The following is a 57,671-nucleotide window of genomic DNA, read 5'->3' on the forward strand; positions in this document are numbered from 1 at the left end:
AAAGCCGCGTTCACCGCATCCAGGCGATCGCACAGTGGAAGGCTGCGGCGGGAGCCGTGGCCTGAGATCAATCCTGAAGGCCGAACGTCAAACGTGCTTCCGAATTCAAGTTAAGGTGACATCGCCCAACAGCGGCCACCAGCGATGATTGCCAGAACAGGCAGACCTAGTTGCAGCGCTTGTAGATCTGAACACCGCCCATGTCCCAGCCTTCGGGATGGAATGCCAGGGTGCCATCGGCCGAATTGATTGCGAAGCCGCTGGCATCCGTATCGTCATCGAAATTCAGACCTCCCCGTGCGCCTGGCCCCGAACCGGAATCGTACACGGATTTTTCAGGCTTCGCTGTACCCAACGCAATCGTATGAGCATGGATGACGAGCTTGCTGCCGGGATCGCTGCAGTTTCCTTTCAGCCCCCAGGTGCCCTGATATGCTTTAGGTGTCGACGTTTCCGCTTGTGCAACGGCGATGGTCGAGGCGATTGCCACTGATGCGAGAACCGCTGTTTTGACGAAGCGCAACATTTGTTGCTCCCTTGGTTGACGGATGTGGAGAGCGGCAGGAAAATTGCCCGACCGCACAGGTCCTTACCAGAGCAGAACGAAATGGAGTCATTCGCTCTGCTCTGACTCTTTGTTTTGCCGCATGACCCCGAAAGTCGGCGCGTTCGGGATCATGTGCTAGTAGAGACTAAGGGGTCGAACTTTGACCAATAAGAAATAGCGCCTCTGGCGCCTTGCAGCGGTTCAGGGCATCCTATGGTGGCTGAAAATTGTGTTTATGGCAGTTGGAGGAAGGCCGATGCGCTGCTTTACCGTGCTTGGACCCTCGCAGACCGGAAAATCGACAGTCGTGGAAAAGCTCGGCTCCCTGGAGGGGGCGCCGAGAAAATCCAGCTCCCCTTATGGATTGAACCTCACGGAATTCACCTTCGGGAACGAGGCGTGGTGTGCGCTGGACGCGCCAGGACCCAACGAAGCGTTGGCGCATGCGCAGCACGCGCTTCTTGCCAGCGATGCCTGCATACTGTGCGTTTCATCGGCACCCGAGGAGGCTGTGCTCGCCGCGCCCTATCTGCGGATAGTCGAAGCCTCTGGGACGCCTTGCATCCTCTTCGTCAACCGGATGGACGAACCGAGAGGGCGGCTAAGGGACGTGATCGCCGCGCTTCAAGACTACGCCAACCACACTCTTTTGCTTCGCCAGATCCCGATCCGCGAAGGGGACAGGATCATCGGCAGTTGTGATCTGATTTCGGAACGGGCGTGGCGCTACCGGGAAGGCCAGACTTCGGCGCTGATCGCAATCCCCGAAAGCACCACCGAACGCGAGCACGAGGCGCGCACCCAGTTTCTGGAACATCTGTCCGAATTCGATGACTGGCTTCTCGAGGAACTGATCGAGGACCGCGAGCCACCCAGCGACGCGCTCTACGCCATTTCATCACGGGTTCTCAGGGAAAACAGGATTATCCCGGTCCTGATCGGTGCTGCAAGTCACGGCAACGGCATGAAGAGGCTGATGAAGGCGCTGCGCCACGAGGCGCCGCCGGTAGGGGTTCTGCGGCAGCGTCTCGCTCATGCGGGGACTGTCGATGAAGGCAAGCTGGTGGCCGTGAGCTTCCATGCCTATTATCGCCAGAATGTCGGCAAGACGGTGCTCGTGCGCGCATTTGGTGAGGGACTGCGGCAAGGCGCATCACTGGGCGGCTCCAGCCTCGGCGCCGTACAAAGTCTTGCAAACGGGCGGTCCAATTCGGCGGTTCTGCCTGCGCCGGGCGATGTCTTCGCGACGGTCAAATCCGACCATCTGCGCGTCCCTTCGCTGTTGACACCCGGCGCGGTGGTCGCCCCGCCTGAGTGGACGGAACCACCCACGCCGATGCTTGAAAGGATCCTAATTCCGGGCAGCGAGCGTGACGAAAACAAGCTTTCCGAAACGCTGGCAAAACTTGCCGAGACGGATCGCGGCCTGAAAGTCTTGCAGGAGGAAGGCACGGGCGCTCAACTCGTCCGCGCCCAGGGGCCGGTCCATCTGCGTGATCTCTGCCGAACGCTGTCCGATGTCTTTCACATCTCCGTGACCGACCGAACGCCCAGCCCGATCTACCGCGAGACGATCACGAAACCATCGGAGGTTCATTACCGCCATCGCAAACAAACCGGCGGTGCCGGGCAATTCGCGGATGTGAAGCTGAGCATTCACCCTAACGAGCGCGGTCAGGGCTTCACCTTTGGCGAAACCGTCAAGGGCGGCGCCGTTCCGCGCAATTACATCCCCGCCGTCGAAGCGGGCGCGCGCGAAGCGATGGAGAAAGGACCGCTAGGCTTCGAGGTCATCGATGTCGGCGTAACGCTGTCAGATGGTCAGCACCATACCGTCGACAGTTCGGAACACGCCTTCCGGACTGCGTCGAAAATGGGGGTGCGTCAGGCGCTTTCCGAAGGATCGACCGTCTTGATGCAGCCGGTCTTCCGCAGCGAGATTCACATTCCGTCGGTCTATTCGGGCAGCCTCGTCCAGATCGTCTCCGCACTCAACGGCCAGGTTCTCGGCTTCGACCGGGATGAAACCGCCAAGGGATGGGACATCTTCCGGGCGCTCGTTCCGGGCGGCGCACTTGACGATCTCGCGCGGGCGCTGCGCTCGGCGACGCAGGGCATTGGTTATTTTTCCAAGACCTTCGATCATTTCGAGGAGCTATACGGCAAGGAAGCGGACGCCATCGTGAGGGCTCGCGAGACACCGGGCATCGCACACTGAAACGTTCGCCCCACTTCATGCCCGTTCGCAGAGCCTACTGGCCGCTGGAGCGAGGCGGTTCGGTACGGAGCGGCTGGTCAAAAGCGCAGGGGAGGCGCTATCGCTAACGCCTGACGCACCCCGTTCACCCCGTGTTATCAAGCGCCCTATTCGTGCTGCGGGTTACGTCTTCCCAAGCGTCCAATTCCTGCTGGAAGCTGGTGATCTTCTTGCGGATCAAATCCAGCGCATCGCCACCGATGACGAGGCGCATCGGAGGTTTTTCCGCTTCCACGGTTGTGATGAGTGGACGGCGCCGTTCCCCGGCTTCTTTCTCTACTATCCCTCGCGCCAGCAGATGCGGCCGGTGTTTGGGGCTTTCCTGGATATGCTGCGTAACCCGTCCGGACACCTCTAACCAGGCCGCTGTCCACCGCGTATCGCCTTTCATGGCGTTGAGTGGAGGTGATTTAGGAGCGCCAAAAACCATCTTCAAGAAAAAGATGTTTGAAGCCTTCAGTGCCTGGGAAGCTCGTCGTATGCTGGCCTCGGCAGGAGGTCTAGGTCATCCGCTTCAATAGCGCGAGCAGGATCTCCGTGTTTCCGTTGGCCTCAAGCGAGAGCAGCTGATTGTCCACCAGGTCAGCGATTGCCAATAATATCTCGCGCTCCGACCATCCGGCCTCGATCGCAGCACCGATTAAATCCCGAAACGCCGCCTGAATCGCGTCCTGGCAGCGGATGTGCCTGTCGGGATCGTCTTCGGTCACGAAGGGTCGTGCGATATCGAACATGCTCCGAAAGTGAACTGATTTGCCGCCTTTGGCAATCGAACATCAGCAGCGTCTAAAATGCGGGCGGCGGGCCACATCGTGAATTTCATCCGTATCCACGCAGGTGCATTCATAGCCGCTCATAATCAGGCGACTTTTGCGGCGAGCATTTCATCGATGCAGTCTTCGTGCAGCGCCTCCAGGTGATCGGACCAGCGAATTGTTTCCACGGCTCCCGTGTTCTTCGCAATGCTGTCAGCGCTTCTGAAACGCGCGCAGGAAGGTTTTGGTTGCGTCTCTTGCCATGCGGTCGATCTCCTCGTCTGGAGTTGGACGGCCAGTCTGCAGGTTGATCCTGAGATCTGTTGCGAGCAGCGCCATGTATTGGCGGGCAGCAAGCGCCGGATCGTCAATGTCGAGATAGCCAGCCAAAGCGAGTTGCGCCAGACGGGCTGCGATCGCAGGGTATTTCTTGCCCGGTCCGTATTCCTTCCAGGTCTCGAACAGTTCAGGAAATCTGTCGCCTTCGGTCTCGACGAGCTTGCGCAACCAGCGGCCATTCGGATCGCAGACCGCCTTACGCAGAAGAAGTGCTGAAAATTCGCTCATTTCCCTTTCCAGATCGACGGGCGCCACCGGGAAAGTATCCAGCACCCGGAAGAAGCCGGCACTCGACTTCTCGGTGATCTCTGCAACCACAACCTTGAAGAGGTTATCCTTGTCCCCGAGTTGGTTGTACACCGTCTGGCGTGACACCCCGGCTCTTGCGGCGATGGCATCGATGCTTGCTGCCGCAAACCCGTCGTTGGCAAAGACATCAGCGGCCGCGTTGAGGATTGCCTGACGTTTGCTGGTGGCGGGCGGCCAACTATCTGTCTCGGAAGAAACCGTTGCGGGCGAAGTTTTCATGACACCACCATACAGGACTTGACAAAATGGACAATGCTGTCCAAAATATTTTACATAATTGACGGATGATGCGTTGGAACCATCTCCGTCCTTCCTTAGTCCCATCTATAATCGTCCACTCAATTCCCGTCACATGCTTTTTGTATGAGACCTTTGCTGTGTCCGGGGAATGGTGTGCCGGAAAGGTATGTTTCCATGCAGATCAAGGCTTCCGTTTCATCCCCCCGAGCCGGTGACAGTTCCCGCCATGCCGTTGTTCTCGGCCTCCTTTCAGCCGTCGGTCTCTTTGCCCTCGACATGTATCTACCCGCGTTGCCGACGATCAGCCTGGATCTTCGTGCTGACAGCCATGCTGTTCAGGCAAGCCTGATCTCCTTCTTCGCCGCCATGGCTGTGTCGCAGATCGTCTACGGCCCGCTGTCGGACATGTTTGGGCGCAAGCGGCCATTGTATGTTGGCCTGGTCCTCTACATCCTCGGCGCGATCGGCTGCGCGCTGTCCAGCGATATCGGCTGGCTGGTCGCGTTCCGTTTCATCCAGGGCACCGGTGCCTGTGCCGGCGTGGTGATTGCCCGCGCCATCGTCCGTGACCTGCATACGGGGGCGGCGGCCGCGCAGTTGATGTCGCGGCTTATGCTTGTTTTCAGCATCTCACCCATCCTGGCGCCGCTCGCGGGCAGCATGGTGACGGTGTTCGGGGACTGGCGGCTGATCTTTTGGGTCATGGTACTCGCCGGCGTCGTCGGCCTCGTTGCAGGCCGCTTTTTCCTTGAGGAGACGCGTCCGGTGACGGCTCGTAGCGAAAGCAGTTTCGGCGGGGCACTGAAAAGCTATGGAACGGTTCTCAAGGACCCCTACTATCTCGGACTGGTGCTGATGGCCTCGTTCGGCATGTCCAGCTACATGATCTATGTCGCCAACTCTTCCTTCATACTGATCGGCCATTACAGGCTCTCACCGACCTTCTACAGCGTGGTCTTTTCCGTGAATGCCGTCGGGTTCATCGGCATGTCGCAGTTGAACGGCTGGCTTGCTCGCCGTATCGGCCTGCGCAAGGTCATTCGCGGTGCAGTTGCCGGTTATGCGCTGACGATGGTGACGCTGGCCGTCGTCATGGCGTTTGGCGTTGACCGCCTCGACATCATGGCGGCGTTCCTGTTTGCGGGCTACGCTTTCCTTGGCATGATCGTGCCGAATGCGGCAGTCCTGGCGCTGGAACACCATGGGCGCATCGCCGGCACGGCCTCGGCTATGATGGGGACGCTCCAGTTCATGACATCCGCGCTGGTGGTCGGCATCGGCGGTATGTTTATGGACGGTACGGCGCGACCGATGGTGATCATCATCGCTATCTGTTCGGGTGTTGTGCTCTTCCTCTCACTTGCAGTGCTGAGGAGCCGGCATGTGGTGGCGGCTGAATAGATCCTGCTGCTACCTATTCCAGATGCCGCGCCAGCACATCTTCGATCCATTTCATGAATGCGCGGACGCGGCGCGACAGATTGCTCCGATGTACTACGACGAGGAACACGGGCGGCGCCCGGCGACGAAAATCGGATGAAGGCCAGGAAGCTCGCGGAGCTGTCTTGGCGAAGCGGAGCCACGCGCAGGCTTCAGACCATGCCGGGTGTTGGACCCTTGACCGCGCAGGCGACATCACCCAACACTCCGGCTTCAGGCACCGTCTACGAGCTGCTCACTTTTAGCCCAAAGTTGCTCGGCCTTCTCAACATCCAGCGCATACGACCTCACGCCATCGGCAAACGGGCTAGCGGTATCATTGACAGGCGCGATGGTACAATCTTCCAGATACTTGCCGCCGATTTCATCCTTGTCTGTTACCACCGCGGCCCAGACCGAGGTCGCGGCGGCCTGTGGGATTTCCTTCAATTCGGCCGGCGGGAGGCCCGCTTCAGCGCGAGCATCGCCGACGGTCTTGAACAGTCCCTGCAATTCCTCCGCAGTAAAATGCCGCGGCAGGTCGGTGAGACTATTTCCAGGCATGACAGAGGCTGCGCGGACGCCACGATTCCGGTGACGACGGTCGAATTCGACGGCAAAGAGCGAGTTGGCAGTCTTCGATCGTCCATAGGCGACGAATGGGTGGTAGTCTTGGCCATCGAAGTTGGGATCATCGAGATCGACGTCGGCGACGCGATGCGCCTGAGACGACAACACCACCAGCCGTCCATTGTCGGCAAGCAAGGGCTCGATCAGATGAATGAGGGCGAAATGGCCCAAATGGTTGGTGCCGAACTGGGTTTCGAATCCATCGACCGTCCGGCCGAAGGGCGTTGCCATGACGCCGGCGTTGGCGATGATGGCGTCGAAGTGTCTTCCGTCGGCGAGCAAGCCCTTCGCAGCGGCTCCGACGCTCTTCAACGACGCCAGATCAAGTTCCACCAGTTCAAAGGTGCCGCCTGCTTGCCGGACGGCGTTACGGACGGACTCCGTTGCCATATTCGCTTTAGCGAAGTCCCTGGCAGCGCCGACCACGCTTGCCCCGTGTGACGCCAGTGAGCGGGCGGTCTCCAGCCCAATGCCAGATGATACACCCGTTATGAGAAAGCGCTTTCCCTTGAGATCGATGCCCGCAAGCACCTCGTCAGCGGTTGACTTCGCGCCAAATGTCTTGGTCATTTTAAGTTCCTTAATTGTTGAGAGGGGTCGAGCCGTGACGCGTCAGATGGCAAGCCCGCCTGCGATGTTCAGAGCCTCGCCGTTGATGTAGCCGGCGTGAGGTCCAGCCAGAAAGCAGATGGTCTCAGCCACTTCTTCCAATGTTGCGATGCGCCGGATCGGATGCATGTCGAGGATCGCATCGCGATCCGGAAGCTCGCCCGCCACGTCGGAGGCCATGTCCGTGGGCATGATGCCGGGCTGCACGATGTTCACGGTGATATTGCGCGGACCGAGGTCGCGGGCGATGCCCTTGGCATATCCGGCGAGCGCCCATTTCGTGCCGGCGTAGTCGGCGACACCCGCGAACGGAACATATGATCCAAGGAGCGATCCGATAAAGATGATGCGACCGCCATCGGTCAGCTTGGGCGCGGCCGCTCGCGTATTGGCGATCGTCCCCATCACGTTGACCTGCCACTGACGGTTATACTTGTCTCCATCGAGTTCAGGATCGTCCACTGTCTGACCCTGGATCGCGATGCCGGCATTATTGACGAGGATGTCGAGCCTGCCGAACTCCGCAAGTACTCTGTCGATCAGAGGCTTGGCGGAGGTCAGGTCAGCCTGATCGCTCTTGATCGCGATGGCACGAACACCTTTTTCTTTGAGTTTCTGGACGACAGCGTCGGCCTTTTCCGCTGAGACCGCATAGCTGATCGCGACGTCAGCGCCATGTTCGGCGAGGGCCTCGGCCGTGGCGGCGCCAAGTCCGCGCGAGCCTCCCGTTACGAGGGCCACTTTTCCTTTGAGCATCTTCGACATGAATTTCCCTTTGAATGAAAACCGATCTCTTCGGCCTGAATTGGCAAGTTGGATTTTTCCGTAACGAGCGTTAACGTAACAATCGTTATTGAATGTGGACATGAGTTGTCAACCGGTTTAATAATGGCCGTTATGAAAATTCTTGGAGTATGCTGATGGGACGCCATCGGGAATTTGACGTCGAGAAAGTGCTCGACAGCGCCTTATGTGTGTTCTGGCGCAAAGGTTACGAAGGTGCTTCCTATGCTGACCTGACCGAGGCCGCTGGCGTCGAGCGCCCCGCCTTGTATTCCGCATTTGGCAACAAGGAAGCGTTGTTCCGGAAAGCTCTGGATCGCTATACCGAGCGATATCTGGGGTACATTCCAGAGGCACTTCAGCTTCCCACGTCGCGCAGGGTTGCCGCCCACATCCTGTATAACGCGGCCGATCTCAACACGCGGTTCCCGACCCATACGGGATGCCTCGGTGTCAACGGGGCGGTGGCGGGGTCGGATGAATCCGAAGCTATTCGTCAGGTTTTGATCGATTTTCGCGCTGCCGCCCAGATGCAGATTGGGGAACGTTTCGAGAAAGCGAAGGTCGACGGTGATTTGCCAGAGACGGCGAAACCGCACGCCTTGGCGGCATTTGTGATGGCCGTAACTCACGGGATGGCAGTGCAAGCCAAGGCGGGCTTCAGTCGCGAGATGCTGGAAGCTGTTGCGGAACAGGCACTTGCCACATGGCCCATGGCGACCAACGTCGCGCCCTGATGGCGGCGAGGGCTCGCATATAGTCTACGGTTCTGCCCAATATCGCGGAGATACGTTCTCGTGATGGACGCTCGTCAGGGCAGGCGCTCGAACAATTTGGGCACTTCTCGTCGAGGGCAGCGTCTACCAGATGCCGGCGATCATGATGAAAGTGTAGAGATAGGACGGGTTCCGGTACGACGGCAACACCCGTATTGCTCACCGGTTGGCCCGCTGATCGGCCATGCCGATGAAGGGATTGCGGCCAAGAGCGGCGAGCACGGCCCATGCCGTCGCTGCGATGTGCGGCAGACGAAAGTACCTGAAATCGCCGGCTGCGGAATTGGGTCCGACCTGCAGCCCGGTCGAAAGCTCGTCCTTCACCGTCGCGTAAACGAGGCCGTCCGGTGCCACTTGCGCAGAGATCGTGGCGAGCAGCGGCTCGGCCTCGGCCGCTCGGCCAAAAAGACGAAACACCAGCGCGGCCTGGGCAGTGCCTTCGAGCCAGATGCCGTCGCGATCGTCATTGAAGTCGAAGCCGCCCTCGACACCATGGTGGCGCTCCGTCCATTTCAGAACGCGTCCGGCCCTGGCCGCATAGGCCGGCACGGCAATGAGCGGCCATAGTTCCGCGTCCAGACCCGACATGTTCGTATTCGGCGCATTGCCACCAGGCATGCTGCCGATAAAAAAGCGTCCCTCCTTCTCGTCCCACATGGCGTCCAGAAACCGGCGTGCATGCTCACCGAGATGCTTCCAGTCGCCCTGGGGGTCGAGACGCGCGAGCCAGGCATCGGCGGCATAAACATCGAGATTGTGCTCCGTGGACTTCCAAGTCACGCGATCGGGTGCGGGTTCGTGCCCAAAAAAGCCGCCGAAATAGCCGGGATTATGTGGGTCTGCCGCGGCCGTATGGATCCACTCCATAATTTTGCCGGCAGCGTCGAAATAAGCGGGACGGCCCGTCTGCTCGTAGGCTGCAAGCAGCGCGAGCGCTGCCCAAGCTGCGCTGCCTGACGCAGTGCCCACCTGGTATTCATCTTCCTCCCAAGAATTGGCTGTCGCATTCCAATAGCCGGGCAGCAACATGCCCTCCTTGCCGGGTACAGCAGGGCCAGAGCGGTAGCCATTGCGCAACCGTCCGTCGTGATAATATCGATCCGTGTTCAGCGCGAGCAGGAGCGCGTCGGCAACGCGACCGGCTTCGGCCTTTCGGCCGCAGGCATAGAGCGCTATCGCCGCAAGGGCGTTGTCGTAGGTGAATCCGGTATTTTCAAGTGTGGGATGCAGCCGTGAACCGCCATTCGCCGGCTCGAAGCTTCGGAAGATGAAGGGTTGCGCCGGATCGCCGCTCATATGAGAGATCAGCCCATCGCAGAGCCTTGAGGCGAGCTGTGCTTCGCGCCCTCCGCTTTCTGCCGCAGCGCGGCCGGCCAAGAAAGCGATCGTCACGACTACGGCCACGAAGGTCCCGAACAGATCGACCATGGCCTTCTTTGGGACGCTGCGCAAAAGATGCATTTCAGCCCCTTCTGTTCATCAGGACAAAGCACGCGATATGAGCATCCGCATCGATTTGCCAAGATCGCCCTTTTCGGCCACGTTGCCGGGCGCGGTTCTAAACAGCAGCCGCAAGATCGCATCATGTTGCTCCGACGTCGGGAATAGTGCAAACGGTGTGGCAGATGGCGTGGCACCGGCGCCTGCCGAAACCCAGCCCACTTCGGGGATGAACAAGGCCTCGTCCTGAGAACCCACGGGGGTCAATCGCGCAATGGCGACGCCTTCCGTGGACAGGGCTGTTATCGTCACATCGGCAACCGTGCCGCCTGCCTTGTGTTTTGCATCGAGACTGATCTCGATGGGTTCTTCCCGGCCAAGGCGTGGCAATTCGATGCAGCAAAGCAGGCTGGTGAAAGCGATCACCATCGCAACTGCGGACCAGACCAGGTTGAGGCACTCGCGCCCCGAAAATTCGACGGGCGCATCCCAGCCGTAAACCACCCGGATGACGGAGAGCCCCGACATCGCCGCGACGAAGCCGAAGAACAGCGCTGTCGGCCGGTGGACCCGGATCGCCGACCTGTCGCCGCCCTTTTCCGTCACCTTGAAGGGGCGGCCGAACGGCTTGCGGATCGCCTGGAGAAGGGTAATCGTGATCGGCACGGCCGTCAGCGCGTGGGTGACCTCGGTGAAGAGCGGCAGCGTGCGCCTTTCCGAGATCCACGTCGAATAGGCCCAGAACAGGAAAAGCGAGCTGAGGCCATATTTCATGAAGAGCAGCTCATCGGCCTGCAGCGCGGGTATGCCGGTCAGCCAATAGATGGAGGGCGCCAGCAGGAGGCAGAGAATGAACGGCTTGGACAGCCAGCAAAACAGGCCGTGCAAGTAGTGAAGCCGCTGGGTGAGCGTGAAATTGCCGCGCCAGAGCGGTCCATCGCGCAAGAGGCCGATCTGGATGGTGCCGAGACACCAGCGGGTCCTTTGCGTGATGTATTCGGGAATGCCTTCGGCTGATAGCCCGACGCTCAGCTTCTCATTGAGCCAGCGGGTCACATAACCTCGCTCCATCAAGCGATAGGTCAGCAGCATGTCTTCCGACAGCGCTTCATGAGGAAAGCCGCCGATTTCATTGACCGCCGCACGACGGACGACGAAGCTGGTTCCGACGCAGAATGCGCATCCGGCCGCGTCCTTTGCCGGTTGGAATGTGTCGAAAAAGACCCTTTGGTCATCGACGAAAGAGTGGCGGATGCCAAGATTGTGCTGAATGGGATCGCTGTTGAAGTAAAATTGCGGTGTCTGGACAACAGCGACTTTGTCATCCTCAAAGAGGCCGACGACGCGATTGAGGAAATTCGCCTGAGGAGCGAAATCGGCGTCCAGAACCATGATGAAATCGGAGACGTCGGCAAGCATGTTCGTGTGACGCAGCGCGTTGTCGAGGTTGCCGGCCTTGGCGTGTTTGTTATCCGGGCGGGTCAGGTAGTTGACGCCGACGCGTTCACAATACTGGCTAACCTCCGGCCGGCGCGTGTCGTCGCAGACAAAGACCCGAAGCCGGCGATAGTCCATCGCCTTAGCGGCGATGACGGATTTTTCCAGGATATTCAGCGGCTCATTGTACGTGCAAATGAACACATCGACGGTAGGGGGATTTGCTGCCGCCGTCAGCTCCAGCTCGCTGCGATCGGCCTGCTCAGCCCAATCCGTCCTGCGCAGCAAAATCAGCACCGAGCCCATGGCATAAAGGACTGACACGGCTTCGAAGAAGAAATAGATGTAGTTCCAGATCGTCTCCGCCGAAAGCTCGAAGGGCGGCAGCGTGTCGAGCGCGCGCCATGAAATGTAGAGGCCGAGCGACAAAAGCATGAGCAGGCTGAAGGCGGCCCGCTCGAACATCCGCTTCGGATCGCCGAGCTTCGCGAACAAGAGCGCGCAGATCGCGATGAGAAGGTCGAAGGTCAGCACACTGAAGATGTCGTCGTTGGAACTGAAGAACATGATCCCTTCCTTCGCTACTTTGACGAGATGATCAGCCTTCGCGTCTTTTCGACAGCGCATGGCGGCTCATTGGGCAAGACCGGGACGGCTACGACCCGCCAATTGGTAAGCTAATGCTTCCCATTGCGCGCGATTGCCCGCATCAGCTTTTCGCCGGAATGCCCATCCTCACGTTCAGCAGATCGGCGGCGTGTGCACCGGTTCGGGACGGCTGGACAGCCGGCATCTTTTCGGGGGCCGAGATGTCCCGAGGGCCTTTCATGTCGCGACCGGTACCTTTCGCCAGGCCGAGCCGCACGGCGGATCGCCGCACAAGGCCGTTCAGCTCCGTTTCGGGGGCAGGCCACTGCGCTGCCGATGCCTGAGCGATGCCGATAAGGGATATCGATGCCTCGCGCACATATTCCTGCGTCTTCTGCAGCCATTCCTGGGGTATGGTCACATCGACCCATGTTCCGACGGAACAGAATTGGCTTTGGCGAAACACGTCCTGACCCGGTTCGGTCAACCGGATGTAGGCATATAGTTCGCGGCGCTCCGTCGGCGGGAACGGCACGGCATAATCCAGGTCGACCCTGTCCGTCGTGCGGGGAACCAGCCGCATGACTGTCCCGTCCGCCACGCGCGCCCAGCCGTCGGCGCTGACTTGAACCTTCGAACCGACGGAAAGCGCCTGGGCTTGCCGTTCAGAGAAAATCGCCACCACGAAAGTATCACGGCAGTCGAGCATCTCGGCCAGCGTGTCGCCGGCAGTGACCTCACGCCCCGATGCGGCTATCGGCTTGTAGAGCTGGCTCGTCTGCGGGATGCGGAGATCGGCGCGGGCCAACCTCTGAACCCGTTCGCCCTCCGTCGCCACCAGTGAGCCTAACTCGGCCTCCTTCGAGCGCATCGTGGCGATCTGCATCTTGATCTGCAGCAAATCGGCCTTGCGAGTGCGGATCTCCTGCTGAAGGTTCTGCAGCGACTGCTGGTCGGAACCCACATAGATGCCTTGGCGCGCGAAATCGGCTTCCGACACAAGCTTGGCGACCGAGAGCCCGGCCGCTTCGAGCTTTGCATCTTCCAGGCGGACGGTGTCGGCAACCTCGTCCTGGGTGCCTGCGGCTATTCCCCGAGCCATAAGTCTGAGCTTGCGCGCCGCTTCCGCCTTTGCGATGCGGGACGAATAGGTCACCATCTCCAAAGCGGCCTCCGCCGCCTTGAGATCGGCATTCGTTCGGGCCAGCAGCGCTTCTTGCTGGCCCGCCAGGTCGTTTTCGAAATCCTTGATGCGCTGTGCATAGTCCGCGACGATGCCGTTCTTCTGCGCCAGCTCGTCGTGCAGTGCCACGAGCTGGACCTTCAGGCCGATCAAGGTGGAATTGTCGACCCGATCATTTTCCACGGTGATCTGGTCAGCGGAGCCAAGCGACATGACTTTGCCGCTGATCGGCGTCGTCAACGGCACAAGTGGCGCGTTTATGACAGCGCGGCTCGATGTCAAGGTGAAGAAGGGCGGAAATGCAGACGAGACAAATACTGTTCCGATGACGCCAAGTACAGCATAGGATGCCAACTTAACAGAAGCGCCATTGTTTCGACTGTCTTTGCTTTTCGGAAAGGAAAACATAGCTACAGATCCTTTGATGAAGCTGCCTATATTCTTCCTCCCGAAAGAATGTCTGGATCGTTGCATGGTTTGTTGTGCGCTGCAACATCATTAAAATTGTGCTAAGGCGATGATCAGAAAATGCTCAGCAATTGGTCAGAAGACTTTGGAAACGGTCCTGAAAACGAGATCAGAATTTTCTTCTATCTTGCTGTAAAGGCGGCGATCATAGTCGTTTCGGCGGAAATCCAAGCGAGCGCACAAAAGGAAGGCATATACGACAGCCGGGGCTGCCCAATGTCTGAATCGCGAATCGTCGCTTGATGGATTGCAACTAATGCGATATTTTTCTCATGAAAATACCACCAAATATACTACTCATGGAGCATCGATAATCCTAAAGAGGTAGATGCCGGCGCGATCCAATGCGGATTTGTCGTCCCATCCCGCTCGGGACTACACACCTAGACAACTGCTCAGGCTCATTCCAACGTCCGGGCAGATTGTGGAAGCAAGGCCTCGGGCTTCGTATCGTCGGTTGCGGCAACGAATTTGTCTTGACGGATTTCCTCAACGATCTTTAATTAACTGATCTGCTGGACCGACCAGTGGACCGGGGGGCGCGATGGACGAAAGTCCGATCTTGACCGAGGTACCGAATATCGCGCGGAGCCTCGCCCGCCGAACGGCGCGTGACGTCATCGCCGAGAAGCTCATGGTCCTGATCGCCACCAACATGCTGCGGCCGGGCGACGAGCTACCGGGCGAGCGTGAGTTGGCCAACGTTCTTCATGTCAGCCGCGAAACGGTGCGTGGCGCTATTCAGGCGCTCGCCGCGCAGGGCATCATCGAGGTTTCGCATGGCAGCCGCAGTCGTGTCTGTAAGGTCGACCTCAGCCACATTACCGTGACGATCGCCTCTCCCAATGCAATTGACGGCTATGATCTGGAATCCGTCCATGCTGCACGTCTTCATATCGAACTCAAGGTTGTCCGCGACGCGGCCGAGCGCATCGATGACATCACCCTGGCAAAGCTGCAGGCCCTGCTGGAGGCTCAGCGTCTCGGGGGCGACGATGCGATGCGTTTCTTGATCTGCGACCGCGAATTCCACGTGGCCATCTATCGGGCCTGCGGAAACCCGCTGCTCGCTGCCTTCGTCACCGATTTATACACCTACATGATGAATTACCGCCGCCACGCCATGGCCAAGCCAGGTGCCATCGAGGCGAGCTACAGCGATCATCTAGCGATCTTCGAGGCGCTCGCTTGCCATGATCGAGACGCCGTCGTTGCGGCGTTCGAGCATCATCTGACACGCATTTACGACACGACCAAGGTTCAACTGGCCAGCGGCAATCCGGTCTGATCTGACCAGCATGAGGAGATCTGCCTGACATGCACGTGAAGGAGACAAGAACTGAGATGGAGCAACCCGAAGCCGCACAACGAACCCGGATCGCGCCCGTCACTGGCGGGGGCCGCGGCATCGGTCGCTGCATTCCGAGCGGTTAGTGCCTCGGACGAGGGATGACCGCAAGTCAAGGAAGTGAAAGGTTCTGGGAGGGACTTTTATGGCAGGTGTCGAGTTTGTCGATGTCAGGAAATCATTCGGGGCGTTCCCGGTTATCAAAGGGGTGAACATCGAGATTGCGGACGGGGAATTCGTGATTCTGGTCGGGCCGTCCGGATGCGGAAAATCCACGCTGCTGAGAATGCTTGCCGGGCTCGAGAACATTTCCGCCGGCGAGATCCGTATCGGCAAGCGCGTCGTTAATGGAGTGGCGCCCGGCGACCGCGACATAGCCATGGTGTTTCAGAATTATGCGCTTTATCCGCACATGTCGGTGGCACAGAACATGGCTTTCTCGCTGATGCTTAAACGCTCCCCGAAAGCCGACATGGATCAGCGCGTCAAAAAGGCCGCGGACATCCTGGGCCTCACCAAGCTGCTCGATCGCTATCCCCGCCAGCTTTCCGGCGGCCAGCGCCAGCGTGTCGCCATGGGCCGGGCGATCGTGCGCGATCCGCAGGTCTTCCTCTTCGACGAACCGCTTTCCAACCTTGATGCCAAGCTCCGGGTCGCCATGCGCGCGGAGATCAAGGAGCTTCATCAACGTCTCGGCACCACGACCGTCTACGTCACGCATGATCAGATCGAGGCCATGACGATGGCCGACAAGATCGTCGTCATGCATGACGGCGTCGTCGAGCAGGTGGGAAAGCCGCTGGATCTCTACGACAAGCCCTCCAATCTTTTCGTCGCGGGCTTCATCGGCTCGCCGGCGATGAACATGATCAAAGGCCGCCTCGATACGGAGAGCGATGGCCGTTTCATCGCGTCGGACGGAACCGTCCTGCCCATCGCAAATCCACCGGCTGGCGCCAGGGGTCGCGACCTCATCTATGGGCTGCGGCCGGAATACATTACGCCCGACGACAATGGTCTGCCGGCGGAAGTCATCGTGATCGAGCCGACCGGCTATGAAACGCAAATGGCCGTCAGGTTTGGCGGCAGCGAAGTCAACTGCATCTTCCGGGAACGGATCAATGCCCGACCCGGCGATACGCTGCGCATTTCCATCGATGCGCCGCATGTCCATCTCTTCGACGCCGAAAGCGGTCAGAGATTGACAATGTGATACCGCTTCGGCGGGAAGCAGGAAAAAGAGGAGTTTTCCTGCTCACCCGTCGATACGGGACTATCCGGCAGGGTCGGATGCGATGGTCGTCGTCCACCACACGGGAAGGTGGGCGCCGGGGGGATTTGCTCCCGTTTTCAAAGGAGGAGTATCATGACATTCAAGAGACGTGACTTTCTCGCCGCATCCGCGGCTGCGGCCGGCATTGCTGGCCTCGCACCGCTCGGCATACGCCCATCTTTTGCCCAAGCCGAACCCGGCTATACGCCCGAAAAGGGCGCAAGTCTCAGGCTTCTTCGTTGGACGCCGTTCGTCAAGGGAGACGAGGATGCCTGGCTTGCCAATACCAAGAAGTTCACGCAGGCGACGGGCGTCGAGGTTCGTGTCGACAAGGAAAGCTGGGAAGACATCCGACCGAAGGCCGCCGTCGCCGCCAACGTCGGTTCCGGTCCCGACATGGTGATGTGCTGGTTCGACGATGCTCACCAGTATCCCGACAAACTCGTCGACCTGACGGAGCTCGGCAACTACCTCGGCAACAAATACGGCGGCTGGTATGACGGCGTGCGCGGTTACGCAACTCGGGGCGACAAGTTCATCGCCATGCCGCTGACGGCGATCGGCAATGCCGTCGTATATCGCGACAGCCATGTAAAGGCTGCCGGCTTCAGCGAATTCCCCAAGGATACCGCGGGATTCCTTGAGCTTTGCAAGGCCATGAAGGCGAAAGGCACGCCCGCCGGCTTCCCGCATGGCAAGGCGGTCGGCGACGGCAACAATTACGCCCATTGGCTGCTTTGGAGCCATGGCGGCAAGATGGTGGACGAAGGCGGCAAGGTGACCATCAACAGCCCGGAAACGCTGGCGGCCATCCACTATGCGATGGATCTTTATGCGACCTTCATCCCCGGAACGGAAAGCTGGCAGGACATCAACAACAACCGCGCCTTCCTTGCCGGGCAGGTATCGCTGATCGCAAACGGCGTATCGGTCTATTATGCGGCGAAGAAGGATCCGAAGCTCGCCGAGATCGCCGCCGACATCAGAACCACGAACTTCCCGGTCGGCCCCGTCGGCAAAAGCGTCGAGCTGCACCAGACGAGCTCGCTGGTTCTTTTCAGCCATACCAAATATCCGGAAGCGGCCAAGGCCTATATCAAGTTCATGATGGAAGGCGACCAGATGAACGCCTGGATTCAAGGATCGAGCGCCTATTGCTGCCAGCCCCTGAAGGCCTTTGCCAACAACCCGGTCTGGACCGCCGATCCGGTCCACGCACCCTATGCCCGCGCCTCGGAAACGCTGCGCCCGAACGGCTATGCCGGTCCTCTCGGCTATGCTTCGGCCGGCGTGATGGCCGATTACGTGCTCGTCGACATGTTCGCCGCCGCCGTGACCGGGCAGATGACGCCGGAGGATGCGATGAAAGAGGCTGAGCGCCGCGCAAACCGTTACTACAAGGTTTGATCCCCCGCGAAGATCTGCAGCATGCCGGCGCCGGCATGCTGCGACTGTCCATCAGGAGATAATGCCATGTCGACCGTGACATCCGGCGATACGACGCGCGGCCCGATCAGATCGCTCATGCAGAACAACAATATGCTCGGCTTCCTCTTCATGTTGCCGGCGGCCATCTTTCTGGTTTGTTTTCTCACCTATCCGCTGGGGCTCGGCGTCTGGCTCGGCTTCACGGACACGCGGATCGGGCGTGCCGGGAGTTTCATCGGATTGGAGAATTATCAATTCCTGGCCCATGACTCGGTTTTCTGGCTGACGGTCTTCAATACGTTGCTCTACACCTTCGTTGCCTCCGTCCTGAAATTCGTGCTCGGCCTCTGGCTGGCGCTGCTTCTCAATCAGCATTTGCCGTTCAAGTCGTTCTTCCGGGCGATCGTGCTTCTCCCCTGGGTCGTTCCGACGGTGCTGTCGGGATTGGCATTCTGGTGGATTTATGATTCCCAGTTTTCCATCATCTCATGGTCCCTGATGAAAATTGGCCTGATCCATGGCCCGATCAATTTCCTCGGCGATCCGACCAATGCGCGGATCTCGGTGATCATCGCCAATGTCTGGCGCGGCATTCCCTTCGTGGCGATTTCCCTGCTTGCCGGTCTGCAGACCATTCCCGCTTCGCTGCAAGAAGCGGCATCCCTTGATGGCGCCACGAGTTGGCAGCGTTTCCGATATGTAACGTTGCCGATGTTGACCCCGATCATCGCCGTGGTGATGACGTTCTCCGTGCTGTTCACGTTCACGGATTTCCAGTTGATCTATGTGCTGACCAAGGGCGGACCGGTCAACGCGACGCATCTGATGGCGACGCTTTCCTTTCAGCGCGGTATCCCTGGAGGGCAGCTCGGCGAAGGGGCGGCAATCGCGGTTGCAATGATCCCCTTCCTGCTTGCCGCCATCATGTTCAGCTTCTTCGGTCTGCAGCGCCGCAAATGGCAGCAAGGCGGACAGGACTGAGATCGGGAGAACCTCATGAACACCAAAGCCAACACCGCCAATCCGGTACTCACCGATAATGTCGAAGGCATGGGCTATCTCAACCGCCTGCCTCGGCGCATCGTCATGCTTTATTTGCCGATGGCGGTCTTCGTCTTCGTGCTTCTGTTTCCCTTCTATTGGATGGCGATAACGGCCATCAAGCCGAACGCACAGTTGACCGACTACAATAACTACAGCCCCTTCTGGGTGGTCGAGCCGACACTCGATCACATCAAGTACCTATTCTTCGAAACGTCGTATCCAGGCTGGCTCTGGAACACGATACTGGTGGCGGTGGGATCGACTGCGCTGTCGTTGCTGGCCTCAATCTTTGGCGCCTATGCAATCGAGCGTGTGCGCTTTACCGGCTCGCGATCGATCGGCTTGCTGATCTTCCTGGCTTACCTCGTCCCGCCTTCGATCCTTTTCATTCCGTTGGCCTTCATTGTCTTCAAGCTCGGGATCTACGATTCCAGGCTGGCTCTCATCTTCACTTACCCAACGTTCCTTATCCCGTTCTGCACCTGGCTGTTGATGGGCTATTTCAGGTCGATACCCTTCGAACTGGAAGAAAGCGCGCTGGTCGACGGTGCCAGCCGTTGGCAGATCCTTGTCAAAATTATCCTCCCGCTGGCGGTGCCGGGGCTGATCTCGGCCGGCATCTTCGCGTTTACGCTTTCCTGGAACGAGTTCATCTACGCGCTCACGTTCATTCAATCGTCGGAAAACAAAACCATCCCGGTCGGTGTTCTGACGGAGTTGGTGCGCGGCGACGTCTTCGAGTGGGGTTCGCTCATGGCCGGCGCTCTATTCGGTTCATTGCCGGTCGTCATCCTCTACTCTTTCTTCGTCGACTACTACGTTTCGTCCATGACCGGTGCCGTGAAAGAATGATGAATGCTGCGGCAGCGGACCGCTGATGCAGCGGTCCGCTTCCCCGGTTTTCTGGCATTTAGACCGGTCAAGGAGCTAAGCTGATGGCTCCGCAAGAGAGATTTTCCGATCGCAACACCATCGTCGGAAAGCGCGGTGTTGCGCCGGTCGCAGATATTGTAAGGAGTTCCAACCTACCGCGTGTTTCAGATACGCGATAGTTTCCCCACCAGCCCTGATACCGCCATCGTTTACGGCAAATGACGGGCGGCCGATGTCCGGCGCGATTCGAAATGTACACGAGGAAAATCGATGCTGAAATTCACCTTTGCCGCCGCAGCGGGTCTGCTATCCCTGACCCAGCTCGCCAGTGCTTCGAGCGACGCCGCTTGGAACGCGCTCTTCGCAAAGGCCAACGGTACCTGCATCGGTCAGTCACGGATGGTTTCTCCGGAAGCGAGCGCCCCTGTTGTTTTCGACGACGCCACGGGCAAGATTGCGATCCTTCTTCGTGAGAAGAGCGGCAAGTCGAAGAAGATGGTCAATCTGATTTGCTTGTACGACAAGAAATCCGGCAAGGCGTCCATTGCCGAATACCGGTGGCTGGGTCAGTAAGCCTTGTCGGGTAGCGCCTCAATCGCAGGCGCGAAAACTCGCCTGCGTAGATGTTGTCAGATTGGCTCTCCGGTTAGCCAAGGAGCCCGAGGTCAGCCTTCGCCAGACGATGGAAGGACTAACATCATTGAGGCATGGAGCAGGTGTGATCCGTTGACGACCCGCCCGGCCGCAAGTCAGAGCCTGGTTTGCGTGCACTACCACCAGCTCCGGTTCGAAAGCCCGCACAGGACCCTCTCAAGCTGCGCTATTTCGGTGGCGGAGACCTCATGCGACCTGTCCGGCAGAATGTCGCAATGAAGCCGCGCCCGAGCTCGGGCGAGGGCCGCAGCCGTCTGGGCGAAGGCATCGACGGGTATCCACGGGTCCTTGTCGGAACCGGTCAGGTAGACCGGCAACCGATCGAGATCGGCGAAAGGCCGGTCGCAAGCCGGCGTTCCGACGCGGCAACCGGTCAGGCTTGCCAGAGCGCCGTTCCACGGACCGTGCCGCATCGCATACTCGACCGCCAGGCAGGCGCCTTGGCTGAAGCCGCCGATGACGAGCGGCTTCGGGTGATCGGTCGCGCCGGGAAGGTCGCCGATCACTTGCCTGACATGAGCGATCGCCTGCTCGAGCTGTTGCCGGGTTCGATCCGTCAGCACGTCGGTCGCGCGCGCGTCATACCAGCTGTTACCCCGTGCCCGCGGCAACACGAAGGCGACGCCGGACACTTTGAGCTTTGAAATCACCTGCTCCTGCATGTCCTCTGGCGACTGGGTACGCCCGTGAATGAAGATGCAATGCACCAGGGCCTCCTCGGGGCTTGCGCCGAGGAGGAGCGGTATGTCGTGGTTTGACATGGCGCCGGGCTCAGAATGTTGCGGGTTCGAGACCTGCGATCAGTTCCTGCCGGCGATCTTCGAACCACGGCGGGAAGACCAGCGTCGTGCCGATCTGATCAGCCGGTTCGTCGAGAGCCCAACCGCCTTCAACCGACCAGGCGATCTCGAACAACGCCCCGCCGGGCGAACGGACATAGCAGGACTTGAAATAGTTGCGGTCCTTCTGATCCGAGACGTCGGTGAAGCCGAGGCCCTCGATATGCGCCTTGAGCTTGAGCTGGTTTTCCTCGTTGCCCGTGTTGAGGGCGAGGTGATGGATCGTGCCGCCGGCCAACGTCCAGGTGCCCTGCGGGCCAGTGGATTCGACCAGGACCTCGACGATGCTGCTAGGCCCGCTGGCATTCGGCACGGAGAACATCAGGCCTTCGTCGCTGTCGGCTTCCTTCTTCATTGACATGCCGACACAGAGGAAGTCGTCCATCGCCGTGCGGTCGAAGACAGCGATGGCCGCGCCATAGATGCCCTTGATGCCGTGCGCGGCGTTCACGCCCTGCGCTTCGTTGATGATCGACGGACGGTTGTCGGCCGGGCTTTCGACCAGCTCATGCGGAATGCCGCACGGATGCTTGAAAGCGACGCGGCTGATGCCGAAGCGCGAAATTTTGGCTGCCTCGACGCCTTTGGCGTTCAGCCGGTCGACCCAGTAGTCGGCCGAACCGACCGGGATGGCCTGCTGGATGATCTTCGACTGGTTGGTGCCACGCCTACCGAAGACGGCCGGCTTGCGGAAGGGGAAGGTGGTGATGATGGTCGAGGCCTCGCCGGTCCGCGAGCCATAGTAGAGGTGATAGACGGGGATCGTGCCGTCGAACAGAACCGTGCGCTTGACCGAATAAAGCCCGAGCACCTTGGTGTAGAAGTCGTAATCCTCCTGCACACCGTCGGTGCAGAGCGTTAGATGATGGTAGCCGCTGACAAGGGCCATTTTGTCCTCCTCCAAAGACGTTGCCAATTCCGGATACGGTTCCTCCGCCGTTGTCATCCGGAACCACGGCGCTGCTTGCGTGTCGCAGGTATCGCGTGATTGTCCCGACTATAGCTGATCCATTCTGCTGTTGATTGACATTATTCATGCAGGCTATAGCAGTTTGCTATGAAGATCATCGAAGCGCACCTTGTCCAGCTCGCCGCCGTGATCGAGACCGGCGGTGTCACTGAAGCGGCCGCCATGCTCGGCATGACGCAATCGGCGGTGTCGCGCACCCTCTCGATCCTGGAAAAGCGCATCGGTGAACCGCTCTTTGTTTCCGGCCGACGGCCGATGCAGCCGACGCCACTCGGCGAGCAGCTCGGCCAGCAGGGCAAGGCCATCCTGGCATCGTCGCGCAAGGCGATGGAGATCATCCGCAGCTTCAAGTCCGGCTCGTCGGGACGGGTACGCATCGGCGGTGTGCCCTTCTTCATGGATGCGGTCGTGTCGCCGATGATCGCCTCGTTCCAGCGCGGCGAGCCGGGCATCATGGTGCACCAGTCCTATGGCTACTATCCCGACCTCGTCGCCGAACTGGATTCCGGTCAGATCGACCTCGCGGTGACCCCGACCGGATCGGTGGATCTGCGCGCTGACTTGCATTTCGAGCCGATCCTGACGGCGCGCAACGTGCTGACCTGCGGGGCTGGCCATCCGTTGGTCCGCAAGCGTAATCTCGCGACCGAAGACATCGTCAATTATCCCTGGATCGCGCCGCTGCCAGGCTCTCCGCTGGTGCTCGACTTGCACAACATCCTGCTGACGCTGGGGCTGACGGAGGTGTCGCTACGTTATGCCGGCGGGTCGCTGCTGAGCGTCGTCAACTACCTCGCGGGTACCGATGCACTCGCCATCCTGCCGCATTCCGTCGTTCACGCCTTCCGCGGCGAGAACAAGATCAGCATCATTCCGCTCGATATTCCGCAGCCCGAGCGCGTGCTCGGCGTCATGACGCGCAAGAAGCCCTATTCGAACCCGGCCGGCCGCAAATTTCTCGGCCATATGCGCCGGGAATTCGCTGAACTCCGGCGCGAGGTCGAGAAACACGAAAAGACGATCCAGTGGGTGCAGGGGCCGTTCATGGGCGAGCGCGAGCGTATCTCATCCGCCGACTGATACGGTGCTGAAAATGCGCGGGAGAGGATGCGGCGCACATCCTCTCCCGTCATCATTGCGTCAGGCGCGGCTTCTCGCCAGCACGAAGTCGTGCGTCACTTCCCAGAAATCGCCAGCGAATTCGTAGCTTTTCGCGCGCGCCGGATCATTCACTCGGTTGAATTTCGCAAGCAGGCTTTCCTTGACCCCGAAAACCGCGTCCGAGTGGATATAGGGATCGTCGGGATCGAAGATGTGCGTCGTCAGCCCCTCGAAACCGTCGGCGCTGATGATGTAATGCAGATGCGCCGGGCGGTATGGGTGGCGGCCGAGATCGCCGAGCAACTGCCCGACAGGGCCGTCATCCGGGATCGGGTAGTATTTCGGTTTCACGGCGCGGAACCAATAATGTCCATCCGGACCGGTCCGGAAGATACCGCGCAGATTGAAGTCGGGCTGGATGCCCTTCTGTTGCACGTCATAGAAGCCTTCGTCATTGGCCTGCCAGACATCGATGACGGCATTGGCGATCGGCTTGCCCTCGGTGTCGAGGATACGACCCTCGATGACCATGTCCTCGCCCCTGCTGTCGAGGCAGATATTGGCGCCCATCGGCAGTTCCGGAGCGTCGGCAACGTGGAACGGGCCGAGCACCGTGCTTTCGGACGCGCCCGAGGGCTTGCGGTTGTTGATCGCATCGACCAGCATCGAGACGCCGAGCACGTCTGACAGCAGGATGAATTCCTGCCGCCACTCGTTGCACATCTGGCCGGTGCGGGTGAGGAAGAGGATGGCCTGCATCCATTCTTCCTGCGTCGGCTCCAGTTCCTTCACCGCCTCATGCAGCTTGCGGGTAATGACGTTCATCACCTCCCTCAAGCGCTCGTCCTTGGCCCCGGCATTGCGGCCGGTAACGACCTCGACGGAGTTCTCCTCGGTAAAATAGCCCTTCTCATGCGCTTCCATCATCGCCTCACCGATCCAGAATTGTTGTCAGAACGCGGCGCAATTCGGCTGCGGGGTCAGCCGCAAGCCCTTCGGAGCGCCATGCGACGTGGTGGTCGGGCCGCACCAGAACGGCGCCGGCGTCGCCCACCTCGCGGGCACGCGCCCAGTCGCCGTAGTGATCCTGCCATGTCTGTCGTGGCCCGATGATATGGGTTGCGAGCGGCAGGCCGAGTTCCGCCGACAGGACCTCGGCCGCATCGACCCAGGCCCGGCCGCCGATACCGGTCAGAAGCGTGAACTTGCCGCGACCGCAGAGATCGAGCGTGGAGGCTTTCCGGCTGCCCTCGCCGAACAGCCAGGCATGCGGCAGGCGCGCGCCGGGCCAGGTCGTCTGCTCGAAATGCAGTTCCTGATTGCGGGTGAATAGCGGCTCGGTCTGACCGTCGGTCGCGACCGCCGAGGATTTGTAGCGGTGGTTCATCTCCACGCCATGGGCGTCGAATTCATAGACCTTGAACGCGATCGCCTCGCGCAGCGCAACGCGCTGGTTCTCGGCGGCCGCGCTGTCATCGCAGCGGCGATCCATGTTCTCCTGCATCTTCACCGGATCGATGGAATCGAGCAGGCCGAGCGCGCCGAAGATCGGGCCGAATTCCTCGATCGACTGGTTGGCGCGTGTAACGATCTGCTTGGCGATCGGCGCGCGCTCCTCGGTGTAGGTTTCAAGCAGGCCGGCACCGGCCTGGCCCTTGATGACCATGGCGAGCTTCCAGGCGAGGTTGAAGCCGTCCTGGATCGAGGTGTTGGAACCAAGCCCGTTCGACGGCGGATGGCGGTGGATCGCATCGCCCATGCAGAAGACCCGGCCCTTTTGGGCGCGCGTGGCGTAGCAGTTATTGACCGTCCAGGTGGAGACCGAGGTGATGTCGATGTCGATGTCGGGATCGCCGATCAGGCCGCGGGCCACGCTCTCGGCAAAAGCACTGTCGACTTCCGGCGCGCCCTGGCTGATGTCATAGCCCCAGTTGATCAACCATTCGTTCCATGGCCGGATCATGCGCACCAGGCCCATGCCGATACCGCCGACATTCGAGCCGGGCTGCAGCACCCAGTAGAGAACTGAGGGGCGGTGGGCGACGTAGCGGGTGAGGTCGGCCTTGAACAGGATGTTCATCGAACCGGCCACGCCCATCTTGCCTTCAAAAGGCAGGCCGAGATGCTGCGCCACCAGCGAATTGCCGCCGTCAGCGCCGACCAGGTACTTCGAGCGGATAGTAAGGTCCTTGCCGGTCAGGCGGTCCCGGCAGGTGGTCGTCACGCCCTCCGCATCCTGCACATGGCTCACATACTCCGTGGACATCCGCGCCTGCGTCCCCCGCGCGCAAGCCGTCTTGAACAGCAGCGGCTCCATGAAGGTCTGCGGAAGGTCGTTCATTTCGGTGGGCGAGGAGAGCAGATGCTCGGCCTTGGATTTCGGATGGGTGCCCCAGGTCTTGAGACGGCCGAGTTCCTCGCCGGCAAGCGATGTGCAGAATACGTTCTCGCCCATGATCTCCTGCGGACTGCAATGAAGGTAAGCCTCCCCCTCGACCTCCTGGCCGAGATCGCGCAGCACTTCCATGGTTCGCTGGTTGGTGATGTGGGCGCGCGGCGTATTGGCCAGCCAGCGATAACGGTTGATCGCCATGTTCTCGACGCCGTAAGTCGCAAGCAGTGCCGCGGTCGCCGAGCCTGCGGGGCCGGTTCCAATGATGAGGACGTCGATTTCGATATCGGCCATCAGTCACTCCCTTTGATGTCTTTGGTTTTGGGCTGGCCCGCCAGGATGCGGCGGACGGGAAAGAGCTGGATTCCGCTGTGGTCGGTGAACAGGCCCCAGAGGCCGCGCGGGGCAAACAGCATGATCAGGATGCCGATCAGACCGAGGATCAGCAGATACCAGGAGCCGTAGTCGGCCAGCAGGTTCTGCAGGATGTAGAACACCATCACGCCGATGATCGGCCCCTCGATCGTGCCGATGCCGCCGATCACCACGATGAAAATCACATAGGCCGTCCAGTCCGGAACGGAGAAGGCGGCATCTGGGGAGATGCGCGCCTTCTGCACATAAATCAGCGCGCCGGCAAGGCCTGTCGCCATGGCCGCGACCAGATAGACGACGGACTTCGTCCAGAGCGGATCCACGCCGACCGAGCGCGCGGCCTCGCTATTGTCACGCACCGCGGCGAGACCCAGGCCCTGTTTTGAGCTCAGCAGCTTGTAGATCGAACCGATCGTGACGACGGTCAAAAGCAGAGCCAGCCAGTAGCAGACGATATCAGTGGCCTGCGGTCCGCGCACGCCGAGCAGATCCGCGACGAAGCGCACGCCGAACATGTCACGGGTTGCGCCTGACGGCAGCGAGGTGCCCGTTCCGCCACCCAGCGCTTTCCACTGTGCGAGCGACAGCCGCACGATCTCGGCGATGACCCAGGTGCCGATGGCAAAATAGGCGCCCTGCAAGCGGAAGACGAAAAAGGCCGTGGGCACAGACAGCGCCAGCGCCGCGAGCCCGCCGAGCATGACGGCCGCCATCGGATCCATTCCGAGCAGGCTGACGCCGGCAAACATCGCATACGCGCCAAAGCCGACAAAGGCCTGCTGTCCGACAGAGACCAGCCCGGCATAGCCGGCGAGCAGGTTCCAGCACTGCGCCAGCACCAGCATGGTCAGGATAAAGAACAGATCCTGGACGACCGAGCGCGACACGAAGAATGGCGCGGCGATGGCAAACACCACCAACGCTAGGATCACCAGCATCAATGCGGACGAACCGCGCGTGTGGCTCGAGACGGTCCAGGAGGGGGAAAGGTGATCGCTCATATCAATCCACCGCCCGCGGGAAAAGACCGCGCGGCCTGACGACCAGCACCAGCAGGAAGGCGATATGGCCCGCAAGGATCTGCCATTCCGGATTGATCGCGGCGCCCACGGTCTGCGCCACTCCGATGATGATGCCGCCGGCCAACGTCCCCCAGAAGGAGCCGAGTCCGCCGATGATCACGGCCTCGAAGGCATAGATCAGCCGCGCGGGCCCCATGGTCGGATCGAAATTGGCGCGCGTGCCGAGATAGAGAGCCGCGATCGTCACCACCATCATGGCTAGGCCGGTGGCGGTGGCGAATATGCGCTCGGCGCGGATGCCCATCAGGCCCGCCGTGGCGCTGTCGTCCGAGGTGGCGCGAAAGGCCCGGCCGAGCGAGGTGCGGTAAAAGACGAGGTTGAGCGCGACGATGACGCCAACCGCTGACAGGAAGGTGAGAAGCGGCATTGTGCCGATGCTGACAGGACCGATCTTGAGCGATGCCGTTTCCAGGGCGCCCACCGAAATCCTGCGGCTGTCGGCCGAGAAGCCCTCGAGCAGGCCGTTCTGGATCACGACCGAAAGGCCGAAGGTCACGAGCAAGGGCGGAAGTATGTCGTTGCCAAGCGTCCGGTTGAGCACAAGTAACTGCAGTGACCAGCCGAGTACGAACATCACGGGCAGCGCGGCCATAGCGGCAATGAAGGGATTGAGCCCGAGTGCCGAGACCAGCAGTAGGACCAGAAAGGCGGCCAGCACGATCAGATCGCCATGCGCGAGATTGACCAGCCGCATGATGCCGAAGACGAGGCTGAGACCGGCCGCAAAGAGCGCGTAAAGGCCGCCGAGCAATATGCCCTGAATGATCGTGTCGAGCCAGTTCATCGCGCATGTGCTCCGAAATAGGCGGCGTGGATATCCTCCCGGCTCAGCGTTGCCGGCGTGCCCGTCAGCGTCACCCGTCCCTCCATCATACAGTAGACCCGATCGGCCACTTTCAGCGCCTGGCCGATGTCCTGTTCGATGATGACGATCGACGCGCCGGTCGCGCGGATTTTGGGAAACGCCGCGTAGATATCCCTGATCACCACGGGGGCGAGGCCGAGGCTCACCTCGTCGCAGAGCAGCACACGCGGATTGGACATCAGCGCGCGGCCGATCGCCACCATCTGCTGCTGTCCGCCCGAGAGCGCTGTGCCGGGATGGTGGCGGCGCTCCTCCAACACGGGAAAGAGATTGTAGATGGTGTCGAGCGACCACGCACCGTTGCCGACCCGGCCGTATTTGCCGATCAGCAGGTTCTCCTCGACGGAGAGGGAAGGAAAGAGCCGACGGCCTTCCGGCACCATGGCGATGCCGAGTTGCAGGATATCCGGAGCGGCCAGGGCGCCGATCTCCCGGCCGTCGAACCTGATATGTTCGGGCACGTTGCGGATCAGGCCGGAGATCGATCGCAGCAGGGTCGACTTGCCTGCGCTATTGGCGCCGATCACGGCGACCGTGTCGCCTTCATTCAAGGTGATATTGACGCCGAACAGTGCTTGGAAGTCACCATAGAAGGCCGTCAGGCCATGTGTCTCGAGCAGCGCCATTAGACATCGATCCCGAGATAGATTTCGCGCACGTCCTTCGAGGCCATGATCCTGTCGGGATCACCGTCGCCGATCACCCGGCCGAAATGCAGGACGACGAGACGGCTGACGACCGAATTGAGGGCATGCAACACATGCTCGACCCAGATGATGGAAACGCCGCGCCTATGAATGGCGCGGATCGTTTCCATAAGTTCCTGGCATTCTCCTTCCGTCAATCCACCGGCGATTTCGTCAAGCAGAAGGATCTTCGGGTCGGTCGCGAGTGCGCGGGCGAGTTCGAGGCGCTTGCGCTGCAGGAGCCCAAGGCTTCCGGACAACTGGTTCGCCTTGGAATAAAGCCCGGTCTCGACGAGGATGTCGGCACAGCGGTCGCCGACCTCTCGTTCGGTTTTGTGCGATCCGAAGACGCCGGCGACCAGCAGGTTCTCGAACACCGTCAGCTTTTCGAAAGGCTGTGGGATCTGGAACGTTCTGCCGATACCGGCGAGGCAGCGCGCCATCGTCGGCTGTCGCGTCACGTCATTGCCGTCGAACCGGATTGTGCCGGCATCGACGCGGATATTGCCGGTGATGAGGTTGAACAGCGTCGACTTGCCGGCGCCGTTCGGTCCGATCACGCCGAGCGCCTCGCCTTTTTCCAGCGCAAGCGAAATCTGGTCGGCGACCCTCAGGGCGCCGAAGCTTTTCGATACCTGGTCGAGGGCGAGTATGGACATGGCTCAGCCGATAGCCTCCATCTTGCCGCCGGTCGGAATGTTCGGCGCGGACTGGTTGTCGACGATGACGAGGTCATAGCCGCCGCCGTCCTTGAGGCGCCACTGACCGCCGACCAGCGGTGTCTTGGCGATATTCCTGGCGGCAAAGGGTGGCACATTGAGCCCGTCCCAGGCCACCTTGCCGACGATCGTCTCGATATTCGAGGCGGCGATGGCGGCGATGACGGCTTTGCTGTCGGTCGGGTCGGCACGCTTCATCACGTCGACGGCGACCTCGAACAGTGCGTGGACGAAGCCGATTGGCTGGGTCCAGGGCCGGCCCGTGGCCTTGGTGAAGCCTTCGGCGAGTTCACCGGCGCTCTGGCCGGTCAGCGAAGACTTGAACGGATGGCTCGCCGACCACCAGACTTCGCAGGAAAGGTTGTGCCCGTTCTTGCCGAGTGCCTCGACCGCCTGCGGGAACAGGATTGCCTTGCCGATGGAAGCGACCTTGGGCTTGAAGCCCTGTTGCTGTGCCTGATTCCAGAACGTGGTGAAATCGGGCGGGATCATCACGCCGGTGATGACGTCGCTGCCGTCGGACTTGAACGCATTGATCTGAGCAGAAAAGTCGTCGGTCAGGTTCTGATATCGGCCCGGATCCTTGAGCGTATAACCGAGCTTCTCCAGAACCGGCGGGAAGCCCAAGGTCTTGTCGCCCCACGCATTGCCGTCGCCGTCGTTTGGAAACAGGCCACCGACCTTCCTGTTGGTCTCGAGCTGGCCCCACATATTGGTATAGACCGCAATGACGTCCTCCAGTCCCCAAAAGAAGTGGAAGGCGCTGTTGAACGGTTTCCACGATCCCGGGTCGCCCGGATTTGCTTGTTGGCCGATGAACCAGGGTTGCCATGGGGCTGCCGTCGAAATGCAGGGCACCTCTTCCGCCTCGCAGGTCGTCGCTACGGGGTTGGTTGTCTCCGGCGTCGATGCCACGAGGACGAGATTAACCTCGTCACTGACGATCAGTTCCTTGGCGACTTCGGCGGCGCGGTTCGGATTGGATTGGCTGTCTTTCACCATGACTTCGTAATTCAGGCCAGCCTTCTTGGCGGCGGCCATGAAACCGTCGATGATGAACTTGTCGGCCTCGGCGAAAGCGGCGAGCGGGCCGGTCTGCGGGCTGACATAACCGAGCTTAATCGGGGTGCCCTGGGCGATTGCCGGCATGGCGAGGCCCGATGTCACCGCCAATGCGCCCGTAGCGGCTGCGGACTTCAGCAAGTCACGTCTCGTAATCATATTCATTCCTCCTCCCAAAAGAACTCAATATGGCGGTGGTGTTCCGCTCCAGGCGTCCTTTAATAGTGCGCGGATCGCCGTCCGGTCGATCGGTCGCGGATTGGAATAGGGGTTCTTGGTTGCGATGTCGGCCGCCCGGTCGAGATCGGCCTCGCTGAGGCCGAATTCCATGAGCGCCATCGGCGCCCCGATGGATTTGGCAAAGTCGTAAAGTGCCTGTCCGGGTGTCGCGCCGCCGAAAATGTCGGAGATCGGCATCATCAGATCCGGCACGGCCGACGCGTTGAAACCGATCGTATGCGGCAGCATGACGGAATGGGTTTCGGCATGCGGCGTGTCGAAGGTGCCGCCCAGCGTGTGACAGATCTTGTGATGGAGCGACATCGAGATCTGTCCGAGAACGGTGCCGCAGAGCCATGCGCCGTAAAGCGCCTTTTCACGAGCGGCGGCGTCGCGCGGGCTGCCGATAAGGACGGGCAATGCGTCCTTCAGCGCGCGCATGCCATCGATGCTCATCATTGTCGTGATGGGATTGCGGTCGGGCGCATAGAGCCCTTCGGCGGCATGCGCGATCGCATTCAGGCCGCTGGTGACGCTCATGCCGACCGGCAGGCCGAACGAGAGTTGCGGATCATAGATCACGACTTCGGGCGTAACCTTTGGGCTGCGCAGCGTTGTCTTGGCGCCGTTCTCCGTCTGGCCGAGGATCGGCGTGACTTCGGAACCGGCATAGGTCGTGGGCACGACGATCTGCTGGATATCGGTGCGATAGGCCATGGCCTTACCAAGTCCGGTCGTCGAGCCGCCGCCGAGCGAGACGACGCAATCCGCGCCAAGCTCGGCCGCCCGCGCGACGGCGCGCTGGGTGACGTCAACCGGCGTATGCATGGTCGCCTCGGTGAAAGTGCCGACCGAGAGATGTCCGAGCCGCGCCGACATGGCTTGCGCATCGGATGCCTGGTGCGGTGTGGACAGCACCAGCGCGCGGCGGCATTCCAGGGCCTCCACCCATCTGCCAACATCGCCACTCGTCCCGTTGCCGAAGACGATGTGCGCCGCGCTGCCCTGATAGGAGAAAGACAGGCTCATGTCGTTCCTCGTCCCTTCTTCGCCCTGACCATGGTGAAGGTGAAGTCGAGCGCCGTCGCATCCTCCTTCCCGGTTGGTTTGAATTCCCCGATGAGCTCGTCCTTCACGCCGAACAGGGCGTCCTGGCCAAGATGCGGATCGCTGCCGTCATAGACATGCGTGCTGATCGTCTCAAAGCCATCGGCCTTGATCAGGAAATGGAGATGTGCCGGACGGCGCATGGCAAATCCCAGCCCACCCAGCATCTGGCCCACTGGGCCGTCGCCGGGCACGGCATAGCCGCCCGGGCGAACGGTCTTGTAGCGGAAACAACCCTGGTTGTCGGTCGTGAAGATGCCGCGGAGGTTGAATTCCGGCTGCTGGTCAGGCTGCTGGTTCTCGTAGAAGCCTTTGCTGTTGGCCTGCCACGTCTCCACCGTGGCGCCGGCGATCGGCTTGCCGTCGAGATCCTGCACATGGCCGCTGACGGCAAGTGTCGGGCCGATCCCGTCGAGCGAAATATTGGCGTCGAGCGTAAGCCGTGGCGCATCCGCCCGGTAGAAGGGGCCGCGCACCGTATTGGGCGTCGCGCCTTTCGGCCGGTTCGTGTTTATTTCCTCGACAAGCGCGGTGACACCGAGCAGGTCGGAGAGCAGAACCCATTCCTGCCGGCGGTCGTCGCTGGCATGGCCCACATCGGTCAGGAATTCCATCGCCCGCCGCCAATCGGCTTGCGACGGACGGGTCTCCCGAATGAGCTTGTGCAGATGCTCTATGAAAGGAACCATGAAGGCTTGCAGCGGTCCCGCGGCGTGCTTGTCGAGCCGCTCGGCGACACGCTGCGCAGAGTTGCGCTCACTGAACGATATGTCTGGCATGACTTCTCCCATGACGAGAACCTAACAGGCCGGAATAGAATGCTTGATAATTTTTTCGGCGATTTATATTCGTTATTGTTATGAAGATCGATGAAAGGCACCTCGCGCAGCTCGCAGCGGTCGTCCAGGCAGGCGGCGTGACCGAGGGTGCGACCATGCTCGGGCTCAGCCAGCCGGCTGTGTCGCGCACGCTTGCGATGCTGGAAAAGCGTCTGGGCGAGCCGCTTTTCCTCAAGGGACGGCGGCCGCTGCAACCAACGCCGCTCGGACGGGCGCTGGCCGATCACGGCCAAACCATCCTGACCTCTGCCCGCAAGGCATCCACCCTCGTAGAAGGCTTTCGCCATGGCCGCACCGGGCTGGTGCGCGTCGGCGGCACGCCTTTCTTCATGGATGCTCTGATCGCCGGCATGGTCGCGGGCTTCCAGAATTCCTTTCCCGACGTCCGCATCGAGCAGAGCTACGGCTATCTTTCCGAACTGCGCGCTGCCATCGTCGCAGACCGGATCGACCTCGCCATCTGCCCGATCGACATGCTCGAAGAGGGCTCGGGCATGCATTTCCAGGAACTGTTGCCCGGCCGCAATGTCGTGGCCTGCCGCGTTACGCATCCGCTGCTGCTCAAGCGCAAGCTTGCGGGTCCTGAACTGCTTGACTTTCCCTGGATCGCGCCGCCGCCCGGCAGTCCGCTGCTCGCTGATCTGCGCAGCCTGGTTCTCTCGCTTGGCGCCACCGAGACGAAGATCCGCTATGCGGGCGGTTCGCTGACGAGTGCGATCAACTACATGAAGGAAAGCGACGCATTGACCATCCTGCCGCATAGCGTCGTCTTCGCCTACCGCAACGACAGGGCGATCACCGCGCTGCCGGTCGAAATCCCCCATCCGGAGCGGGCGCTCGGCCTGCTCCGGCGCTCGGGCGATCTCGGCGCACCGGCCATCGAGGCGTTCTCGGCGCATCTTCGCAAGAGTTTCGAGAATCTGAGGCATCTGATCAAGCGCCACGAACAGTCCGTGATCTGGGGCATGTAGCGGGAAAAGCCGGCGGACACTCGCCGGCCTTTTTTCTCAGAAGGTCGCAGAATCGTCCGGCCACAACAGCACCGGCGCCGAGGCAGTATCGGCCACCGGACCCAGCGCGTGCCAGGCCCGGTTGGAATACACCAGCGCTTCAGCTTGCCGCGTCGCATGCGCGCCGGATGAGACGGATGTCAGTTCCGCCGTCACCAGGCAAGCGCCCGGCGTTTCCAGCCGGCCGCGCAGCTCAGCGCGAAACCAGAGCTCGACCTGCGGATAGTATGGCTCTCCGCTGTCGAGGCGCGACCAGCGCACATCCGGTCCGAAGCGATCCTTGCCGGATGTCGCGCAGAGCCGGGCGAGTTGCATATCGGCACGGCGTACGAAATGCACGACGACGGATGCGGCGCGCTCGACCACCTTCGCACTTGAGGACGATGCCGAGAGCGAGAAGGCGACCATCGGCGGGGCGGCACTGATCGAGATCAGCGAGCTTACGGTCAGCGCCACAGGACCCTCGGCACCCTCCGCCGTGATGATGGCGACGCCGGACGGATGGTGCCTGAAGGCGGCCAGGAACGCCTCCGTGAGGCCGGAACCAGTGGCGGCGGCGCCTGTTTCGGGCGCAGCCCCCTTGCCCGGCATTTCTTTCGCCGGCGCGCTCATTTCTTCTCGACCAGGTCGTAGAACTGCCAGGTGCGGTCGCTCCACAGGCCGGCAATGTCGCGGCCGGCAGCGGCGACGACGTTCGGGTTTATCGTGAAATGGTTCGCGGCCGTCAGCATCTCGCGATAGATCCGCTGCATCACGCCGTAGCGCAGCGAAGCTCCACCGAGCGACCGATAGACGAAATGGCAGGCATCGACGCCGGCCTCATGCACTTCAGATTTAGCGAGATGCACCAGGCTGATCTGGCGCGTCGTCATCCGCTTGCCGGCCTCGATCGATGCCTCGACCTCGCGCCAGACCTCGAAAAGGAAGGCGCGGGCGGCCCGGACACGGGCTTCGGCCCGGCCGAAATCGTACCAGAACTTGTCGCTTTCGCCGAGCAGGCCGGCGCGGCCGGTCTTGGTCTTCGCGTATTTCGCGGCCTCGTCGAGCATGCGGCGCGAGGCACCGATCGCCCAGCCGGAATGGCCGATGGCGGCAAGACCCACCACCCCGAGGCTGAAGAATTCCTGCATGCGCTGCGGCTCGGCAGTCAAGATCGGGAACACCATGTCATCGGGAATGAAGACATTATTGGCGGTATAATCGATGCTGCCGGTGGCCTGAAGGCCAAGGACGTTCCAGTTGCCGAGCAGCTCGTAGTCGTCGACCGGCGCATGGGCGCAGAGCACGATTACGTCGCCCTTCTCGTCCTTGGCCGGTTGGCCGTTGCCATCGTCGAGCAGGGCTGCGGTATGAGTATAGGTCGCGTGGTAGATGCCGCTGGCATAGGACCATTTGCCGTTCAGACGATAGCCGCCGTCGACCTTCGTCAGCATGCCGGTCGGCGTACCCTGCCCGGAGAACCGGTTGTCGGTCTTGCCGCCGTACAGGCGGCTGATGGCGGTGTCGGGGAGGAAGGCCGCCGACATCGCGCCGATGCAGGCATGAACCATCGAGACCCAGCCGGCCGCGCCGCTGTGATAGGTGATGGCCTCGATGAGCCGCAAGCCCTGCGTCGGCGAGAGCTGCGCGCCGCCAATGTCCTCGCCGGCGAAGATATGGCTCATGCGGATAGGCTTGAGCGCCTCGAAGGTCTCGTCGTTGAGGCGGCCGAGCTTCTCGTTCGCCTCGGAATTCTTGTCGAGGATCGGGCCGATCTTCTCGACATGAGCCATGAGGGACGCGAAGTCCGTCTTCGTGCCCCAGTAGCCGGATGCGTGCTTGATAGGTGCGTTCATTGACAGTTCCTCCTTGATGGTCCTGGTCGTCGCAGATCGCCCGCGGCGCCGCGCTCGGGTTTCACTTGGCGAGGAAGTCGCCGATGGCGGTGACGGTGCGTGGATCTTCCTGCATGGCGAAATGGCCGACATTCTCGATGATCAGCGTTCGGGCATTCGGGATGGCAGTCTGCCAGAGCGGCGCCTGCGAGGCGGGCAGCATACGGTCCCTGTCGCCCCAGACGATCAGGGTCTCGTTGGGGATCCGGTTCAGCCAGCGGCCGAGATTCGGATGACCCATGCCGTGCACCTTGAGAAGGTTGCCCAGCGCCGTGCCCTCCTTCTCGCGGGCGGCGAGGAAAGCCTCGACCGAGGGGCATTCCGAACCGCCCGGGAAATAACGCGCCGCGACCTCGATATTATGGGCGAGATAGGCGGGAAACTGATCCGGCGGGATCTGGCTCAGATCCGCGCCGGGATGATCCTGATGGTTGAGGCCGGCCGGCGCGTTCAGCACCAGCCTGCCGAACCGTTCGCCGGCGACGGCGGCGATCTCGGCCGCCATCCAGCCACCCATGGAATGACCGACCAGATGCGGGCGCTCAAGGCCGAGCGCCGTGACGAGGCGGAGATTGTGAACCACCATGTCCTGCATGCCGGAAATGTGCGGCGCCTCGGCGCTCTCCCCGAAACCGGGATGGAAGGGCAGGTAGACGCGGAAACGGTCGGCAAGGCCGCGCGCCCAGTCGTGCCCCTCGATCGTTGCCGCGCCATGCAGGGCGAGCACGGCGGGGCCGTGGCCGATCGCCTTCACGACCGTGAGGACGCCATCGATGTCCTGCGTCAGGGTCTCAAACTCCATAGCCTATCCTCCTCGTACATTCGGTCACGCCGCATCCGCGGCGATCAGCACCTTGCATTGTGTCGTTCGGCGCCTGAGCCCCTCGAAGGTCTCAGGCACGTCGTCGAAGCCGACCCGGCCCGTAATCAGCGCCTGGGGGCGGTAGCGGCCGGCGCCGAGCGCACCAAGCGCCGTCTCGAACTCGGCCATGTTGAAGAACACCGCGAAGACGAGCCGGATTTCCTTCGACAACGCCGCGAAGGGATCCCATTCGTCGCCGCCGACGCAGAGACCGACGCCGACCACCGTTCCGTGGGTGCGGACGAGCTTGCAGGCGAAATCGATCAGACCGCGCTTGCCGACGCATTCGAAGACGATGTCGGGTGCGCCGCCCGTTTGGACACGGAAATCGTCGGCAAGTCCGGGGCCGGAGATGGCAAAGCCGGTCGCGCTGACCGAGGCCGCGCGCTCTTCCTGATGCCGGTTGATGTCGGCGACGATAACATCGCGGGCGCCATGGCGCCGCGCCCAGAAGGCGACCAGCAGGCCGATCGGTCCGGCGCCGAGGATCAGCACGCGGTCGCCGGCCTTCAGTCCCGACCGCATGACGCAATGCAGTGCCACGGCGACCGGTTCGGCCAGTGCGCCTTCCTCGATGGGAAGGTCGTCGGGCAGGATACGGCATTGACGGGCGGCGACGGTGGTGAATTCGGCATATCCGCCGCCGATCAGCCGCATCTCGGCGCACCATGCGGGCTCGCCCTTTATGCAATTGTCGCATGCGCCGCATCCGCGCATCGGCGCCACCGCCACCCGGTCGCCCGGCTTGAGCTCGGAGACGGCGCTGCCGCGTCGGATCACCTCGCCGGCAAATTCGTGGCCGAGCACATCGTGGCGGTTGAGGCCGAAGGTCGTCGGGTCCTCTGTCATGTGCAGGTCGGATCCGCAGATGCCGCAGGCGGCAATCCTGAGCAGAACCTCATCGTGCGCCGGCTCCGGGACGGGACGTTCGCCCACCGTCAATGGCAGTCCGACGCCATCGAACAGAACGGCCTTCATGTCGGGTCCTCCATCAATCTTCGTCGCGTCGGAAACCAGGGCGCGTCAACGACCTTGCAGATCAGACCCCAGAGGCCGCCGCGCGCGAAAAGCGCCATGAACACGGTGAGCAGGCCGAGCACCACCAGATAGGTCGCGCCATACTGGCCGAACCAGCGCTCGGCGAAGAAATAGATCAGCGCCCCGATCAGCACGCCTTCCAGTGAGCCCAGCCCGCCGACCATGACGATGAAGATCGCGACATTGGCCCAGTTTGGGTCATAGGCGGAAGGTGGCGTGATGCGCAGCTGGGCCATGAAATAGATGGAGCCTGCAAGGCCCGTACCGACAGCCGCGGCAACCCAGATGAGGAAGCGCAGCTGGCTGACATTGACGCCTTGGCTTGCCGCCGCGACCGGATTGTCACGCAGGGCGATCAGCGCCAGCCCATAGCGCGAGCGCATGAGCCAATAGCTGCCGCCGACCGTGACAAGCAGCATCAGCGCGCAAAGGAGCGAGACGCCGACGGCGCGTTCCATGGGCGAATAGCCGGTCATGACGCGCAGGCTCATGCCCGCGCCCCCATTGACGTAGCTGAAGACCGAAGTTGCAAGCCGCAGCACCTCGGCGACGACCCAGGTGCCGATCGCGAAATAGGGACCGTCGAGCCGGTGCAGCAGGCCATAGGTGGGGATGGCGAGCAGGGCGGGCGCGATCATCGCCAGCAGCACGGCGACGAACGGATTGATGCCCCAGAGCTGCGCCATAACGAACATCATATAGGCGGCAACGCCGACAAAGACCTGCTGACCGACCGACACCAGCCCGGCATAACCGGCAAGCAGGTTCCACATCTGGGCGACGGCGATGTAGCAGCAGAGCTCGACTACGTCGCGGATCAGACCCTGGCTCGCCCAGAGCGGCATCGAGGCGATGCTGAGGAGCGCGATTACGCCCAGCCCCATGGCGATGACACCGGAAAGGGTCTGGCGCTGAACGCGGACCGGCGGCAGATCCGTGGTGCCGGCTAGGCCCGGTGCGGTTGCGAGCGCGTGGTTCACGGTCTCAGTCCTTTCCGAGAATGCCCTGCGGCCGCAGTGCGAGAATGAGCAGGAAGAGGAGGTGGCCGGCGAGAATGCCGAAGCCGGGATCGATGCGGAACCCGATCGACTGGCCGATGCCGAGCACCATGGCGCCGATGAACGCGCCCCAGATCGAGCCCATGCCACCGATGATGACGGCCTCGAAGGCATAGATGAGCTGAAAGGCGCCATCGGCCGGCGATACCGTCGACCGCATCGACTGGAAGACCGCCGCGAAGCCCAGGATACCGACGGCAAGCGCCGTCGCACCGGCATAGACGGCCTTCGGATCGACACCGGTCATCGCCGCGGCCTCGACATCGGCGGCGGCCGCGCGCAGCGAACGCCCGAAGCGAGTATATCGCATCGTGGTCGCGAGTGCCGCCGTCAGCACGGTGGCTGTGACCAGCACGATCACGGGCAGCACCCCGACGAAGAGCGGCCCAAGCTCGAAGGAGGCCTGGGCAATGCCGCCGCTCGGCAACGAACGCGTATCGGCCGACCAGACCTGCAGCATCGCGTTCTGTAGCGCGATCGACAGGCCGAAGGTAGCTATCAGCGAGGGCAGCGGGTCGGCACCGACGACGCGATTGAGGATCAGCCGTTGCAGGATGATGCCGATGATGCCGCCAAGCGCGACGAGCACGATCAGCACCGACCAGGGTCCGAGGCCGAATGTCGAGGCGAGGCTGATGCCGATCAGCGCCAGCAGGATCATCAGATCGCCATGGGTGATGTTGACGACACGCATGACCCCGAACATCAGCGCCATGCCGAGGGCATATTGTGCATAGAGGCCGCCGAGGAGAATGCCCTGGACCAGTCCGTCAAGCCACTGCATGGGATGCTCCGAAATAGGCTTCGCCGATCGCCTCGCGAGACATATCCGCGGAGCGACCGGTCAGGGTCACGCGACCCTCCAGCATGCAGTAGAGCCGATCCGAGGCGGACTTGGCGAGACCGACATCCTGTTCGACCAGCACGATGGCGGTGCCGTTCTGCGAAATCGACGGGATGGATTGATAGATTTCCTTGACCACCTTCGGTGCCAGACCGAGGCTGATCTCGTCGCACAGCAGCAGGCGCGGCTGGTTGAGCAGGGCGCGGCCGATCGCCACCATCTGTTGCTGGCCACCGGAGAGGGACTGGACCGGCGTCGCCTGCTTTTCTTCAAGGATCGGAAACAGCGCATAAATGCGCTTGATCGTCCAGGCGTCGCCGCGGTCGGGTGCGGCATGGTCGACGGCCACACGCAGATTGTCGAGCACCGACATGCCGGCAAACAGCCGGCGCCCCTCGGGCACGATCGCCACGCCGTCGGCCACCATGTTATGCGGCCGGCTGCCGCCGACCGCTCGATCGCCGAGGCGCACCATGTCAGGCGCGACCTTGATCAGACCCATGATCGATTTCAATAGCGTCGATTTTCCGGCACCGTTTGCGCCGATCAGGGCGACGACTTCGCCCTCGGCGATTTCAAGATCGACACCATAGAGCGCCTGAAAGTCGCCATAGCGGGCCTTGAGGCCGTGGGTGGAGAGAAGCGTCTTTCCCGTCATCCCTCGATCCCCATATAGACGCGCCGGACTTCCGGGTTCTTGATGACGTCGTCCGGCAGCCCCTCGGCGATCTTCTCGCCGAAGTTCAGGACCATGATCCTGTCGGCCACGGCCAGCAAAGCGTGTAGAACATGCTCGATCCAGACGATGGTGACGCCGCGGTCGCGGATGCGGCGGATCAGCTGCACGAGCGCCTTGCCTTCCTCGTCGGTCAGTCCGCCGGCGATTTCGTCGAGCAGCAGCAGGCTCGGACTCGAGGCCAGCGCGCGGGCCAGTTCCAGCCGCTTGCGGTCGAGCAGCGTCAGCGATCCGGCCGAGCGGTTGGCCTTGTCGGCCAGCTCGCAATCACGCAGAATCTGCGCGCAGAGCGCATAGCTCTGGGCCTCGGTACGCCCGCCCCCGAAGGTGGCGGCCACGAGAAGGTTTTCGAAGGTCGACATGCCGACATAGGGCCGGGGGATCTGGTAGGTGCGGCCGATACCGATCTTGCAGCGCGAATAGGGCGGCTGACCGACGAGGCGCTCGCCGGCGAAGACGAGTTCGCCGGCATCGTTCCTGAGGTCGCCGCTGATCAGGTTGAACAACGTGGTCTTGCCCGCCCCATTGGGGCCGAGGATACCGAGCACCTCGCCGCCCCGAACGTCGAAACTGATGTCATGCAGGACGCGGAGCGCGCCAAAGGATTTGCTCAATCCTCTCGCTTCTAGCAATACGCCGTTCAATCGATCCTCCGCTCCGGGCCACGGCAGGCGCCGCCCCTCCGGTCTTCATGCCTTCAGATAGCCGGGCGGGCGGGCCGCCCGGCAGCAATGCCCAACGCGTCAGGGATCAGCTCGCCCAGGGAATCACCTTCATCTTCTGTTCGGGTTCGAACAGTTTGTTGACGGTGTTGTCGACGATCCTCAGGTCGTAGGGCCATGTCTCGCCCTTGACCCACTGGCCGCCGAAAATCGGCGTCGTCGAAACATTCTTGTGCGGACCACTGGAGAAATCGATCTTGCCGATCAGCGTATCGATCTTGGTCTCGACCATGGCATCGCGGATCGAGGTGCGGTCGAGCGGATTGGAAGCGCGCTTGAGGATGTCGAGCGCCACTTCCCAGATCGCGTGGCTGTAGCCAAGCGGCTGCGTCCACTGCTTCTTGGTCTCGCTCTCCCACTGGTCGGCGATCTTGCGGCTCACCTGACCCGTCAGCGTCGACTTGAACGGGAAGGCGGGTGTCCACCAGACCTCGGACGACATGCCGTCGCCGAGCGGCCCGAGCGCCTGCACTCCACCTGGGAAGAGCAGCGCTGCGGCCACGGTGACGGCCTTGGGCTTGTAGCCCTGCTGGGCGCACTGGTTGATGAAGGTCTTGAGATCGTCGGGATAGGTGATACCGCCGACGATTTCGCAGCCGGCATTCTTGAACGCGGCGATCTGCGCCGAATAATCATTGGTGCGCGGCTGGAAGAAACCGGGAACCGTGATTGCGAAACCGGCCTTCTGGGCCGGCGCGGGCAGGCCGTAGTCGTTGTTGCCCCAGGTCTCGCCATCGGCATTCTGCGGGAACAGCATGCCGACCTTGCGGTTCGTGTCGAGCGTATTCCACAGGCCGACAAAGGTGTTAAGCGCCTCGTCGAGGCCCCAGAAGAAGTGATATGTCCAGTTGAACGGCTTGTTCTGGCCGCCACGCGGAAAGATCACCGCCTGCCAGGGTGCGCCGGTCGACAGGCAGGGGCATTCGTTAAGTTCCGCCTGGTCGGCCGAAGGGCTGACGGTGTCGGTTGTTGAGGCCGGCAAGAGCAGATGCACCCCGTCGTTCAGGATGAGGTCGCCGGCGACCTCGGCGGCGCGGTTTGGGTCGGACTGGCTGTCGCGGATCAGGATCTCGACATCGAACCTGCCGGCTGAAGTCTCGAGGCCGTCCTTCAGCATGGCCTTGACTTTCTGGGCCGCCCAGCCGTCGGTCTCGCCGAACAAGGCGAGAGGGCCGGTCGTCGGCGTCACGAAGCCGAGCTTGATCGTGCCGGACGATTGCGCCCTGGCGATCATCGGTGCGCCGAGTACGGAGGCAGCGAGCCCGGCACCCATGCCCTTGAGCACGGTCCGGCGGGATGGCTGCGCAAATTTCGTCTTCAGATCCACCTTGGTCTCCTCCCTCTGGTGTTCTTGTCATCTGCACGCCCATTCGGTGACGGCCGGTCCTCCCAGACCCGCCAATCGCCTCACCTGATGCGGTTCATCGAACCGCCGTCTATCACGATCTGGCTGCCGGTGACGTAGGACGAGCAGGGTGACGCCAGATAAAGCGCCAGCCCCTTGATGTCCTCGGTGTCGCCGATCCTGCCGACTAGCGACTGCTCCTCGAAAGCCTTCCGGTCGGCGGGGATCTTCAGCCGGCCGCCGGCAATATTGGTCATGAAAGGACCGGGCGAGATGCAGTTGACGAGGATGCCGAACATGCCCAGTTCCATCGCCATCTGCCGGACGAAATGATCGACGCCCGCCTTGGCCGGCATATACGGCGTGCCGACGATCGCCTCGTTGATCTGGCCGGCGATGGAGGAGGTGACGATGATCCGGCCGCCGCCTGTCGCCTTCATATGGCGCGCCGAGTGCTTCACGGTCGTGTAGACCGACGAGAGATTGACCTCGATGACCCGGTCCCAGTGGTGATCGTCGAGTACGTCGATCGCACCTTCGGCGATACGCCCGCCGGTCGTCGACAGGAAGCCAGGCCCGGCATCGATGCCGGCATTGGCGAAGACCACGTCGATCCGGCCATGCCGCTCAGCCACGGCATCGAAGGCTTCCTTCATACGCGGACGGTCGGCCACATCGACGACCTGTCCCCACACATTGCCGCCATTGACCTTTAGCTCTGCCACGACGCTGTCGAGCATTGTTGGATTGAGATCGAAAATACAGACCCGCGCGCCGTTATCCGCCATTACCTCAGCATAAGCGCGACCGATACCGCTGGCGCCGCCGGTAACGATGACCGATTTGTCGCGAACGTCGAACATCTCTTGCAATGTCGCCATTCTTCTCCTCCCAATTACAGAGAGGCTAGCAGCGGCGGACGCCTGACTAGATGATTTTTTTCAAATTTAATATGTCAATTGGTTATAATCTAAGACGCTTTCATCGGTATTTCCATTGCCGTGCCCAAGGCAGATTTCGGCGTCTTCGAAGAGCGGTTCGCACGATGATGAGTGGGGAGCTTGCGGCTTAAGAAGCTTTTCAGGTGCCGGGCCTTAATTGCGTCCACTGCAAGACCTGAGACATCAAGGATTCCAACCAGAACATCAACTGGGTTCCGTCGCAGGGCGGCGAGGGGCCGGTCTATCCGAATATGTGAGATGCAATGACCGAGATCGGGCAAAAGGCCTGAGACTTAAGTTCCATAGGCGTTACCCCTCAATTTAACTAATCGCCTGAAACAGCGAGCTATTTCTTGACGGTCACTGGTTCGATTCCGGTCAAGAGCGTCTAGATCATCTTCCAGTAGCGATCGCGCTTCACCGTCCTTAAGGCTTTGGGCGCTTCCTGAAGCCGAAGCGTGGCGCGAGGCAAAGGCATTAAGAGATCCAGCACAGAGAGGCCTGCAGGCGTGGGCCCCTTTGACGCCGCAGGGGCTCTCCAGGCCGCCGGCGTGTAAGCTGCCCTGTCCAGCAGGTCTCGGTTCGGTCTGGGCCAAAATACACGCTCAGTTGAGCGATCGTTGAGACATGTATGTGGGTGGGCATGTAATCCGGCCTCAAACGCGCCAAATCTGACGGAAAGGTTCTCGGCCGTCCCACAATGCTCAATGACACTGTGAGTCGGCGTCGCGCAATGACCCCACCAATCTTTGAAATATCAACACCTTGTGACGCCGATTTGCCGCTAATCACCGTGCCAATTCACATGTTGTGTCTCACAACGATACATCCGAGCGAAATGGTTTGGATGAATGTCACGTCTTGAACACCGTGAATTCTATACCCCGTTGGGAACACGTCGAAAATCATCGACTTCAAGGCATCTTGATCACCTAATAGAATTCAGGGCCTGGCGGCCACTGGCCCCACGATTCAACCGTGAGGGCACGGGATATCTCTCGCCGCCACTGTTATGTGCACCCTTGAGAAATTAAATCGGAAATTGCATATATTAGATAGTTGGAAAATTATTGCAGGAGGTGCCAAGCAGAATTCTGACCGAGATACCTGCATACCGAAAATCGCTGTCATCCTGGCCGCGTTGTTCGCTACGGCTGACTGAGCGTCAGAAGTCAAATGCATTTGAATTCCGATTGAATAACACCGTCCGTGCGGCGCTATCCGCATTTGGATGACGTCAAGCGGCTTGTTTGAACAATGAGTGTCTTGGGACAGGGAGCTTGCATTCATGACGCAGGGAACGAGAAAGATCGCCATCATTGGAGGTGGGATCGCATCTATTGCTGCTGCCTATGCACTGACGCAGCAGGTCGGCTGGCAACAACGGTATGACATAACAATCTATCAACGCGGATGGAGACTTGGCGGCAAGTGTGCGAGCGGACGCAATCGAAAGAAAGCAGATCGGATAGAGGAACATGGCTTACACATCTGGGCTGGCTTCTACGACAACGCTTTCAGCCTGATTCGTTCATGTTACGACGAGCTTGTCGCTCTTAAGCTTCGCTCGCCAGATGCTCCGCTCGGGACTCTCGATAAAGCATTGAAGCCTTTGAACAGCTTCATGCTCACAGAGAATGTGCCGGGCACCTCCCCACAGGAATGGCGTCCTTGGTTCATTGAATTCCCACCAAACGACAAGGTACCGGGCACTGGCGGCGTGCTGCCGCAGCCCTTTGACTATTTCAAGCGGGTTGCTGAGTTTCTTGCCTGTCAGGTGGATTCCATAGAGGACAAACTGCCGCAGCAGAATCCGTCAAGCGGGGCAACCGCCATTCGTACGCCAATACATCACCTCGTGGCCTATTCCCGGACAATGCCGAGCGACGCGCGATTGCACACGGCCAAAGACAACGACGAACTCATGGAAATTCTGGAAGGAGTTCGCATCTGGCTTGACGGCATAAAGCCGGGCGAGTGGATCAATGATGATGTAGCGCGAAGGGTTTACTTCATGCTGGATCTCGGAACGGCCTTTGCGACTGGCATGGTGGTGGACCTGGTTTTTCTCCGCGGCTTCAATTCCATCGATAATATTGAATGCACGGCATGGCTTCTCAAGCACGGAGCTTCCCTGCAAGCCGTCAACTCCGCAGCGTTCCGCGGTTGTTACGATTATGTCTTCGGATATCCGGCCGGCATACGTGATCATCGCGGCGTTGGTGCGGGCACTGCGATGCGCGGCTTGCTCCGGCTGGCGTTCACCTACAAGGAAGCTTTATTTTTCAAGATGCAGGCGGGTATGGGCGACACGATCTTTGCACCATACTATCAGGTCTTGAAGCAGAAAGGGGTACGGTTCAAATTCTTCCATGCGGTGACCAACCTTGCGCTATCGGTGTCGCGCGATGCCGTGGAGCGGATTGATCTGGTCGAACAGGCGCGGGTTCTTTCCGGCTCCTACGATCCTTTGTTTGACGTCAAAGGCCTGCCGTGCTGGCCTTCCGAACCGGATTGGTCGCAGCTCGTCGACGGCGAAAAGCTGTGTGAGAGCGGTATTGATTTCGAATCGGAAAAAATACCGGAGCCGGTTGGCCTTCCGAAGTCTCTTCGTCGTGGCGTCGATTTTGATGATGTCATTCTTGGAGCGTCACTGGCATCTCTGCCCTTTATGACGAAGGAGCTCACGCACGCCTCCCCGCGCTGGAAGCAAATGCTTCAGAAGGTCGAGACGGTCGCCACATGTGCGGTACAATTCTGGCTGAACAAGCCGACTTCAGAGACCGGATGGCCGGCGCTGGTGCGGTCCTACAACCAGTACAGCAAGTTCAATCCGACGAATATGCAAACCGTCATGACCGGTTTTGCGGAGCCGCTCGACACTTGGGCGGATATGAGCCATTTGCTCGTTCGCGAAGCCTGGCCGGATCCCGCTCCTCAATCGATCGCCTATTTTTGCTCGCCCTCAAGAAACGCCGACGTGCCATTGCCCTCCATGCAAGAGCAGGCAGCAAAATGGGCTGATGAGCACCTGGTCCGGATTTGGCCTGAAGCCCGCAATACCGACGGCGGGTTCGACAGAAATTTGCTCGTTTCTCTCGAGGGGCAATCGGAGGGCGCCCGCTTCGCCAATCAATATTTTCGTCAGAATTTTTATGGTTCCGAGCGCTATGTGCTTTCCGTTCCCGGTTCACTCGACTATCGCCTGGCTCCCGATGAATCGGGTTTCGTCAATCTCGTTATTACCGGCGACTGGACACTTTGCGGCATCAATGCGGGATGTGTCGAAGCCGCTACAATTTCCGGATTGGCCGCCGCAAGAGTATTTACCGGCTCTACTGAACCTATCTACGGAGAGCTTGATCTGGTGCCGAGCGAGCTGTCGACGCCCGCCTTGCTATCTTCAACAGGTGCACCCTATGCTGATTGGCCGCTTACTTCAGCCTTTCTTAGAGGATCAATGGAAGGGGTTTTCAGCTTCCACGCGTTTGCCGTGGATCAAGTGACGCAAATGCTTGCTCCCGGTCTTGTCTTATCGAAACAATCGCTGACGCCTCCAAAAACACATCCGGTAACGTTCCTGTTCAATCAGCAGACGAATGTGAGGGCGAGTTTTTTGCCGCAGATCATGGGCTTCAAGAGTTATCTTGAGAACATTGTCGCAATCAACTGCGTCGAGATCGAAGGCGGAGACGGTACGGTATTCAGTTTTCTGCCGGCATTGTTTCTGGACAATGCACTGGCGACCTATTCCGGCCGACTGTTCTACGGACTTGCCAAGCAGCTCGCCAACAACACGTTGAATGGCTCAGTTTATCGCACGGTGAGCGAGGAAGATCTCCCAATCTGGCAGATGCGCTACTTCGATCACGCACCGATCGGCCGGCTGGTACAACTCGGAAATATCAGCCTTGTTCGGGCGCTGTTGGATGCGCCTATCCTGACGCCTCGCTTCTTCGGAACCTGGCAGGCGATGGCTTTCGATTTTTCTGTCGGATCGGCATTTGCCGCACCGGTCGCAGCCCATCTCGATATCTACTCGACAAATGGGATTGGGCTGCCCGCAGGGCGGTTGATATCGCCACCGTTCAGGGGAGGGCAGGGGGAAAATGGCCTGCCCGGAGCATTTCGGTGCTGGACCGACTGGACGCTCAGCAATCCGTTCGATTCGTCACGGGTCAAAACGGTCGCAGCTGCACAGAGGTCGTTCGACTTTAATTGGAAGCAATGAGACCGAAGTCCATGTTGGTGCCTGAAGGGATACCTTATTCAAGTGAGGCGAATGCTTTGCAGGAACGGCGACAGGTGACGGTCCTTTTCGCCGATATTGTCAATTATACCGGTATTGCGCTGCATCTTGACCCTGAGGATTTGCAGATAGTCCTTCAACAATACTATATGCTCGCCAAAGCTGCGGTAGAGGCCGTGGACGGACTTGTGGCCGAGCATCTCGCCGACGGGATTGTTGCACATTTTGGTATTCCGACTGCTTTTCCAGACGCTGCGGACCGTGCGGCGGAGGCTGCGAGGGAGATCGTCGAGAAGGCAAAGAAAATCATAGTGGCAGGCAATAGTCTTTCCATCCGCGTGGGTTTGGCTACGGGACTGGTTGTCGCGGAATTTGATGGCATCAATTCGAAGATTATCGGCTCGAGTGGCGTACTGGCGGCCCGTTTGCAGGCATGCGCGCCTCCTGGATCAGTCTATATGTCAAGCCTGACGCATCGGTTGCTTCGACGCCAGCAAGGAGCCCGCTTTATCGGAAATCTTTCCCTGAAGGGATTCCCTGAACCAGAGCCCGTGTGGGTCCTCGATATCGAGAATGCGACTCCGCTGGTGGGCGAAAGCTTTGCGTTCTTTGGTCGAGATGCGGAGTTGGCCCGGCTCGACGCTATTTGGCAAACAGTGCGGCGCTCCGGGCATGCGAGCGCGCTTTGCATCCTGGCTGGGAGGCCGGGAATTGGCAAAAGCCGAATATTGCGCGAGCACAATCTGCGCTGCCAATCCGAGCAGAAGAGGATCATTCTGCAGGGATCCGAACGCCAGACCGATACTGTGTTTTACCCGATCATAGAATGGATCAAGCTGGATGATCGCGTGTCTCTCGACGCTCAAGACACCGACTATCTCAGAGCACTGTGTGAGTCTGAAACGGCGGCGACACTGCAGTTGAGGGAAGCGCCGGGGACTATTCGTCAGCGGACCTTTGATGCCCTGTCGGCGGCTTTTCGAGCGATCGCGAAACGTGCTCCCATCCAGATCGTCGTCGAGGATCTGCAATGGCTGGATCACAGCACCCTTCAATTGATCGGCAAACTCCTGGAGGACCTGAACGATTGCCCTGTCCAATGGTTAGCAAGCAGCCGACCTGAATTCGCCAGTGATCTGCGGGATTTAGAAGCTTCGGTCCTGATGGTTGGGGAGCTAAGTGATGTTGATTGCCATGCGGCAGTCCGTCAATGCTGTGGAAAAGAAATAGCGATCGCTCTGGCGAGCGAAATCGTTAGTCGATCTGAAGGTGTTCCGCTTTACCTCGAGCACCTTCTTCGCGAACTCAATGAGGGGCGTATATCTGATCGTGGAACCGTTCCGGAAACGCTGATTGGCGCGCTGATCGCATGGATTGATGCGTCCGGGCCAGCGCGGCGCGTGGCCCAGGGCGCATCGGTGATCGGGCGTCGCTTCGATGAAACGATGCTTGCCCAGGTTTTAGACCTCGATCAGAATGTCGTAAACGACGATATCGCACGTCTCTGCAGCTTCGAGATCTTCCAGCGAGACGATGCCGCCTCGATAAGTTTTCGGCACGATCTTATCCGGGAGGCGGCTTATGGGACGTTATTGCGCAAACGCCGAACGAGCCTTCACAGACGAGTTGCGGAGATTTTCGAAAGGGGCGATCCACATGATGGCGATAAGGTCATGGCGGAAATTGCCTATCACCGTGAAGCTGGAGGCGATTACTCCATTGCGGCAGGCTATCGGCACAGGGCCGGTCGTTATGCGACAGCGGTTGGTGCTTTTGCCGAGGGCGAAAACCAGTTGCGGGAAGCTGTTCGCCTGCTAGGGCTATCAACGCGAGCTGGCGAGCATGTTTCACGTCGGCAAGCAAATGTTCTTGCGGATCTCGCGGCCAATCTCATGCAGACGCGCGGCTTTACCGATCCGGAGGTGCTGAATACCTACGAGGACAGCCTGATGCATCTCAGAAAGACCGATAGGTTTGATGGAGACAGCCTGGCCATATTCTGGGGCATTTTCACCTATCAAATTCTTATCGGCCAAACCAAGGCGGCCGCGGTGACTGTATCGAGAATGAAGGCAGAGCTCCATCGCATGCCGGCGGACACAAGACTGCCGGAACACCAGCTCGCTGTATTGGGGACCCGCAACGGAATCCAGTTTTATTCGGGAAGATTTCACGACCAGCTTTCAACGATGGATAGAATAAAGGCGCTCTATGAGTTTGACCGCCATGCACCTCTGGCAGCGAAATATGGTATGGATCTACTTGCAACCGCGCAGGCTTTTTCTCCTCATTCCGCAGCTATCACTGGCCAATTTCAGCTGACACGCGAATTGGTCGCCGAGGCTGATGCGCATCAGGTCATGCTCGATATACCACTTATGCTGCCCTTCATTCATATCTGGGGCGGCGTCGCACTTGCCTATATTGGAGATTTTGACCTGGCAATGACCCGCATCCAAAAGGGTATCGCTCTTGCGGATAGGCAGGGCGCCTCCTTTTGGTCGGCAACAGGCCGAATGTGGAGAACGATTACCGAATTCGAGGCTACGGGCGACACGTCTTGTCGGGCCAGGATGGAGCAGGCGCTCGCCGTGCAAAAGCATATAGGGGTTGGAATAGGCATACCCTACTGGTCCGCCAAGCTCGCGGCTGTTTATGCGCTGGATGGAGATGATCGTCGGGCGCAGGAATGCGTCGGGGAGGCGATGAGAGGTTCGGCTGGTACCAGCGAGGGCGCCTGGCGAGCGGAACGACAAAGGCTGGCCGGCCTCGTCCATGAACGCGCTGGACGATCCGCAAAGGCCCTGTCGCTTTATCAGTTCGCTACGCGAACAGCCGGCAGGCAATCGGCACATTTGTGGGAGATGCGTGCCAGGGCGGCGATTGCTCGCATCAACCCAGTAGATGAAGTGAATAACGAGCGCTTGAAGTTGCTCGCCGGCATCGTTCCATTTCACGGATATGGAAACGATTAGGTAATAGCTCCGCCTTGGGCATTATCGACCAACCGGGATGTTTCCCGCTCGGGAGAACGCCCCGGGCGCCTGACGTCACGAAGACCGAGGCCTTCCAGCCCGCGTGGCTACGATGCGTGCAAACAACCGTCACGCCAACTCTTTTTTTGAACGCACATAACTGCACTGTTTCCGGCAAGCCCGATTAATTGCTGCCATGTGTGAGCCTGCGCACAGAGAAACGCATCCGATTTCGATTTGGTGATGAGGCCAACAACGGCCCCACTGCAGCTTCATCGGATTTCATCATGCGTGAGCACTTTACATGTGGCGATCATTCGCCCCTGCCAAATCTCTACCCGCCTGCGGCGAGGCATTTCGCGGTGGCGTATATGGAAATCACAAGCCTGCGCCGGTTCCTGGTGGCCGGCCTGTCCGAGAGCAGAATGAGAGAATTGCGGAAAATTCTGCAGGAGCTTGACGACGCATCCGGTGTTTCTGCCAGGAAATCAAATGCTGCGGAAAAGGATCCGGTTCTGCTTGTCGCCGTGGATCAGGACGCTGCGGTCGATATCTGTCTGCCCCTTTCGTCCGGGCCTATTGCCATAGTCGCACGCACCCTTCCGGATGTGGATAATTTGCTTCGGCGGGGCTTCGTCGACTATATAACTTATCCATTCAGCGCCTTGGAGATTCAAAGGCGGCTCTTTGGAATGCCGTCGGCAAGTGGTCGCGCGGACATGCCGGCAGATCTGGGCGTCCCGTCGATGGTGCGATCCGCATGTGGGTTCCTTGAGGTCAATATTGCCCGTACGGTTGGCGTCGAGGAACTGGCCTCAAGAATGGGCACGAACCGGAATACCTTGAACAAGGCGTTCAATCAGGTGTTTGGCGTCGGTCCCATGACTTGGCTGCGCCAGCGTCGTTGCGCAGTGGCGGCACAGCTATTGCGCGAAGGATCGGAGAGTATTCTCAATATCGCGCTCAGCGTCGGTTACGAAGATCCGAATAATTTCTCAACCGCGTTTCGCAAGATTTATGATCAAGGCCCTATGGAGTTCCGGAAGAAATTCAAAACGCGGAAACCTTGTTAAGGAGGCCAACGACGCGCCGGTATGATCCCAAGCCGATTGTCTTTTGGTGAAGTCGCGTGCCGATCGAAATTACGCTTGGCGTCGGATCAATCCGATGCTGTCTATTGTTCATGAAGCAAGGCGCTCGGCTGAAGGATGGTGAGCCGCTGGCGTCCCGTTTCCAGTATCTTGGCCCGCTTCAAGGCGGAGATCGAGCGGCTAACCTCCTCGCGGCTGGCACCAATGGAGCCTGCGATCTCAGCATGGGTCGGTAATCTGAGCAACTGGCCGTTCGGCTCGAATACTCCGTCTTCCAAGGCGCAGCGAGCAAGATAGGCCTTCAGGCGCTTATCGACGCTTTGGCTTGCCAATTGGTAGCTATGCGTCGTCAGACGCCTGATACGGCCAACCAAATCGATCGTCACTCTTTGTCGCACCAAAGGCAGTGCGTCCATCATACTGAGGAATGCCTGCCGTCTGATGACGATCAGGCATGAGTCTGTTTTTGAGTATACCGACAAGGAGCGTCCGCCTCCATCGATGGCCGACAGTTCTCCGAAATAGTCCTTCGCGTGCAGGCGAGTGAAAATCAGCTCTCGTCCGTTCTGATCGAGATGGAGCGCCAACAGTGTCCCGAAGCGGAGGAAATAGACGTCGCCGCTGGTGTCCTCCTGGCTGAATACGACTTGGCCAGGCGCATAGAAGCGCGTGAATAGATCGCGCGCATGCGGCGCGACGTCGTCTCGCGAAACGTCCCCAAACAAGGGACAATTGAGCAATTCGTCGACATCGGTCACTTGGTCCCTCCCGAGTCCTGGGCGATTTATACCTATCGCTATATTTGCCGAGCGCGGGTCTTTTCAACCTGTGCAGGAAGCCTGATCTCTAAAAATGGTGCGCACTCGCGATCATTTTGATTGCGAGGTTAAGAACTGGAACTGCAGGAATTGTCCGATCAGGTCAACCGCTCTCGAAATGACGCAATGGCCTGGTGTCGCAGACCATCGTCTAATGTTCGGCGGCGGGACTAGCGCCGTGGCGCAATCATGCCGGATTATGTGTTCCCGACAGCCAAATAGTGTGAAACTCAAAGATTTGAGTGAAGCAATCAGAGGCATGAATCCTTCAGTGCGTGCACAAGATATCGCCGTAAGCAAACAGGTAATGTCAGTGGAAAACGTGGCACTACCGCGGTCTGAACACTCAGTTGGAGAGGCAGGCGGTTTGCTTTCGGGGCTCCCGCGTCATCACCGAGCTATGACGCAAACTTGGGGCCTCCTTTTCGGAACTCTAACCAAAAGGAGCACTTGCGATGACCCTATATATTTTTGAAAGAACTGGTGGAACTCTTTCCGTTCCCAACGTGAAGGCCATCGTCAAAGAGGCCGGCTACGATCCCGCAGCCCTGGCCTATACGCAGGTCGATTCGAAAAAGGTCAATGCAACCGGAGCTATCGTCATGGCTCCGAGCACGCTGGAGCATGCTGCAAAGAAACTGGGATACAAAGGGACGACCGTGACGGTAGTAGATGGCGTTGCCGAAGAGGCCTATTCCTCATCGAACCGTGTTATCAGGTCCGTTGCGCCGAGCATCGGTAACCTACTTGGCGCCACGGATTATGGCGTAACCATCAGCATGGACCAGAATACCGTCGCGGCTCTGTCGAGCGGCAACTATTCCCTTTTTGGCTTTAAGGGAGTGCAAACAAGTGCCGGCGGCGGCGTGCCGCTCGTCTGGTTCAAATCCGATGATTTCGGACTGGACACCGAGGTCTCTTGGGAAGTCCAGTACGAGGCTTACACGTCCAGGTCCGCGATCATTCCCAATGGTCAGATCAAGGGCTTGAGCTCTTACGCGATCGATCTCGGCCAAATGCTGGAAGTTGAGACGCCCCAAGGCACGGGCAGCGTTGTCGACGGCACGGAAGGAATGATTTCGATCGAAAATCTGACGACGACGCAGGTGACTTGCGGGATTTCCGAAGTCGTCGACGGCACGGCGCAGCCCCTTTGCGCTTTCCCGCTTTATGGCAACGGCCTCGATGCGATAGTGCCAATTCAAAAGGTCATGTTCACATTTTCCACCAATACCGTGAATACCGGCACCGTGATCGAGAAAGCCTATAGCCAGAGCATCCTGATCGACCTCACCGCCAAAACCCATCGCGAGGTCTCTTTCGACATCAACGAAGGCTGGTCATGGGGAGGTTTCAGCTGGGCCCAGGCCATCCGCCCCTCGACCAACGTCGTGCCGCTGTTGATCGAGAGCAACGCCTAGTCTGCTGACTTGCGTCAATCAGTGCGACTGGGGTGGGAAATCCTGCCCCAGTTGTTGTGTAATCGCAGATTGGTTCTCGCCAACCTTGCGGCCATGCCCTTCACCTTCACCGTGGAAGCTTCTGTGGCGCTCACGGATCAGGACGCAAGGCAATTGTTCCCGGCAGAAGATGGTAAGCCTCTCTCTTAATATGGAAATCGAAGGAGATTCCGAATGCCCGCGTCCTCGGCATACAAGATCGCTCTCTCCATGGTTCCGGCGACCGTAGAAGCCCTCATCGACGGCGGTTATTTCCTTTGCGGTATGTTTGCTGCCCAGATGACGAACGACGCCGCGCGACCAACCATCGCCTTTGCCACGCAAAGCATCACTCCGAACATGTTGATAGAGTGGATGCCGGCTATAGCGGCCTACACTTCGAATGACCCCATGGAAAGCGGTCGGCTTATTAAGCCCGGTTACGAAACGGCAATCACAGAGGGTCAAACATTCTTTGTAACGACCGGAGGCGTTGGCGACGTAAAAGGCGAAGGTCCATTATCGAAAATTGCAATAGCCAATACCACGTCGACTCCCTTTACGGTCGGCTTTGCCCGATCCGTTTCAGCATCGGAAGCGTCGGTCCCGATCTTTGCAGTACCCCTATATGGAAACCAGATAAACGTTGCCGTCCCCTTACCTAAAATTCTTTTACTGTTTACGACCGCTGAGTTCAAGCCAGGTACGCTGGTGGACAGGTTGACCATAAAATTTCTGCCCACGGCCTCATATAGCTCGTCGCTTCTAGTAACGGCGGACCAAATTCAGATGCGTGAACTAAGTTACGACATTGATGGTGGATGGAGCTGGGGGTTGTATTCTTGGGCTCAACTTGTTTCTGGGGATGCCGATCTCGCGAAAGTGCTCATAGAGCGGAAATAGCATGATTGAAGTATTCCAGCCGGACATAGCGTGAGATACAGGGCCGAGAGAGCTCGATCCAACCTGATCCGACCTGAAGGCGCAGGCGCGGTTCCTCGCCGAAGGGTTTACCCTTACTATCGGCCCATCGATGAAGAGCACTTCAGGAGCATGCTTGCCTGCAACGGCGATGTTCGTTCGCTGTTGCAGGCTCAACCTTCATGATCACTTTATAGAGCGCGCCGTTGACACGCGCCTAGAATGGGTGGCATTTGTCCAATAGTAATTTTCCACGGAAATGAATTCGACGTTGAGCGTCCGACGACACTTTGATGAGGGCGTAGCGCCGTCGGACAGTGCATGAGCCGGGTCGGGGGTGGCGTCCGATCCGGCAGCCAACACTCTGTCGTCTACCGAAGGTTTAGTTAAGCTGCCCGAATGGATGGACTCAGAGGGGCAATGCAAGTACCGCTAATTAGTCCTCGCCGCCTAGCAACATTTTTCCGACATAGCCAGATTTTGGGCCATCAAAGACTATGACATTGAACTGATGGGGTGGATGCCCCCTCCAGCCGGCATCGGCGTATGATGCCTGCGGCTGTCGCGCTCGCCAACAAGATGGCGCGCATCATTTGGGCGATGATGACGAGGGAGCAGAATTACAGAATGGCGTAATCCGCTGCCTTTCTCGAAAGGCAATGCGGTGACGCCTTGGGTGACAAGCCCCGGTGGGAAGATCGACTGACAGAACGATGGGGAAAGGACTTCAATGTTCAGAATGGGGTAAACCAGTCCCGGCGCTCGAGCACAAAGCTCTCTGAGCCGATGTGGTCCCTGTTCTTCGAACTGCATCCCGGCCCGTGGCTAACCAGGCCACACCAAGAGGCCTGACACACGACCGATAGAATTCCTTGTTCGTGGACGACCGTCAAAAATCTTCTTGCCAAACCGGGGGCATCCACACACGCACCGCCGCGATCCGTTGCGCAGACCTGAAAGCTCCCCTTCGCAAGGTCGATCGACAGAATGTGGACTGCTGTCATCTGCCTCTCCTCCGCAAGCGCCACCATGGCGCTGAGCAGGCATCATACGCCGATGCCGGCTGGAGGGGGCATCCACCCCATCAGTTCAACCCGTCACAAGCTGGGTATGCGCAGATCGGTCCTGCGAATGACAACTCGCCTTCCAGCTGATTTTAGCCGGGCATGTCTCGGCAATGCAACTGCGATTCGTGGCAGGCACCTGGTCTTCGTCCACAGCCGGCTTTAATCGCCGAGATCGAGTTTCGTGGATGGATCCCTGACGATTGGAATAAGCGACACGATGCGTCGGTCTAGGAGCTCGGGGTAGCTGCCTATTCTGCCGGCTGGTCAACCTTGGAGCGGATTTCTCCCCGCCGCCATTGCTCCAGTCTTTCAGCATAACGCGGCGCGATCCGGTCGAAATTCTCCCAGCTGTCTGCGGTCATTGCTTCACCAGGTTTGCGCCAGTCGTTGCTGTCGCCGAAGAACTCGGTCACATCGTCTAGCGCCGAAGCCTTTTCCGATTTCATCAGCCGCTTCATATAGGCGTGGCAGAAAGAATCATGTTCCGGCCGCACGTCGCCTTCCCACAGCAGGCCGCCGAGGGTGGAGGAGAGAAAGGCGAGAGGCGTCAACTGGCGCTCCCTAAGTGCTGCGAGCTGTCCGTCGGCGAGCCGCCCTTCACGAAGCATGCCATTCAGCGCGCACCAGCTGGCAAAGAAGGCCTCTTCGACCGATAGCTGCGGATTGGTCCCCGGATAGATTGTTGCGTAAGCTCTCTCTTCGGCAACGCTCAGCAAGAGAGACTCAGGCCGTCCGTCCGAGCCGAGCGTGGTCTTGGCTTTCAGGCCTTCCCGCGGCGCCGGCAGCGTGAACCGGATTGCCTCTATGGCGCCCTCGATTCGACGCACGAAACGGTCGCTCAAGGCAGCATCGTCCATTTGCCAATCGAATCCAGGCGGCAGAGAGCCGCGATACTTCGGAAAAATGAAGGCATGCGAGACCCAAGTGACCCAGCTGCGTCCGTCCTTGCGTGGCGGAAAATAGGAACGGTTCGTAATGCTGGCGCGTGCCCCGATTTCGATACCGAGCTTGCGGTTTTCGAGGTGGACGGTGTTGGTCGGCGTCGTGTTCTTGAACGGCTTCTTGCCGATCGCCTCCGCAAGCCTCAGAGCGGCCGGGTCGTCAATGCGCTTGCCGAGGGCGTCGAGAAGCAGCGGTGTAATGTCTTGGTCTGTCATACGCTCTCCAGATTTGCTACGCCGGCACGTATACCGGGAGGAATGTCCGAAGATCAACTCATGACGAGGCTGCTCATTGTGGAATGACAGCAGCGCGGCCAGCGAACCACGAGCGCGGAACGTCTTCGCGTCATCCAATCACGCGAGGCTGCACTGCTTTCAAAAAGCCGGAAGAGCCAGTAATAAACTTCAAGCACAAGTAGTGTCTGTCCGGCTGGAGGCGAAGCCCATGAGAAAACGGGAATTCCTGATCGGCACGGCTGTTCTGGCCCTGTCCGTCGTAACAGGAGGTGAAGGCATGGCGGCGTCGAACGAACCGGTCGATGCCTCAGCGCTTGCCACGCTCCGGCCCGGCATGCCGATGTCGGCAGTCGAGAAGGCAATGGGCTCTGCCTGGCGCACGCCGGCGCCGCATAAGGGCGGCGTGATCGACATCCTCGAAAACACGCATGGCGTTGTCGTGCGGATCGATCGAAAAGGGCTGATCGGCAGGATCGATTTCAATTCCCGCTTCATGCATACCATCGCCGGCATCCCGATGGGCATATCGCTTGCCGATCTCCGCGCGACAGTGCCGGATATGGAAATCGGAGACGAAAGCGCGACGAGTGGCGGCGCACGATTCGGAACGAAGCAGCTGCTCGAGAGCATTCTGTCCGCCCGCATCACGTTCGACAAGGTCTCCGGCATCGCCATTTTCAATCCAAAGGCGGAATATGCGGAGCCGAGCGCTCCGCCTTACCCCACTGGAAGCGGCGCTCCCGGAGCTCCGTTTTCAGACCCGAACCTGAAGCTGGCGGTCATGTCGTCGCTTCTCTTCGCCAAGGCGCTCGATCTCGGCACGCCGCAACAGCTTGCCAGCCATGTC

The 57,671-nt window shown here is 60.0% G+C and carries 51 protein-coding genes and 1 pseudogene (1 of these 52 running past the window's edge); 20 read left to right on the forward strand and 32 right to left on the reverse strand.

Annotated features, from left to right (window positions below):
- Positions 1–166 precede the first annotated feature (166 nt).
- The gene (locus HGP12_RS31360) at positions 167–526 is read right to left on the reverse strand and encodes a hypothetical protein (RefSeq protein ID WP_168843896.1); all 360 of its coding nucleotides are present in this window, start codon (positions 524–526) and stop codon (positions 167–169) included.
- Between the two features lie 277 nt (positions 527–803).
- Here HGP12_RS31360 and HGP12_RS31365 point away from each other — a divergent pair, with 277 nt between their 5' ends.
- Entirely contained in the window at positions 804–2,765 is a 1,962-nt protein-coding gene (locus HGP12_RS31365) for an elongation factor G (RefSeq protein ID WP_168843895.1), read from the forward strand.
- 124 nt (positions 2,766–2,889) lie between these two features.
- On the opposite strand, the gene HGP12_RS31370 is transcribed toward HGP12_RS31365, so the two are convergent.
- From HGP12_RS31370 to HGP12_RS31380, 3 genes are all read right to left on the reverse strand, one after another.
- The gene (locus tag HGP12_RS31370) at positions 2,890–3,240 is read right to left on the reverse strand and encodes a hypothetical protein (RefSeq protein ID WP_168880094.1); all 351 of its coding nucleotides are present in this window, start codon (positions 3,238–3,240) and stop codon (positions 2,890–2,892) included.
- 64 nt (positions 3,241–3,304) lie between these two features.
- Entirely contained in the window at positions 3,305–3,538 is a 234-nt protein-coding gene (locus HGP12_RS31375; RefSeq protein ID WP_168843894.1) for a hypothetical protein, read from the reverse strand.
- Positions 3,539–3,772: 234 nt separating this feature from the next.
- A complete protein-coding gene (locus HGP12_RS31380; RefSeq protein ID WP_246703613.1) occupies positions 3,773–4,531 on the reverse strand; it encodes a TetR/AcrR family transcriptional regulator in 759 nt (252 codons plus the stop codon).
- A gap of 90 nt (positions 4,532–4,621) precedes the next feature.
- Here HGP12_RS31380 and HGP12_RS31385 point away from each other — a divergent pair, with 90 nt between their 5' ends.
- On the forward strand, positions 4,622–5,848 hold the full coding sequence (locus tag HGP12_RS31385) for a multidrug effflux MFS transporter (RefSeq protein WP_168843893.1): 1,227 nt from the start codon (positions 4,622–4,624) through the stop codon (positions 5,846–5,848).
- A gap of 252 nt (positions 5,849–6,100) precedes the next feature.
- Here HGP12_RS31385 and HGP12_RS31395 read toward each other — a convergent pair whose 3' ends face one another.
- Together HGP12_RS31395 and HGP12_RS31400 are read right to left on the reverse strand one after the other, a co-directional pair.
- Positions 6,101–7,066, reverse strand: a complete 966-nt coding sequence (locus tag HGP12_RS31395) for an SDR family NAD(P)-dependent oxidoreductase (RefSeq protein ID WP_168843892.1) — start codon at positions 7,064–7,066, stop codon at positions 6,101–6,103.
- 42 nt (positions 7,067–7,108) lie between these two features.
- Entirely contained in the window at positions 7,109–7,870 is a 762-nt protein-coding gene (locus HGP12_RS31400) for an SDR family NAD(P)-dependent oxidoreductase (protein ID WP_168843891.1), read from the reverse strand.
- 155 nt (positions 7,871–8,025) lie between these two features.
- Here HGP12_RS31400 and HGP12_RS31405 point away from each other — a divergent pair, with 155 nt between their 5' ends.
- Entirely contained in the window at positions 8,026–8,625 is a 600-nt protein-coding gene (locus HGP12_RS31405) for a TetR/AcrR family transcriptional regulator (RefSeq protein ID WP_168843890.1), read from the forward strand.
- 198 nt (positions 8,626–8,823) lie between these two features.
- Here HGP12_RS31405 and HGP12_RS31410 read toward each other — a convergent pair whose 3' ends face one another.
- From HGP12_RS31410 to HGP12_RS31420, 3 genes are all read right to left on the reverse strand, one after another.
- Complete coding sequence (locus HGP12_RS31410) at positions 8,824–10,125, reverse strand: hypothetical protein (protein ID WP_246703614.1); 1,302 nt, start codon at positions 10,123–10,125, stop codon at positions 8,824–8,826.
- Positions 10,126–10,143: 18 nt separating this feature from the next.
- Positions 10,144–12,108: a glycosyltransferase family 2 protein gene (locus tag HGP12_RS31415; protein ID WP_168843889.1), complete on the reverse strand. Its 1,965-nt coding sequence runs from the start codon at positions 12,106–12,108 to the stop codon at positions 10,144–10,146.
- 142 nt (positions 12,109–12,250) lie between these two features.
- Positions 12,251–13,525, reverse strand: a complete 1,275-nt coding sequence (locus HGP12_RS31420) for an HlyD family efflux transporter periplasmic adaptor subunit (RefSeq protein WP_246703615.1) — start codon at positions 13,523–13,525, stop codon at positions 12,251–12,253.
- On the opposite strand from HGP12_RS31420, the gene HGP12_RS34570 reads away from it, so the two are divergent.
- The 8 genes from HGP12_RS34570 (at position 13,524) to HGP12_RS31455 (ending at position 20,319) form a co-directional block, all read left to right on the forward strand.
- Entirely contained in the window at positions 13,524–13,658 is a 135-nt protein-coding gene (locus HGP12_RS34570) for a hypothetical protein (RefSeq protein WP_281408285.1), read from the forward strand. The two genes, HGP12_RS31420 and HGP12_RS34570, sit on opposite strands and share 2 nt — an antisense overlap.
- Positions 13,659–13,840: 182 nt before the next feature.
- Positions 13,841–14,023, forward strand: a complete 183-nt coding sequence (locus tag HGP12_RS31425) for a hypothetical protein (RefSeq protein ID WP_168843887.1) — start codon at positions 13,841–13,843, stop codon at positions 14,021–14,023.
- A gap of 301 nt (positions 14,024–14,324) precedes the next feature.
- Positions 14,325–15,068 (forward strand): FadR/GntR family transcriptional regulator, encoded by a 744-nt coding sequence (locus tag HGP12_RS31430; protein WP_168843886.1) that lies wholly within the window; start codon positions 14,325–14,327, stop codon positions 15,066–15,068.
- A gap of 205 nt (positions 15,069–15,273) precedes the next feature.
- Positions 15,274–16,341: an ABC transporter ATP-binding protein gene (locus HGP12_RS31435; protein WP_168843885.1), complete on the forward strand. Its 1,068-nt coding sequence runs from the start codon at positions 15,274–15,276 to the stop codon at positions 16,339–16,341.
- A gap of 153 nt (positions 16,342–16,494) precedes the next feature.
- Positions 16,495–17,808, forward strand: coding sequence for an ABC transporter substrate-binding protein (locus HGP12_RS31440; protein WP_168843884.1), 1,314 nt, complete (start codon positions 16,495–16,497; stop codon positions 17,806–17,808).
- A gap of 66 nt (positions 17,809–17,874) precedes the next feature.
- Positions 17,875–18,810 carry a carbohydrate ABC transporter permease gene (locus tag HGP12_RS31445; protein ID WP_168843883.1) on the forward strand — a complete coding sequence of 312 codons (936 nt, stop codon included), beginning with the start codon at positions 17,875–17,877 and terminating at the stop codon, positions 18,808–18,810.
- 15 nt (positions 18,811–18,825) lie between these two features.
- Entirely contained in the window at positions 18,826–19,725 is a 900-nt protein-coding gene (locus HGP12_RS31450; RefSeq protein WP_168843882.1) for a carbohydrate ABC transporter permease, read from the forward strand.
- Between the two features lie 291 nt (positions 19,726–20,016).
- Positions 20,017–20,319 carry a hypothetical protein gene (locus HGP12_RS31455; protein WP_168843881.1) on the forward strand — a complete coding sequence of 101 codons (303 nt, stop codon included), beginning with the start codon at positions 20,017–20,019 and terminating at the stop codon, positions 20,317–20,319.
- A 197-nt stretch (positions 20,320–20,516) separates the two neighbouring features.
- Here the strand turns inward: HGP12_RS31455 and HGP12_RS31460 are convergent, their stop codons facing one another.
- Both HGP12_RS31460 and HGP12_RS31465 read right to left on the reverse strand, forming a co-directional pair.
- Complete coding sequence (locus tag HGP12_RS31460; RefSeq protein ID WP_168843880.1) at positions 20,517–21,161, reverse strand: alpha/beta hydrolase; 645 nt, start codon at positions 21,159–21,161, stop codon at positions 20,517–20,519.
- Between the two features lie 10 nt (positions 21,162–21,171).
- Positions 21,172–22,128: a VOC family protein gene (locus HGP12_RS31465; RefSeq protein ID WP_168843879.1), complete on the reverse strand. Its 957-nt coding sequence runs from the start codon at positions 22,126–22,128 to the stop codon at positions 21,172–21,174.
- A gap of 168 nt (positions 22,129–22,296) precedes the next feature.
- Between HGP12_RS31465 and HGP12_RS31470 the strand changes: the two genes are divergently transcribed.
- Positions 22,297–23,289 carry a LysR family transcriptional regulator gene (locus HGP12_RS31470; protein WP_168843878.1) on the forward strand — a complete coding sequence of 331 codons (993 nt, stop codon included), beginning with the start codon at positions 22,297–22,299 and terminating at the stop codon, positions 23,287–23,289.
- A 60-nt stretch (positions 23,290–23,349) separates the two neighbouring features.
- Here the strand turns inward: HGP12_RS31470 and HGP12_RS31475 are convergent, their stop codons facing one another.
- Genes HGP12_RS31475 through HGP12_RS31515 form a run of 9 tightly spaced genes read right to left on the reverse strand, consistent with a single transcriptional unit; the run spans position 23,350 to position 32,596 of the window.
- On the reverse strand, positions 23,350–24,234 hold the full coding sequence (locus HGP12_RS31475; RefSeq protein ID WP_168843901.1) for an intradiol ring-cleavage dioxygenase: 885 nt from the start codon (positions 24,232–24,234) through the stop codon (positions 23,350–23,352).
- A gap of 7 nt (positions 24,235–24,241) precedes the next feature.
- Entirely contained in the window at positions 24,242–25,996 is a 1,755-nt protein-coding gene (locus tag HGP12_RS31480) for an FAD-dependent monooxygenase (RefSeq protein ID WP_168843877.1), read from the reverse strand.
- On the reverse strand, positions 25,996–27,078 hold the full coding sequence (locus tag HGP12_RS31485; RefSeq protein ID WP_168843876.1) for a branched-chain amino acid ABC transporter permease: 1,083 nt from the start codon (positions 27,076–27,078) through the stop codon (positions 25,996–25,998). The genes HGP12_RS31480 and HGP12_RS31485 overlap by 1 nt, the downstream gene beginning before the upstream one ends.
- A gap of 1 nt (position 27,079) precedes the next feature.
- Positions 27,080–27,943, reverse strand: a complete 864-nt coding sequence (locus HGP12_RS31490) for a branched-chain amino acid ABC transporter permease (protein ID WP_168843875.1) — start codon at positions 27,941–27,943, stop codon at positions 27,080–27,082.
- Positions 27,940–28,650 (reverse strand): ABC transporter ATP-binding protein, encoded by a 711-nt coding sequence (locus HGP12_RS31495; protein WP_168843874.1) that lies wholly within the window; start codon positions 28,648–28,650, stop codon positions 27,940–27,942. The genes HGP12_RS31490 and HGP12_RS31495 overlap by 4 nt, the downstream gene beginning before the upstream one ends.
- The gene (locus HGP12_RS31500) at positions 28,650–29,369 is read right to left on the reverse strand and encodes an ABC transporter ATP-binding protein (protein WP_168843873.1); all 720 of its coding nucleotides are present in this window, start codon (positions 29,367–29,369) and stop codon (positions 28,650–28,652) included. The genes HGP12_RS31495 and HGP12_RS31500 overlap by 1 nt, the downstream gene beginning before the upstream one ends.
- A gap of 3 nt (positions 29,370–29,372) precedes the next feature.
- A complete protein-coding gene (locus HGP12_RS31505) occupies positions 29,373–30,650 on the reverse strand; it encodes an ABC transporter substrate-binding protein (protein ID WP_168843872.1) in 1,278 nt (425 codons plus the stop codon).
- A 24-nt stretch (positions 30,651–30,674) separates the two neighbouring features.
- Complete coding sequence (locus HGP12_RS31510) at positions 30,675–31,739, reverse strand: maleylacetate reductase (protein ID WP_168843871.1); 1,065 nt, start codon at positions 31,737–31,739, stop codon at positions 30,675–30,677.
- Positions 31,736–32,596 carry a dioxygenase gene (locus HGP12_RS31515; protein WP_168843870.1) on the reverse strand — a complete coding sequence of 287 codons (861 nt, stop codon included), beginning with the start codon at positions 32,594–32,596 and terminating at the stop codon, positions 31,736–31,738. Before HGP12_RS31515 ends, HGP12_RS31510 begins: the two co-directional genes overlap by 4 nt.
- A gap of 80 nt (positions 32,597–32,676) precedes the next feature.
- On the opposite strand from HGP12_RS31515, the gene HGP12_RS31520 reads away from it, so the two are divergent.
- Positions 32,677–33,627 carry a LysR family transcriptional regulator gene (locus tag HGP12_RS31520; protein WP_168843869.1) on the forward strand — a complete coding sequence of 317 codons (951 nt, stop codon included), beginning with the start codon at positions 32,677–32,679 and terminating at the stop codon, positions 33,625–33,627.
- 36 nt (positions 33,628–33,663) lie between these two features.
- On the opposite strand, the gene HGP12_RS31525 is transcribed toward HGP12_RS31520, so the two are convergent.
- From HGP12_RS31525 to HGP12_RS31570, 10 genes are all read right to left on the reverse strand, one after another.
- Positions 33,664–34,278: a flavin reductase family protein gene (locus tag HGP12_RS31525; RefSeq protein ID WP_168843868.1), complete on the reverse strand. Its 615-nt coding sequence runs from the start codon at positions 34,276–34,278 to the stop codon at positions 33,664–33,666.
- Positions 34,275–35,501 (reverse strand): acyl-CoA dehydrogenase family protein, encoded by a 1,227-nt coding sequence (locus HGP12_RS31530; protein ID WP_168843867.1) that lies wholly within the window; start codon positions 35,499–35,501, stop codon positions 34,275–34,277. Before HGP12_RS31530 ends, HGP12_RS31525 begins: the two co-directional genes overlap by 4 nt.
- Before the next feature lie 61 nt (positions 35,502–35,562).
- Positions 35,563–36,342 carry an alpha/beta fold hydrolase gene (locus tag HGP12_RS31535; protein ID WP_168843866.1) on the reverse strand — a complete coding sequence of 260 codons (780 nt, stop codon included), beginning with the start codon at positions 36,340–36,342 and terminating at the stop codon, positions 35,563–35,565.
- A gap of 24 nt (positions 36,343–36,366) precedes the next feature.
- Positions 36,367–37,380 (reverse strand): zinc-dependent alcohol dehydrogenase, encoded by a 1,014-nt coding sequence (locus HGP12_RS31540; RefSeq protein ID WP_168843865.1) that lies wholly within the window; start codon positions 37,378–37,380, stop codon positions 36,367–36,369.
- Positions 37,377–38,420: a branched-chain amino acid ABC transporter permease gene (locus HGP12_RS31545; RefSeq protein WP_168843864.1), complete on the reverse strand. Its 1,044-nt coding sequence runs from the start codon at positions 38,418–38,420 to the stop codon at positions 37,377–37,379. Before HGP12_RS31545 ends, HGP12_RS31540 begins: the two co-directional genes overlap by 4 nt.
- A gap of 4 nt (positions 38,421–38,424) precedes the next feature.
- Positions 38,425–39,282: a branched-chain amino acid ABC transporter permease gene (locus HGP12_RS31550; RefSeq protein WP_168843863.1), complete on the reverse strand. Its 858-nt coding sequence runs from the start codon at positions 39,280–39,282 to the stop codon at positions 38,425–38,427.
- On the reverse strand, positions 39,269–40,000 hold the full coding sequence (locus tag HGP12_RS31555; RefSeq protein ID WP_168843862.1) for an ABC transporter ATP-binding protein: 732 nt from the start codon (positions 39,998–40,000) through the stop codon (positions 39,269–39,271). The genes HGP12_RS31550 and HGP12_RS31555 overlap by 14 nt, the downstream gene beginning before the upstream one ends.
- Positions 39,997–40,692 carry an ABC transporter ATP-binding protein gene (locus HGP12_RS31560; protein WP_205926759.1) on the reverse strand — a complete coding sequence of 232 codons (696 nt, stop codon included), beginning with the start codon at positions 40,690–40,692 and terminating at the stop codon, positions 39,997–39,999. The genes HGP12_RS31555 and HGP12_RS31560 overlap by 4 nt, the downstream gene beginning before the upstream one ends.
- A gap of 136 nt (positions 40,693–40,828) precedes the next feature.
- Positions 40,829–42,127 carry an ABC transporter substrate-binding protein gene (locus tag HGP12_RS31565; RefSeq protein ID WP_168843860.1) on the reverse strand — a complete coding sequence of 433 codons (1,299 nt, stop codon included), beginning with the start codon at positions 42,125–42,127 and terminating at the stop codon, positions 40,829–40,831.
- 80 nt (positions 42,128–42,207) lie between these two features.
- Entirely contained in the window at positions 42,208–43,026 is an 819-nt protein-coding gene (locus HGP12_RS31570) for an SDR family NAD(P)-dependent oxidoreductase (protein WP_168843859.1), read from the reverse strand.
- 212 nt (positions 43,027–43,238) lie between these two features.
- Between HGP12_RS31570 and HGP12_RS31575 the strand changes: the two are divergent.
- From HGP12_RS31575 to HGP12_RS34365, 4 genes and pseudogenes are all read left to right on the forward strand, one after another.
- A pseudogene (locus HGP12_RS31575) lies at positions 43,239–43,343 on the forward strand (4Fe-4S dicluster domain-containing protein); the annotation flags it as partial.
- A gap of 1,031 nt (positions 43,344–44,374) precedes the next feature.
- Positions 44,375–47,317, forward strand: coding sequence for an NAD(P)-binding protein (locus tag HGP12_RS31580; RefSeq protein ID WP_168843858.1), 2,943 nt, complete (start codon positions 44,375–44,377; stop codon positions 47,315–47,317).
- Between the two features lie 11 nt (positions 47,318–47,328).
- Complete coding sequence (locus tag HGP12_RS31585) at positions 47,329–50,310, forward strand: AAA family ATPase (RefSeq protein ID WP_168843857.1); 2,982 nt, start codon at positions 47,329–47,331, stop codon at positions 50,308–50,310.
- Between the two features lie 287 nt (positions 50,311–50,597).
- Positions 50,598–51,383 (forward strand): helix-turn-helix domain-containing protein, encoded by a 786-nt coding sequence (locus HGP12_RS34365; protein WP_246703616.1) that lies wholly within the window; start codon positions 50,598–50,600, stop codon positions 51,381–51,383.
- Positions 51,384–51,484: 101 nt separating this feature from the next.
- On the opposite strand, the gene HGP12_RS31595 is transcribed toward HGP12_RS34365, so the two are convergent.
- Positions 51,485–52,159, reverse strand: coding sequence for a Crp/Fnr family transcriptional regulator (locus tag HGP12_RS31595; RefSeq protein WP_168843856.1), 675 nt, complete (start codon positions 52,157–52,159; stop codon positions 51,485–51,487).
- A gap of 515 nt (positions 52,160–52,674) precedes the next feature.
- Between HGP12_RS31595 and HGP12_RS31600 the strand changes: the two genes are divergently transcribed.
- Positions 52,675–53,640 carry a hypothetical protein gene (locus tag HGP12_RS31600; RefSeq protein WP_168843855.1) on the forward strand — a complete coding sequence of 322 codons (966 nt, stop codon included), beginning with the start codon at positions 52,675–52,677 and terminating at the stop codon, positions 53,638–53,640.
- 213 nt (positions 53,641–53,853) lie between these two features.
- Positions 53,854–54,561 (forward strand): hypothetical protein, encoded by a 708-nt coding sequence (locus HGP12_RS31605; RefSeq protein WP_168843854.1) that lies wholly within the window; start codon positions 53,854–53,856, stop codon positions 54,559–54,561.
- Positions 54,562–55,894: 1,333 nt separating this feature from the next.
- On the opposite strand, the gene HGP12_RS31610 is transcribed toward HGP12_RS31605, so the two are convergent.
- Positions 55,895–56,803 (reverse strand): hypothetical protein, encoded by a 909-nt coding sequence (locus HGP12_RS31610; RefSeq protein ID WP_168843853.1) that lies wholly within the window; start codon positions 56,801–56,803, stop codon positions 55,895–55,897.
- Between the two features lie 229 nt (positions 56,804–57,032).
- Here HGP12_RS31610 and HGP12_RS31615 point away from each other — a divergent pair, with 229 nt between their 5' ends.
- Positions 57,033–57,671: the 5' portion of a DUF6892 domain-containing protein gene (locus HGP12_RS31615; RefSeq protein WP_246703617.1), read on the forward strand. The gene runs 441 nt beyond the window's last position; 639 of the gene's 1,080 nt are visible here — the first part of the coding sequence; it begins with the start codon at positions 57,033–57,035; the stop codon falls past the right edge of the window.

Origin of the sequence: Rhizobium sp. P28RR-XV, from assembly GCF_012641385.1 — a bacterium.
Classification (GTDB): domain Bacteria; phylum Pseudomonadota; class Alphaproteobacteria; order Rhizobiales; family Rhizobiaceae; genus Rhizobium.

Bases quoted from the DNA above. Each gene is read 5' to 3' on its own strand.
- HGP12_RS31360 (WP_168843896.1), bottom strand. From the start codon at position 526: ATGTTGCGCTTCGTCAAAACAGCGGTTCTCGCATCAGTGGCAATCGCC.
- HGP12_RS31365 (WP_168843895.1), top strand. From the start codon at position 804: ATGCGCTGCTTTACCGTGCTTGGACCCTCGCAGACCGGAAAATCGACA.
- HGP12_RS31375 (WP_168843894.1), bottom strand. From the start codon at position 3,538: ATGTTCGATATCGCACGACCCTTCGTGACCGAAGACGATCCCGACAGG.
- HGP12_RS31380 (WP_246703613.1), bottom strand. From the start codon at position 4,531: ATGGGACTAAGGAAGGACGGAGATGGTTCCAACGCATCATCCGTCAAT.
- HGP12_RS31385 (WP_168843893.1), top strand. From the start codon at position 4,622: ATGCAGATCAAGGCTTCCGTTTCATCCCCCCGAGCCGGTGACAGTTCC.
- HGP12_RS31395 (WP_168843892.1), bottom strand. From the start codon at position 7,066: ATGACCAAGACATTTGGCGCGAAGTCAACCGCTGACGAGGTGCTTGCG.
- HGP12_RS31400 (WP_168843891.1), bottom strand. From the start codon at position 7,870: ATGTCGAAGATGCTCAAAGGAAAAGTGGCCCTCGTAACGGGAGGCTCG.
- HGP12_RS31405 (WP_168843890.1), top strand. From the start codon at position 8,026: ATGGGACGCCATCGGGAATTTGACGTCGAGAAAGTGCTCGACAGCGCC.
- HGP12_RS31410 (WP_246703614.1), bottom strand. From the start codon at position 10,125: ATGCATCTTTTGCGCAGCGTCCCAAAGAAGGCCATGGTCGATCTGTTC.
- HGP12_RS31415 (WP_168843889.1), bottom strand. From the start codon at position 12,108: ATGTTCTTCAGTTCCAACGACGACATCTTCAGTGTGCTGACCTTCGAC.
- HGP12_RS34570 (WP_281408285.1), top strand. From the start codon at position 13,524: ATGACTTTGCCGCTGATCGGCGTCGTCAACGGCACAAGTGGCGCGTTT.
- HGP12_RS31420 (WP_246703615.1), bottom strand. From the start codon at position 13,525: ATGTCGCTTGGCTCCGCTGACCAGATCACCGTGGAAAATGATCGGGTC.
- HGP12_RS31425 (WP_168843887.1), top strand. From the start codon at position 13,841: ATGCTCAGCAATTGGTCAGAAGACTTTGGAAACGGTCCTGAAAACGAG.
- HGP12_RS31430 (WP_168843886.1), top strand. From the start codon at position 14,325: ATGGACGAAAGTCCGATCTTGACCGAGGTACCGAATATCGCGCGGAGC.
- HGP12_RS31435 (WP_168843885.1), top strand. From the start codon at position 15,274: ATGGCAGGTGTCGAGTTTGTCGATGTCAGGAAATCATTCGGGGCGTTC.
- HGP12_RS31440 (WP_168843884.1), top strand. From the start codon at position 16,495: ATGACATTCAAGAGACGTGACTTTCTCGCCGCATCCGCGGCTGCGGCC.
- HGP12_RS31445 (WP_168843883.1), top strand. From the start codon at position 17,875: ATGTCGACCGTGACATCCGGCGATACGACGCGCGGCCCGATCAGATCG.
- HGP12_RS31450 (WP_168843882.1), top strand. From the start codon at position 18,826: ATGAACACCAAAGCCAACACCGCCAATCCGGTACTCACCGATAATGTC.
- HGP12_RS31455 (WP_168843881.1), top strand. From the start codon at position 20,017: ATGCTGAAATTCACCTTTGCCGCCGCAGCGGGTCTGCTATCCCTGACC.
- HGP12_RS31460 (WP_168843880.1), bottom strand. From the start codon at position 21,161: ATGTCAAACCACGACATACCGCTCCTCCTCGGCGCAAGCCCCGAGGAG.
- HGP12_RS31465 (WP_168843879.1), bottom strand. From the start codon at position 22,128: ATGGCCCTTGTCAGCGGCTACCATCATCTAACGCTCTGCACCGACGGT.
- HGP12_RS31470 (WP_168843878.1), top strand. From the start codon at position 22,297: ATGAAGATCATCGAAGCGCACCTTGTCCAGCTCGCCGCCGTGATCGAG.
- HGP12_RS31475 (WP_168843901.1), bottom strand. From the start codon at position 24,234: ATGGAAGCGCATGAGAAGGGCTATTTTACCGAGGAGAACTCCGTCGAG.
- HGP12_RS31480 (WP_168843877.1), bottom strand. From the start codon at position 25,996: ATGGCCGATATCGAAATCGACGTCCTCATCATTGGAACCGGCCCCGCA.
- HGP12_RS31485 (WP_168843876.1), bottom strand. From the start codon at position 27,078: ATGAGCGATCACCTTTCCCCCTCCTGGACCGTCTCGAGCCACACGCGC.
- HGP12_RS31490 (WP_168843875.1), bottom strand. From the start codon at position 27,943: ATGAACTGGCTCGACACGATCATTCAGGGCATATTGCTCGGCGGCCTT.
- HGP12_RS31495 (WP_168843874.1), bottom strand. From the start codon at position 28,650: ATGGCGCTGCTCGAGACACATGGCCTGACGGCCTTCTATGGTGACTTC.
- HGP12_RS31500 (WP_168843873.1), bottom strand. From the start codon at position 29,369: ATGTCCATACTCGCCCTCGACCAGGTATCGAAAAGCTTCGGCGCCCTG.
- HGP12_RS31505 (WP_168843872.1), bottom strand. From the start codon at position 30,650: ATGATTACGAGACGTGACTTGCTGAAGTCCGCAGCCGCTACGGGCGCA.
- HGP12_RS31510 (WP_168843871.1), bottom strand. From the start codon at position 31,739: ATGAGCCTGTCTTTCTCCTATCAGGGCAGCGCGGCGCACATCGTCTTC.
- HGP12_RS31515 (WP_168843870.1), bottom strand. From the start codon at position 32,596: ATGCCAGACATATCGTTCAGTGAGCGCAACTCTGCGCAGCGTGTCGCC.
- HGP12_RS31520 (WP_168843869.1), top strand. From the start codon at position 32,677: ATGAAGATCGATGAAAGGCACCTCGCGCAGCTCGCAGCGGTCGTCCAG.
- HGP12_RS31525 (WP_168843868.1), bottom strand. From the start codon at position 34,278: ATGAGCGCGCCGGCGAAAGAAATGCCGGGCAAGGGGGCTGCGCCCGAA.
- HGP12_RS31530 (WP_168843867.1), bottom strand. From the start codon at position 35,501: ATGAACGCACCTATCAAGCACGCATCCGGCTACTGGGGCACGAAGACG.
- HGP12_RS31535 (WP_168843866.1), bottom strand. From the start codon at position 36,342: ATGGAGTTTGAGACCCTGACGCAGGACATCGATGGCGTCCTCACGGTC.
- HGP12_RS31540 (WP_168843865.1), bottom strand. From the start codon at position 37,380: ATGAAGGCCGTTCTGTTCGATGGCGTCGGACTGCCATTGACGGTGGGC.
- HGP12_RS31550 (WP_168843863.1), bottom strand. From the start codon at position 39,282: ATGCAGTGGCTTGACGGACTGGTCCAGGGCATTCTCCTCGGCGGCCTC.
- HGP12_RS31555 (WP_168843862.1), bottom strand. From the start codon at position 40,000: ATGACGGGAAAGACGCTTCTCTCCACCCACGGCCTCAAGGCCCGCTAT.
- HGP12_RS31570 (WP_168843859.1), bottom strand. From the start codon at position 43,026: ATGGCGACATTGCAAGAGATGTTCGACGTTCGCGACAAATCGGTCATC.
- HGP12_RS31580 (WP_168843858.1), top strand. From the start codon at position 44,375: ATGACGCAGGGAACGAGAAAGATCGCCATCATTGGAGGTGGGATCGCA.
- HGP12_RS31585 (WP_168843857.1), top strand. From the start codon at position 47,329: ATGTTGGTGCCTGAAGGGATACCTTATTCAAGTGAGGCGAATGCTTTG.
- HGP12_RS34365 (WP_246703616.1), top strand. From the start codon at position 50,598: ATGCGTGAGCACTTTACATGTGGCGATCATTCGCCCCTGCCAAATCTC.
- HGP12_RS31600 (WP_168843855.1), top strand. From the start codon at position 52,675: ATGACCCTATATATTTTTGAAAGAACTGGTGGAACTCTTTCCGTTCCC.
- HGP12_RS31605 (WP_168843854.1), top strand. From the start codon at position 53,854: ATGCCCGCGTCCTCGGCATACAAGATCGCTCTCTCCATGGTTCCGGCG.
- HGP12_RS31610 (WP_168843853.1), bottom strand. From the start codon at position 56,803: ATGACAGACCAAGACATTACACCGCTGCTTCTCGACGCCCTCGGCAAG.